Origin of the sequence: Falsirhodobacter halotolerans (assembly GCF_022899245.1) — a bacterium.
Taxonomy (GTDB): Bacteria; Pseudomonadota; Alphaproteobacteria; order Rhodobacterales; family Rhodobacteraceae; genus Falsirhodobacter; species Falsirhodobacter halotolerans.
On record NZ_JALJAZ010000001.1, the window covers coordinates 1449131 to 1505078 of the forward strand.

Here is a 55948-nt window from a genome sequence, read left to right on the forward strand (position 1 = left end):
CCGGCGGCAGCCATTTCGAAATGGGCAACATCAGCCCCGTTGCTGAATGCAACATGTTCGTCGATCCCGACGCGGCGCAGGCGGTGCTCAACTCCGGCATTCCTTGTGTGATCATGCCGCTGGACGTTACGCACAAGGTGGTCGTGACCCCGCAGCGGCTGGCCATGTTCCGCGCCATCGGGACCGAGGTGGGCAACGCCGTCGCCGCTTGGGCGAATCTCATGGAGCGTGTCTACAGTGAGACGTTCGGCGCCGACGGGATGCCGCTGCACAGCCCTTGCGTCATTGCCTACATGCTGCGCCCCTATCTGTTCACGGGCCACCACCTGAACGTCGCGGTGGAGGTGGACAGCCTCCTGACGCGCGGCATGACCGTCGTGGACCTGTGGGGGCTGACGAACCGCCCGCCCAACGCCCTGTTCATGTCCAACGTCGATGCCACGGGGCTGTTCGCCCTGCTGACCGAACGCATCGCCCGGCTTTAGGGGGGTGGCCATTCAGGTCTGGGGCAGGATGATGGTGAACGTGCTGCCTTCGCCCTTGCGGCTGGTGATGCGGAACCGTCCGCGATGGCGGTTCACGATGTGCTTGACGATGGCCAGCCCCAGCCCCGTCCCCCCCATCTCGCGCGAGCGGTGGTTGTCGACGCGGTAGAACCGTTCGGTCAGACGCGGGATATGGATCGGGTCGATCCCGTCGCCCTTGTCGCTGACGCTGATCAGGACCGTCGGGCCAAGCCGCTGCGTATCGGTGTCGTCCTTTTTCACATCCACCGTGATCGTCCCCCCCGAGGCCCCGTATTTTATCGCGTTCTCGATCAGGTTCTGGAACACCTGCGTCATCTGGTCCGGGTCTGCCGGCACCATGACCGGATCGCGCGCCCCCGTCACCACGATCTCGGCCCCCGCGCTGATCGCCGTGGGCCGCAGGGCCGTGACGGCCGACGCGACAAGCGACACGATGTCGGACGGGGTGGTCGGACGCACACGCTCCTCGCTCTCCACCCGGCTGAGGGAGAGAAGATCGCTGACCAGTCGGTTCATCCGTTCGGCCTCGCGGGCCATGATGGACAAAAAGCGCGTGCGCGCGGCGGGATCCTCCTTGGCCGCGCCCTGCAACGTCTCGATGAAACCCAGAAGCGAGGTGAGCGGGGTGCGCAATTCATGGCTGACATTGGCCACGAAGTCCCGCCGCATCAGGCCCGCCTTCTCCATTTCGCTGATGTCTTCGAAGGAACACATCACGGCCCCGCCCGGCGCGGGGGCCACGGTCACGCGAAAGACCGTCTCTCCGGCCGCGCCGCTGAGGATATAGCGCGCGCGGGTCACGTGGCGGTGGGTCCGCGTGCCCTCGATCGCGTCCAGCAGACCGGGCTGACGCATGAACAGCACGTAATGCCGCCCTATCGCCCCGTCGCCGAACAGCGCACGCCCCGGCGGGTTCGCCATCAAGATCCGCTCGTCAGCGGAAATCAGGACCGTGGGCAGCGGCAACCCCTCCACCATCTCGGCCAACATGGCGTCCAACTCCACCCGGGTCACAGGTTCATTCCGATCCGTCCGTTCGTCATTAATTTTATTGCCTGTCGGTTAGGGACTTGCCCGCGCCGCCCGACAGGGTCAAACTGCCTTACATCACGGAGTCTGACATATTTTTGACATTGATGGAAAAAACATGTTTGGTCCAAAATTTACCCTTGTAAAGGTGCGGCCGTGCGCGCGATAGCGGACAGCCGTCTGAGTGTTGTATGAGATCGCTGGTCCATGGCACCAGTTCCCATCCAAATATGGGACAGGCCACCTGGCTTTTGATCGATGCCCCCCAGGCGCTGCGGGTCATCAACAAGATGCAGCACCGCCCTTCGGTGGTCATCGCGCGGTTCGCGGACCTGAATGCGCAGCTCTTGTCCCGGGTGATGCCCGATTGGGTCATCTGCAATCTGATCAGCCCGGACTTCGACGCGACCGAACTTTTGCATCGCATCCGGCGCACAGGCTGGCGGGGCACGGTGGGCGTGGTCGTTTCCGCCGACATGCCCCCGTCCGACATTCTGAAGGCCGAACTGCAGGAAACCGCGCCCAAGCTGGAGATCGAGATCCTCGTCTCCTGACGGTCAGAGGGGGCGCAAGCCGTCGCGAAACCGCACCATGTTCGCAACATACGCCTGGGCGCTGCGGCCAAGTCCCGCCCGTTCGGCATCGGTCAGGGGGCGAACGACCCGCGCCGGGCTTCCCATCACCAATGAGCCGTCGGGGATCTCCTTGCCTTCGGTGACCAGGGCGTTCGCGCCGATCAGACATTCCCGCCCGATGCGCGCGCCGTTCATCACGACCGCCCCCATCCCCACCAGCGTGCCGTCCCCGATGGTGCAACCGTGCAGGATCGCACGATGTCCGACGGTGCATCCCGCCCCGACATGCAGCGGAAACCCCAGATCGGTGTGCAGAACACAATTGTCCTGGATGTTCGTGCCGGCGTCGATCCGTATGTCGTCGTTGTCGCCCCGCAGGACGGCCCCGAACCAGATGCCCACCCCGTCCGCCAAGGTCACGCGCCCCACGACCTGCGCGCCGGGGGCGATCCACAGATCGCCCGATGCGGGAAGGGACGGCGCACGGTCACCCAAGGCATGGATCATCGGCGGTCGAACTCCGCGTTCATGTCGCGCACCTGCGCATTCAGGTCGGGCTGGCGGTCGCGCCGCAGCCGTTCGGCCATGACGATGGTGCGCAGATCCTGTTCGGCCCGGTCGACATCGTGGTTCACGAGGACATAATCGTATTCCGCCCAATGGCTGATTTCGTCGCGGCTTTTGGCCATGCGATGGGCGATCACGTCGTCGCTGTCCTGTCCCCGCCCGCGCAGGCGCCGCTCCAGCTCCGCAATCGACGGGGGGAGGATGAAGACCGACACCGTATCGCGTGCCAGGGGCGAATTGCGGATCTGCTGGCCGCCTTGCCAATCCACGTCGAACAGCGTGTCGCGCCCCTCGGCCATCGCGTCCTCCACCGGGCCGCGCGGGCTGCCGTAGAAATTGCCGAAGACCTCGGCATGTTCCAGCATCTGACCGTCGGCCACCATCTGCTGGAATTTTTCCGTGCTGCAAAAGATGTAATCCTTCCCGTCCACCTCACCCGCGCGGGGGGCGCGGGTCGTGGCCGAGACGGAAAAGCGCAAGGTCGGATCCCACGCCATCAGCCGCTTGGACAGCGTGGATTTCCCCGCACCCGAGGGCGAGGACAGGATCAGAAGCAGTCCGCGGCGCATGGGTCGACCCTCCGTTTCTATGCGGGGCATCTGGGCGAAAGATGGCCCAAGGTCAAGCGCCGTGCCGCTTTAACCATTTGTTCATCTTTCTGAACCAATTATTAAAATCCATGCTAAATCCCTTGCGACGCGGGTCGAATGCCCAAGAAGCCAGTCGCAAAGGTGCCGCATGATCCTGAGATTTCCTTTTCATCCCATGCCAGAGGACAAGACGATGGACCGCTTTCCGCTCATTTCCGCGGTTCACGCCTATTGGCAGGCGCAACGCGGTGCGGATGGCGTCGCACCGCGCGACCGGATCGACCCCCGCAGCCTGCCCACCGCCCTGCCGAACATCTTTCTGATCGAACGGATCGAACCGGGTGTCACACGCTTTCGGGTGGCCGGCGGGGTGCTGTCGGACCTGATGGCGATGGACGTGCGCGGGATGCCGTTCCTGTCCCTGATCGTTCCGACCGAGCGCGCGGCCCTTGCGACCCGGTTGGACGACATGATGGACGGGCCCGGCACGCTGGACCTGTCTCTGGCGGCAGATTCGGTGACCGCGCGTGCCCTTTTGTTGCCGCTGCGCACCTTGCACGGCGTCGATCAGGCCCTGGGCTGTCTGGAAGTGCACGGCCGCATCCCCGCCGGTCCCACGCGACTGACCCCCATCCGGGCGATTGGAGAGCGGATCGGCGGGTATGCCGGGCCGGAGGCCTCCCCCCGCCTGCGCCATGTGGCCGAAGATCCGGTTCCTTTCACCCCGGCACCGCGCCCGCATCTGCGGCTCGTGCATTCGGTCGATCATAATCAGAACGAAACACCGACTGGAAAGCAATAAAAATGCGCTGAAATGCGCCATTGCGTCATTTCCGGCATTGACCCTGCCTACCTCCCAACCTAATGTCACCCTCCAGATATGGAGGGGCAGATGGCGATTCTGGTGGTATCGGGAACGGACAGGCGCATGGGCCGGTAACGGCAGACCATAACGGTTCCCATGCGCCCCCGACCTTCGGGGGCTTTTTTGTTGCGCGATGATGGTGGAGACGGCAATGACGCAGATGAGCGGCGCGAAAATGGTGGTTGAGGCCCTGAAGGAACAGGGGGTTGAGGTCATCTTCGGCTATCCCGGCGGGGCGGTCCTGCCGATCTATGACGCGATCTTCCAACAGAACGAGATCCGGCACGTGCTAGTCCGCCACGAACAGGGCGCCGTGCACATGGCCGAAGGCTATGCCCGCTCCACCGGCAAGCCGGGCGTGGTTCTTGTGACCTCCGGCCCTGGGGCGACCAATGCCGTCACGGGCCTGACCGACGCGCTGCTGGATTCGATCCCGCTGGTGGTGCTGTCGGGTCAGGTGCCCACGTTCCTGATCGGCACCGACGGCTTTCAAGAGGCCGACACCGTCGGCATCACCCGCCCCTGCACCAAGCACAACTGGCTGGTCAAGGACACCGGCAAGCTGTCCGCCACCATCCATGAGGCGTTCCACGTCGCCACCAGCGGCCGCCCCGGCCCCGTGCTGATCGACATCCCCAAGGACGTGCAGTTCGCCGAGGCCGATTATACCGCGCGCGACGCGGTCAAGGTGCCGCATTACCAGCCCCGCACCCAGCCCGATATGGATGCCGTGGCCCAGATGGTCGAATGGATGGAAACGGCGGAGCGTCCCGTCTTCTATACCGGCGGCGGCGTGGTGAATTCCGGCCCCGAAGCCAGCCGCACCCTGCGTGAGTTGGCCGAGGCGACGGGCATTCCCGTGACCTCCACGCTGATGGGGCTCGGCGCCTATCCTGCCAGCGGCAAGCTGTGGCTGGGAATGCTGGGGATGCACGGCCTGTATGAGGCGAACATGGCCATGCACGGCTGCGACCTGATGCTGTGCATGGGGGCGCGCTTCGATGACCGGATCACCGGACGGGTCGCGGACTTCTCGCCGAACTCGCGCAAGGTCCATGCCGATATCGAACCGTCGTCGATCAACAAGATCGTCCGCGTCGATCTGGGCATCGTCGGCGATGTGGGTGCGACGATGGCCGCCGCGCTGAAGCTGTGGACCGAACGCGGACGCAAGCTGAACCGTGAGGCGATCGCCAAGTGGACGGCGCAGATCGACGAATGGCGCGCCGTGCGCTGCCTGCGCTACGCCCCCTCCGCCACCACGATCAAACCGCAATACGCGCTGGAGCGTCTGGAAGCTCTGACCAAGGGAATGGACCGCTATATCACGACCGAGGTCGGGCAGCATCAGATGTGGGCCGCGCAATATCTGGGGTTCGAGGAGCCCAACCGCTGGATGACCTCCGGCGGGCTGGGAACCATGGGATACGGCCTGCCCGCCTCGATCGGGGTGCAGGTCGCCTACCCGGAGGCGCTGGTCATCAACGTGGCGGGTGAGGCGTCGTGGCTGATGAACATGCAGGAGATGGGCACCGCGATGCAGTTCCGCGCGCCGGTGAAGCAGTTCATCATGAACAACGAACGTCTGGGCATGGTGCGCCAGTGGCAGGAGTTGCTGCACGGCGAACGCTACAGCCATTCCTGGAGCGAGAGCCTGCCCGATTTCGTCAAACTGGCCGAGGCGTTCGGCTGCAAGGGCATCCGCTGCGACAATCCCGACGATCTGGACGACGCGATCATGGAGATGATCCGCTATGAAGGGCCGGTGATCTTCGACTGTCTGGTGGAGAAGCACGAAAACTGCCTGCCGATGATCCCGTCGGGCAAGCCGCATAACGAAATGATCCTGAGCGAGGCGCAGGTGTCCACAGCCATCGGCAAGTCCGGCGCGGCATTGGTGTAAGGGGACGATCATGGCACTGAACATCAAAAGCGGCTCCTCCAGCCAATCCGCCTATGATCTGCGCGACCCGAATGGAGAGATCATCGAGAGCCACACCCTCGCCCTGATCGTGTCGAACGAAAGCGGCGTTCTGGCGCGGGTGATCGGCCTGTTCTCGGGGCGCGGCTACAACATCGAAAGCCTGACCGTGGCGGAGATCGACCATGAGGGTCATCGCTCGCGCATCACGGTCGTCACGCGCGGCACGGCGGTGGTGATCGAACAGATCAAGGCGCAACTGGGCCGTCTGGTCCCCGTGCATCAGGTGAACGACTTGACGGTCGAAGGGCCGACGGTTCAGCGCGAACTGGCGCTTCTGAAGGTGGCGGGCAAAGGCGACATGCGGATCGAGGCGCTGCGTCTGGCCGAGATCTTCCGCGCCAATGTCGTGGATTCCACGCTGGAAAGCTTCGTGTTCGAGATGACGGGAACAGCCGAGAAGATCGACGCCTTCGCCGATCTGATGCGGCCGCTGGGCCTGCGGGAAATCGCGCGGACGGGCGTCGCTGCCCTGTCGCGCGGGGCCTAGAGCAGGTCCTTCAGGCGGGCGCGTTCGGCCTCGGTCAGGGGGGTGTCAAGCGCGCCCCCGCGCCGGCGGCGCAGATAGAGCGCGGCCCCCGCCCCGCCCAGCAGCAACGCCGCCGGACCCGCCGCCCACAAGACCAGGGTGGAGCCGCGCGCGGGCGGGTTCAGCAGAACGTATTCGCCATAGCGGTCGGTGATGAAGGCGACCGCCTGGGCATCCGTATCCCCCGCCACCAGCCGTTCACGCACCAACAGGCGCAGATCGCGGGCTATGGTCGCGTTGCTGTCGTCGATATTCTCGTTCCGGCAAACGGGGCAGCGCAGGTTCTGGCTGATGTCCCGCGCCCGCGCCTCCAACGCCGGATCGGCCAGAACCTCGTCGGGTTGCACGGCCCAAGCCGGGGTCGCCAGCATCAGCGCCAAAAGCACCCATTTCATGCCACCGCCCTCCGTGCGCCCGCCGCCACGCGATAACGGCGGTCGGTCAGGCTGACCAGTCCGCCCAGCGCCATCAGCGCCGCGCCAGCCCAGATCCAGTTGGCGAAGGGCTTGATATAGCTGCGCACGGCATAACCGCCGCCCTGCTGCGGATCGCCGATCACCAGATAAAGATCGCGCGTGAAGCCATAATTGATCGCCGCCTCGGTCGTGGGCATTCCGGCCACGGGATAGAGCCGCTTTTCAGGATGCAGCACCCCGATCAGCCGATCCCCCTTCATCACGCGCATCGCCGCGCGGGTGGCGAGATAGTTCGGCCCCTGCACCTCCGCCACATCTTCCAGCGTGATGGTATAGGCGGCCATGTCAAAGCTTTCCCCTTCGCGCACCACCCGGATATCCTCTTGCTGCCATGCGAGGATGGCGGAGATGCCGAACACCGTCACGCCGAAGCCCGCATGGGCGATGGCCTTGCCCCAATCGGCGCGCGGTAGGCCCGTCAAGCGCCGAAGCCGCGCCGTCCGCCCTGCGCGTTGCGCCAGATCCACCACCACGCCCGCGATGATCCACGCGGCCAGCGCGCAGCCCACGGGCCCCAGCGCGCTGCGCCCGCCTTGCACCGCCCAGACCAACGCCGCGACCGCGACCGCCAGCGCCAGCGCACCCCGCAGCGGCCGCATGGTCCGTCGCAGTTCGGCCCGCTTCCACGGGATCAGGCCCCCGACGGGCAGGGCCACCGCGATGGCGATCATGAACGGCGTGAAGGCCGAATTGAAGAACGGCGCACCCACCGACAGCGTCCGCCCCCACAGGATTTCCGCGATCAGCGGCCAGATCGTGCCGATGAACACCACGAAACAGGATACGGTCAGCAACAGGTTGTTCAGCACCAGCCCCCCTTCGCGGCTGACGGGGGCGAACAGGCCTTTCGCCTCCATCGCGCTGGCCCGCGCGGCGAACAGGGTCAGCGCCCCGCCGGTGAACAGGCCGAAGATTATCAGGATAAACACCCCCCGTTCCGGGTCTGAGGCGAAGGCGTGGACCGACGTGATGACCCCCGACCGCACGATGAACGTCCCGATCAGCGAAAACCCGAAGGCCAGGATCGCCAGCAGGATCGTCCAGGCTTTCAACGCCTCGCGCTTTTCCACGACGATGGCGGAATGCAGCAAGGCCGCCGCGATCAGCCACGGCATGAAGGAGGCGTTCTCCACCGGATCCCAGAACCAGAACCCGCCCCAGCCAAGTTCATAATAGGCCCACCATGACCCAAGCGCGATGCCGATGGTCAGAAACAGCCAGGCCGCCAACGTCCAGGGGCGCACCCACCGCGCCCAGGCCGCATCCACCCGTCCCTCGATCAGGGCGGCCACCGCGAAGGAGAACGCCATGCTGAGCCCGACATAGCCGAGATAGAGAAACGGCGGGTGAAAGGCGAGGCCCGGGTCTTGCAGCAGGGGATTGAGATCCTCCCCGTTGAAGGGCGGCGTGGCCAGACGCAGGAACGGGTTGGAGGTCAGAAGCAGGAACAGCAGGAACGCCACCCCGATCGCCCCCTGCACCGACAGCACCCGCGCGCGCAGCCGGTCCGGCAGATTGCCCCCGAACCACGCCACCATCGCCCCATAGATTGCGAGGATCAACACCCACAGGAGCAACGATCCCTCATGGTTTCCCCATACGCCCGAGATCTTGTAAAGCATCGGTTTGGCGGTGTGCGAATTCTCCACCACCAGCTTCAACGAAAAGTCCGACGTCACGAAGGCATGGGTCAGCGCGGCGAAGGAACATCCGATCAGCACAAGCTGGACCTTGGCCGCGGTGTCGCCCACGGCCATCCATCCCGCCCAACCGCGCCACGCGCCGATCATCGGCAGGGTGGCCTGCGCCACGGCCACCATCAGGGCCAGCACAAGGGCGAAATGGCCCAGTTCCGTGATCATCCGTGGCTCCTCCGGCTTCGGCGCGCGGATCATAGGGCGGTTGGGCGTGGGATTGAAGGGCACTATAACCACAGGCGAAACGGAAAGGGATACTTCCATGTCGCATTGCATCCTGATCGGCGCGCCCGTCGACAGCGGCCAACAGCGCGCGGGCTGCGTGATGGGGCCTGCCGCCTATCGCGTGGCGGGCCTGCCCCGCGCCCTTCAGGGTCTGGGGCATGGGGTGGAGGATCGGGGCGATGTGACCCTGCCGCCCCTGCGAAACGCCATGATCGCCAACCCGGTCGTCCATGCGCCGGATGAAACCGTGGGCTGGACCGAGGCGCTGTCGGCCGCCGTGCAGGCCGCGCTGGGCGATGGCGGATTTCCCGTGGTCATGGGGGGCGACCATTCGCTGGCCTTGGGCAGCGTGGCGGGCGCTGCCGCCCATGCCCGCGCGGTGGGGCGGCCCTTGTTCCTGTTGTGGCTGGACGCGCATTCCGACTTCCACACCCCGATGACGACGCAGACGGGCAATCTGCACGGCACCCCCGTCGCCTATATCGCCGGGCGCGCGGGCTTCGAGGCGTTTCCGCCCTTTCCCGCCCCCCTTCCGCCGCAGAACATCTGCCTGTTCGGCATCCGCTCGGTCGATCCGGCGGAACACGCGGCCTTGCTGGAGCATGAGATCGAGATCAACGACATGCGCGTGCTGGACGAACAGGGCATCGCCGTGCCCTTGCGCCGCTTTCTTGATCGCGTGCGGGCGGAAAACGGGATGCTGCATGTCTCGCTCGACGTGGATTTCCTGGATCCCGCGGTGGCCCCGGCGGTCGGCACCACGGTTCCGGGGGGCGCCACCTTCCGCGAGGCGCATCTGGTGATGGAGCTGCTGCACGAGGCAGGGCTTGCCACATCGCTCGATCTGGTAGAGTTGAATCCGTTTCTGGACGAACGCGGGCGGACGGCGAAAGTGATGGTGGACCTTGTCGCATCGCTTATGGGGCGCAAGGTGTTCGACCGCCCGACCCGCAGCTTCTGACCTGCGACACATCGTCCCTTCACACTGGCGTGAGGGGACGTGAATGGTCAAAACCTGCCGATCGTGCTTGTTTCTGTGAAAATTGTTTGAACGGGATTATGGATATGACACAGCGGCGCACCTTGATGCTGGGCGGATTGGCCCTTCTGGCCACACCGACCGTCGTCCGCGCGCAGGTGGTGGATCCGAGCATCCGGGCCAACGTCTCCAGCTTCAAGACCCAGCGGTGGCAGGACCATTTCGACAGCCTTGGCCAGCACGGGGCGATTGTGGCCGACTTCACCTCGCGCGCGCTGCACTGGTGGTCGGCGGACGGGCGGGACTACCGCCTCTATCCCAGCTCCATCCCGATGTCCGAGGAACTGACCCGCCGCGGCTATACCGAGATCGTGCGCAAGCGGGTGGGACCGGACTGGCGCCCGACGGCCGACATGCGCCGCCGCGATCCCAGCCTGCCCGACTATGTCGGACCGGGACCGGACAACCCGCTGGGTACCCATGCGATGTATCTCAGCTGGCCCGCCTATATCATTCACGGCACGCATGACACGCGCAAGATCGGCCGGCCCTCCTCCTCGGGTTGCGTCGGGCTTTACAACGAACATGTGGAGGAGTTGTTCGCCCTGGCCCCGATCGGCACGCAGGTCCGGCTGGTCTGACGCCGGCCCCCGGCCATTGTCACGGGGGCCCATCGGGGCTATAGTCGCGCGACCTTATGACGAGAGAGCGCGCCGACGTGACCGACATCCCCGAACTCCCTGATTCCGAAGGCGAAACCCCCGAAAATCGCGGGCCCGGCCAACCTCAGGTATCGATCAGCGAGGAGATGCGGACCGCCTATCTGGATTACGCGATGAGCGTGATCGTCAGCCGCGCGATCCCCGACCTGCGCGACGGGTTGAAACCGGTCCACCGCCGCATCCTTCATGCGATGAACGAAACCGGGAACAGCCACGACAAGGCCTATCGCAAATCGGCCCGCCCGGTGGGCGACACGATGGGGAAATACCACCCCCACGGCGACAGCGCGATCTATGACGCGCTGGTGCGGATGGCGCAGCCCTTCTCCATGTCGCTGAAACTGCTGGACGGTCAGGGGAACTTCGGGTCGATGGACGGCGACAACGCCGCCGCCATGCGTTACACCGAAGTGCGGATGGACAAGCCCGCCGCCTTCCTGCTGGCCGATATCGACAAGGACACCGTCGATTTCCAGGACAACTATGACGGCAAGGACCGCGAGCCGACGGTTCTGCCCGCGCGTTATCCCAACATGCTGGTCAACGGCGCGGGCGGCATTGCCGTCGGCATGGCCACGAACATCCCACCCCACAACCTGGGTGAGGTGATCGACGGCACGCTCGCGTTGATCGACAATCCCGATATGTCGACCGAGGCGCTGATGGAGATCATTCCCGCGCCCGATTTTCCCACGGGCGGCCTGATCCTCGGCCGGTCCGGCGCGCGCAAAGCCTATCTCGAGGGGCGCGGCAGCGTCATCATCCGCGCCAAGACGCGGGTGGAGGAGGTGCGCAAGGACCGCTACGCCATCGTCATCGATGAAATCCCCTATCAGGTGAACAAATCCTCGATGATCGAGAAGATCGCCGAGATGGTGCGGGAAAAGAAGATCGAGGGCATCGCCGGGGTGGCCGACGAATCCGACCGCGTGGGCGTTCGGGTCGTCGTGGAACTGAAGCGCGACGCCACGCCCGAGGTGGTGCTGAATCAGCTGTTCCGCTTTACCCCGATGCAGACCAGCTTCGGCTGCAACATGCTTGCCCTGAACGGGGGCCGGCCCGAGCAGCTGACGCTGCGCGATTTCCTGTCCTATTTCATCACCTTCCGCGAGGATGTTGTCGCCCGACGCACCGCGTTCGAGTTGAACAAGGCGCGGGAACGCAGCCATATCCTCTGCGGTCTGGCCGTCGCCGTGTCGAATGTGGACGAGGTCGTGGCGACCATCCGCGGATCCAACGATCCGGCCGAGGCGCGCGAGAAGCTGATGACGCGTCGCTGGCCCGCCGCCGATATCGCGCCCTATATCCGCCTGATCGACGATCCCTCGCATCCGATGAATGAGGACGGGACCTACAACCTGTCCGAAGCGCAGGCCCGTGCGATCCTGGAACTCCGCCTGCAGCGCCTGACCGCCATGGGCGTCAAGGAAGTGACGGACGAACTTCAGGAACTGGCCGCAAAGATCCGGGATTACTTGGAAATCCTGGGAAGCCGTGACCGGATCATGGCTATCATCGGCGACGAATTGCGCGAGGTGCGGGACCTGTTCGCCGTGCCCCGCCGGACCGAGATCATCGACTGGTCCGGCGATATGGAGGATGAGGACCTGATCGAGCGGGAGGACATGGTCGTGACCATCACCTCCGGCGGGTATATCAAGCGCACCCCGCTGATGGATTTCCGCAGCCAGCGGCGCGGCGGCAAGGGCCTGTCCTCCATGGCGACCAAGGAAGACGATGTGGTGACCACGCTGTTCGTGGCCAACACCCATGCGCAACTGCTGTTCTTCACCACCGACGGCATGGTCTACAAGCTGAAGACCTGGCGCCTGCCGTTGGCCAGCCGTCAGGCGCGGGGCAAGGCGATCGTCAACATCCTGCCGATCCAGCCCGGCATCTCCATCGCCGCCCTTCTGAAGATCGACGAGCCGGAGGAGGAATGGGACAACCTGCAACTGGTCTTCGCGACCAGCGATGGCGATGTGCGCCGCAACGCGTTGTCCGATTTCACCAATGTCATGCGCAACGGCAAGATCGCGATGAAGCTGCCGGAGAATACCAGCCTTGTGAACGTCCGCGTCACCAACGACGCCGATGACGTGATGCTGTTCACCGCCAGCGGGCGCGCGATCCGCTTCCCCACCACCGATGTGCGGGTGTTCAAGGGCCGCGATTCCACCGGCGTGCGGGGCATCCGGCTGGGCGAGGAGGACAGCGTCGTGTCCATGTCCGTCATCCGCCATTTCGAGGCCGACCCCGCCGAACGGGCCGCGTTCCTGAAGATGCGCCGGGCCGATCTTGGTGCCGCCGACGAAGGCGAGGCCGACGAGGAGGAAGCCGGCGCAGGCAGCCTGTCGCAGGAACGGTATCTGGAAATGCGCGGGGCCGAGGACATCCTGCTGACGATCACCGCCAACGGGTCGGGCAAGCTCAGCTCCTCCCACGCCTATCCCGTGCGCGGGCGTGGCGGGATGGGGGTGCGCGCCATCGACAACGCGATGCGCGGCGGCGCGCTGGTCACCTCGTTCCCGGTGGATCTTGAGGATCAGATCATGCTCGCCACCTCCACCGGGCAATCGATCCGGGTGCCGGTGGAGGGGATCAGCTTCCGCAGCCGCTCGGCCGGGGGGGTGCGGGTGTTCAACACCGCGGCGGGCGAGCAGGTCGTCTCGGTCGCCCGCATCGCCGATCAGGGCGAGGATGAGGTGGAGGGGACGGAGGGGGCCTGATCCTCCTTCTCCAGATAATCCGCGATGTAATGCTTGTTGGCGATGGTCATCACCACCGCCAGCAAGGGCGTCGCAAGAATGAACCCCAGCAGCCCGAACAGATAGCCCAACATCAACTGGAACGAGATGGTCAGCGCGGGCGGCAACGACACCAGTTCCTGCTGCAGGCGCGGCGTCACCAGATAGCTTTCCAGCGACTGCACAAGGACATAGAGCGCAACGATCCACAGCGCCGTGTCGATGCCCTGCCCAAGCCCGATCAGCACCGCCGGAACCGCCGCAACCACGGGGCCGATATTGGGCACAAAGGTCATGATCCCGGCCAGCACGGCAAGGATCAGCGCCAGCGGTACATCCAGAAGCCACAGACCCAGAAACGTCAGCACGCCGATGGTGGCCATCGACGCGAATTGCGCCAGCAACCAGGACCACAACGCATCGCCGCTGTCGCGCAACATGCTGGCCATGCGCGGGCGCAGGCGCGGCGCCACCAGTCTGACCACCCCGTTGCGATAGATGCGGGGCGAGATTGCGCAATAAATGCCGATGAACGCCACCAGAAAGGCGTTTCCGAAAATCCCCACGGTGGAGGAGACGGTGGACAGTGCCCCCATACCGCTGGGAATCATGCTCTCGAAATCGATGCGCTGGCGCAGTTGCTCCATCCACACATTCTCGTTCAGCATCCCCTCCAGCCGTTCGGTGGCATCGGGCAATTGCGAGATCAGCTGGCCGAACTGCTGAAACAGGGCCTGTGCGGCGTTGGTGAAGAACCAGACCGCCCCGGCCAGCATGAGAACCGAAAACGCCAGAAGACCCCATCCGCTGCCGATGCCCGTCAGCCGTCCGATCCACGCCCCCGCGCCGCGCATCAGAACCGCCACCAGGATCCCGGCGAAAATCAGCAAGGGCACCTGCGGCGCGAACAGGGCCACCGCCCCCAGAACCGCCACCAGCAGCAGAACCGAAATCCAATCGCGTCGCGTCATCTGCCCATTCCCTCGCACTTTTTTCATCTCGTGCCAGCTTTGGGCGGTTCATGCCAGCTTCCAAAAGCCTGTTGGCCGGATTAAAAGGCCGCATGACACAGGAATTGCACATCGTCGGCGGCGGAATGGCCGGATCGGAAGCGGCTTGGCAAGCGGCGAACATGGGCGTGCCCGTCGTTTTGCACGAGATGCGGCCCAAGGTTGCCACCTTTGCCCACCGCACCGGCAGCTTGGCCGAGATGGTGTGCTCGAACTCGTTCCGTTCGGATGACGATGAGCGCAACGCCGTGGGCCTGTTGCATTGGGAGATGCGGGCGGCGAACGGGTTGATCATGGCGATGGCCGAAAAACATCGTCTTCCGGCGGGCGGCGCGCTGGCCGTGGACCGCGACGCGTTTGCCGAATCCGTGACCGAAACGCTGCGCAACCACGCCTTGATCCGCATCGTCGACACCGAAGTGACGGAGATCCCCACCGATGGTGCCTGGATCTTCGCGACCGGCCCCCTGACCTCGCCCGATCTGGCGCAGGCGATCGCCGGGGTGACGGGGGCCGAGAGCCTTGCGTTTTTCGATGCCATCGCCCCCATCGTCTATGCCGACAGCATCGACATGTCGGTCGCCTGGCGGCAGTCGCGCTATGACAAGGGCGAGACGGAGGAGGAGCGGACCGCCTATATCAACTGCCCCATGACCAAGGAGCAGTATGAGGCGTTCATCGCCGCCATGCTGGCCGCCGACAAGACCGAATTCCATGAGGGCGAGACCGCCGGATATTTCGACGGCTGCCTGCCGATCGAGGTGATGGCCGAACGCGGGCCCGAGACGCCTCGCTTCGGCCCGATGAAGCCCATCGGCTTGACCAACCCGCACAACCCCGATGTGAAGGCCTATGCCGTGGTGCAGTTGCGCCGGGACAACAAACTTGGCACGCTTTATAACATCGTCGGCTTTCAAACCAAAATGAAGTATGGCGCGCAAACCGATGTTTTTCGGATGATTCCGGGCCTTCAGGATGCGAAATTCGCACGGCTGGGCGGCATTCATCGGAACACGTTCCTGAACTCGCCCACGCTGCTGGATGATCGGATGCGCCTGAAGGCCCGCCCGAATGTCCGTTTTGCCGGTCAGGTGACGGGGGTGGAGGGATATGTCGAAAGCGCGGCCATGGGTCTTCTGGCCGGCCGCATGGCCGCGGCAGAGATGCTGGGCTGCGATCTGCCGCCCCCGCCCGCCGAAACGGCAATGGGGGCGTTGATCACCCATATCACCGGCGGGGCGGACGCCAAGACGTTCCAGCCGATGAACGTGAACTTCGGCCTGTTCCCCCCGATCGACGCCAAGGGCGGACGGCGGGGCCGCAAGGACCGTTACAAGGCCTATACCGACCGGGCGAAGGACGCGTTCCGGGCATGGCTGGACCAGTAACCCGCTTTGCCCCGTCCCCCACGGGGCCGTTGCATCTGGGCCATGCGTTTTCCGCGCTGACCGTATGGGATCGGGCGCAAGGCGGCGCGGCCCTTCTGCGGATCGAGGATATGGACCAAAGTCGCGCCCGCCCCGAATGGGAAGCGCAGATTTACGACGATCTTGCCTGGCTCGGCCTCGACTGGCCGCGCCCCGTGATGCGGCAATCCGACCGTTCGACCGCGTATGATGTGGCCTTGGCGACGTTGGCACCCTTCACCTATCCCTGTCGCTGCACCCGGGCCGATATCCGCGCCGCCCTGTCCGCGCCGCAGGAAGGGGCGATGGGGCCGGACGGGCTGATCTATCCCGGCACCTGCCGCCATCGCACCTGGGACGAGGCGGGGCCAGACGATGCGACACGGCTGGACATGGGGCGGGCCATGGCGGCGGTGGCATCGCTGAGCTTTGTGGAAACCGGCATGAACGCGGGGGAACACCGTTTCGATGCGCGGCACATGATCCGACAGGTCGGCGATGTCATTCTTGCGCGGCGCGGAATGGGGGCCGCCTATCACCTCGCGGTCGTGGTGGACGACGCAGCCCAAGGCGTGACCGAGGCGGTGCGCGGCGCGGATCTGGCGGAGGCCACGCCGATCCACGTTCTGCTGGCGCGACTGCTGGACCTGCCGCCCGTCGCCTTCCATCACCACCGCCTGATCCGCGACGATCACGGCCGCCGTCTGGCCAAGCGCGACGACGCACGCGCCATCGCCACCTTCCGCGCCGAAGGGGCCACCCCCGCCGACATCCGCCGCATGGTCGGGCTTTAACCTGACAACGCCCGCAAAAGCCTGGCCCGTCCGGGTGGAATGGCCGAAATCTCCAGCCCCGTGAATACGTGCAACGTGTTCATATGCGCGTCGATCACCGCATGGTCCGACACCCATCCCCCCATCAGAAGGTAACTGCGCAGCAAGGGCGGCATCGTCGTCATTGCCGCCCGCAGATCGGGGGCGCGCGCGTCCTCGGCATAGGGATAGGTTTGGGCCGCCCGCACCCCCGGCTGCCACTGCTGAGGCGCGAGATGGGCCTGTCGCAGCAATGCGAAGGCGTCGGCATAAGGTGCCGGTGCGACCCCCCGGAACGACGAACAGCCAAACAGCATCTGCGCGCCCGTCCCTTCGACGAAGGCGGCCACCCCGCCCCAAGCCATGCGCAGGATATCGGGATCGTGGCGGTCGGGGGCGATGCAGAACCGCCCCATCTCCACCATCGGGCCGGGAAACCCGCGCAGACCCGTCAGGTCATAGAATTGGGCGGCGTAGCTTTCCTCCACCCGGTCGGGCGTCAGCGGCAGAAGGCGATAGCAGGCGACAAGATCGCCCCCATCCTCCACCAGCACATGGGTGCAGCGGGCGTCGAACGCATCGCCATCCGGTGCGGCCAATCCGAAGGCGCGGGTGCGCAGCTCCAGCGCGCGGGCCATATCCCCCTCGCTCTTGGCCGTGCGCAGGGTGAAGCGTCCTCGTGTCAGCCTGCGCATACCCCCTCCTTGGCGGATGTGCCGCCGATACCTACATAATGACGCGATACGCCCGCCCCGCAAGGCGGCGATGACCGGAGGACCCGATGACCGAAAAGATCACCAAGACCGACGCCGAATGGCGCGCGCAACTGACCGATGAGCAATACCGCGTGACGCGCAAGCACGGCACCGAACGCCCGGGCAGCCACGAAGACCTGCCGACCGAGGCCGGGACCTTCACCTGCGTCTGCTGCGGCACACCCCTGTTCGAACAGGAAACGAAGTTCGAAAGCCATTGCGGCTGGCCGTCCTTTTATGCCGGGAACGAACGGACGGTGGGCATGTCGCAGGACAACTCGCTTGGGATGCAGCGGATCGAGGTGCATTGCAACACCTGCGATGCGCATCTCGGCCATGTGTTCCCGGACGGGCCGCAGCCCACCGGCCTGCGGTATTGCATCAATGGAGTGGCCTTGGGCTTCGTGCCCGAAGAAGGGGCGGTGTCGGACCGTTAGGTCCGATCAATCGTCCAGAACCTGATCGGCGCGGATACGTCCGACCGATCCGAACAGTTGCCGCAGGAAGCTGCTGCCTTCCACGCTGTTCTGGGTGACGCGACGCGACAGGGGCACGACGCGCCCCTGCTCCAGCCCGAAACGTTCCACATTGGCCACGCGGTCACCGTTGAAACTGATGGCCACCACCTCGCGCCGGATTTCGCGGGTGAAGACGCCGAAGGTGCGGAAACGGCTTTGAACGTAATACCATTCCCCGTCGTTCAGCAGGGTCGTCGTCGTTGGGCGGCCGATCAATTCGGACACCTGATCGCGCGAGGCCCCGATCTGGACGCGTGCCAGATCCTGGTCCATGGGAACATATCCATGATTGCGGAAGATGGGCGCGCAGGCCGAAAGGGTGATCAGCACAAGCCCGAGCACTGCACCGCGCGTCATCATCCGTCGTCCTGACCGAGCCATGCCCACCCCTTGCCTTGCGGGCCGCAAGCCCATATCGCCATTGGCTTATCAGAAGGTCCCGCCCCTGTTCAAGAAAGGAAGCGCATCATGACGAACGAAGGCCCGCGTCTCGCCTATCCCGTGGGGGCGCTGCCGACGCGCAAACCGCAACGTTTCGCCCTGAAGGCGACCGCCGCCGAGCGCGCCGCGATCGCCGCCGACATGGACCTGATCGCCCTGTCCCAACTGGAGTTCGAGGGCGAGATCCGTGCCGAGGGCCGCAGCGATTTCCGGCTGGAGGGGCGTTTGCGCGCCGCGTTCCAACAGCCTTGCGTCGTGACCCTGGCCCCGGTTGCGGGCCGGGCGGATGTGACGGTGCTGCGCCGGTATTCCGCCGACATGGTGATGCCTGACGCCGAGGAATCGGAGATGCCGGAGGATGACACCACCGAACCGCTGCCCGAGGTGATCGACGTGGCGGGCGTGGCGATCGAGGAACTGGCGCTCTCCCTGCCCCCCTATCCCCGCGCGCCGGGGGCCGAGTTGGGCGAGGCGGTCTTTGCCGCCGAAGGAAACGCGCCGTTGAAAGATGCGGATCTGAAGCCCTTTGCCGGACTTCAGGCCTTGAAAGATCGGATGAAGGGTGACAAGTAGGGCCGCGCAAGAGGTCTTGCGTTCATGGCGAAACCCGCTATGTTCCGCGCTTCGTTGACTCCGGAAATCCGGGCGCCCGATATGGCATGTCCAGCTCGGGTTTTCATCGCAAACCAAGGGGGCCACGCCCCTCACCAACTTGAGGTCGAGACATGGCTGTCCCGCAGAATCGCGTTACCAAATCCCGCCGCAACATGCGCCGTGCGCATGACGCCCTTGTCGCGTCGAACCCGGCCGAATGCTCCAACTGTGGCGAACTGAAGCGCCCGCACCACGTTTGCGGCGCCTGCGGCCACTACGATTCGCGCGAAGTGGTTGCGACGAAATCCGAAGTCGATCTGGACGACGACGCGGCATAAGCCGCGTCCTTTCCCTGCCCCATGTCGACGGACACGACGATACATCTCGCTGAGACGAGGCGCAAAATCGTCATATCGGTTGACGCGATGGGCGGAGACCAAGGGCCTGCTGCCGTCGTGGCGGGCCTTGTCGCTTCGGCGGACAAAAATCCCGACATTCATTTTCTTCTGCACGGGGATGAGGCGATACTCCGCCCCCTTGTGCAGCGCCATTCAGACCTGACGTCGCGGGTGGACCTGCGCCATGCGCCGCGCGTCGTGTCGATGACCGACAAGCCTTCGCAGGTGATGCGCAACGGTCAGGGCACGTCCATGTGGTCGGCAATCGAATCGGTCCGCGACGGTCAGGCCGAGGCGGCGGTATCCTGCGGGAACACCGGCGCGCTGATGGCGATTTCCATGCTGCGTCTGCGCAAGATCCCCGGCGTGAACCGCCCCGCCATCGCCTGCCTTTGGCCTTCGCGCAATCCGGGTGGGTTCAACGTGATGCTGGATGTCGGCGCGGACGTGAAGGCCGACGCCGAAGATCTGCTTCAATACGGCATGATGGGCGCCTCCTATGCCCGCAACGGTCTGGATCTGGCCCGCCCCCGGGTCGGGCTTCTGAACGTCGGCACCGAGGAGAACAAGGGCCGGCCCGAGATGAAGCAGGCCCATGAATTGATGGCCGCCCATGCGGAGGCCGGCAGCTACGATTTCGTCGGCTTTGTCGAAGGTGGAGATATTCCCGGCAACGTGTGCGATGTGATCGTGACGGACGGGTTCACCGGCAATATCGCGCTGAAAACCGGCGAAGGCACGGCCAAGCTGGTGTCCGACTTTCTGAAGGAAAGCCTGCGCGCCACCATCCTGTCGAAAATCGCCGCCGTTCTGGCGCTTGGCTCCTTGAAGCAGCTTCAGAAGCGGGTCGATCCACGCCGGGTAAATGGCGGCGTCTTTCTGGGTCTGAACGGAACCATCGTGAAATCGCACGGTTCGGCGGATGCGACGGGCGTCTCTTCGGCCATCAAACTGGCCTTCCAGCTTGCGAAATCGGGCTTCAACGAACGCCTGGCGGCCCGGGTCGCCTCTGCCGCCGCGACGGGGCAGGATATGGGCGTCACCACTCAGGATGGGACAGACGGATGACACTGCGTGCCGTGGTGAAGGGCATCGGGCATTACCTGCCCGACCGCGTTGTCCCCAACGCCGAGTTCGAGGCGTCGATCGAAACCTCGGACGAATGGATCCGCACCCGGACCGGGATCGAGCGGCGACATTTCGTGGCCGAAGGGCAGACGACCGCCGATATCGGCGCGCGGGCGGCCCGGGCGGCCTTGGCCGATGCCGGGTTGGAGATTGGTGACATCGACGCGATCATCGTCGCCACGTCCACGCCCGACCTGACCTTTCCCTCTGCCGCGACGATGATGCAGGCGGAACTGGGAATGCGCCACGGGTTCGCCTTTGACGTGCAGGCGGTTTGTGCCGGTTTCATCTTCGCCCTGACCAATGCGAACGGGCTGATCCTGTCCGGGCAGGCGAAACGCGTCCTGGTGATCGGGGCCGAGACCTTCTCGCGCCTGATGGACTGGAACGATCGCACGACCTCGGTCCTGTTCGGCGATGGCGCGGGCGCGCTCGTTCTGGCCGCCGAGGAGGGCGAGAACGGCATTCTGGCCGCCGATCTCAACAGCGACGGTTCGTTCCGCGACCTTCTTTATGTGGATGGCGGAACCTCCACCGGGACGATCGGCCACTTGCGTATGCAGGGCAAGGAAGTGTTCCGCCATGCGGTGGAGAAGCTGGCCAAGACCGCCCATACCGCGCTCGACAAGGCCGGCCTGACTGCCGAGGATGTGGACTGGATCGTGCCCCATCAGGCCAACCTGCGCATCATCAGCGCCACGGCCCAGAAGATGGGACTGCCGATGGACAAGGTGGTGGTGACCGTGCAGGATCACGGCAACACCTCGGCCGCGTCGATCCCCCTTGCCCTGTCGGTCGGCAAGGCGCGCGGACAGATCAAACCGGGCGATGTGGTCGTGACCGAGGCGATCGGCGGCGGTCTTGCCTGGGGTTCCGTGGTCATTCGCTGGTAGGTCAACTTGACTTCACCCCGGGGCAGACCCATCATTCCAACCTGCCTTTGGGGGGAAGACATGACCGGTAAAACATTGACACGCATGGATCTTGGCGAAGCCGTCTTCCGCGAAGTCGGCCTTTCGCGCAACGAATCCGGCCAATTGGTGGAAAGCGTGCTGCAGCATATCTCCGACGCGTTGGTGGAGGGGGAGCAGGTGAAAATCTCCGGCTTCGGGACGTTTTCCCTGCGGGACAAATCCGCGCGGATGGGCCGCAATCCCAAAACCGGGGACGAGGTGCCGATCAGCCCGCGTCGCGTGTTGACCTTCCGCCCGTCCCATCTGATGAAAGACCGCGTCGTCGCGGGCACGAAAAAGTAATACGAGGATCTTATGGAGAAATCGGCCGACGCCTTCCGCACCATCAGCGAGGTGGCCGACCTCCTGCATACGCCGGCGCATGTCCTTCGGTTCTGGGAAAGCCGCTTTCCGCAGATCAAACCCGTCAAGCGCGCGGGGGGACGCCGCTACTATCGCCCGTCCGACATCGCCCTTCTTGGGGGGATTCGCCGCCTGTTGCACGAGGATGGCCTGACCATACGCGGGGTGCAGAAAATCCTGAAGGAGCAGGGCGTTCGGCATGTTTCCGATCTTGGTAAAGTGCCCGAGGCCGCCTTTGTCGAGGTGGAGGCGGACGACACGCCCCACACCGCCGAAGTGCACACCTTCCCACGCCGCCCGGCCCCACAGATCGACCCGGAACTGGCGGGCTGGACTTTCACCCCCTCCAGCCCGGATGAGGGTGACGACGTTGGCGAAGAGGATTTCTTTGCCGCCTCCCCCCAAGCGGAGGATGCCGTGGATGAGGCCCCGCCTCAACCGCTCAGCCCATCGGACGGGGCCCTGGCCCGCACCCGCGCCGAACGTATGCGCGATCCGGTGGTGCCGGTCGATGACACCGCAAGCGCCCCACTGATTCTGCGTCTTTTGGCGGCCGATCCCCGTGTTCAGAACCAGGCCGCGCTGCGTGATATGGCCGCGCGTCTTCGCGCAATTGAAGAGCGGATGCGGGCCGACGAAACTTTCTGAAAGATCATGCGGTTTCGGCTTGCCCCTGCCGGGAATATCGCTATTTATCCGCCCTGTGTCGGGCCGTGGCGCAGCCTGGTTAGCGCGTCCGTCTGGGGGGCGGAAGGCCGCGAGTTCGAATCTCGCCGGCCCGACCATCACAAGAAAGCCGTCCGTGTTCTGCGGGCGGCTTTCGTGTTCTACGGGAAGTATGTGAGATGACCGGCGTTCTTCCTTCGCAAACCATCCGACACCTGATCCATACCGGCGTGATCGCGGCAGACAGCCCCGTTCTGGACAACCAGGTCCAGCCCGCTAGCCTTGATCTGCGCCTCGGCACCCGCGCCTACCGGGTTCGCGCGTCGTTTCTGGCAGGACGGGGCCGCAAAGTTTCGGACCGGATCGCCGAGTATGAGATGCATGCGATCGATCTCACGGCGGGCGCGGTTCTGGAGAAGGGGTGTGTTTATGTCATCCCGCTGATGGAACGTCTGGCGCTGCCACAGAATGTCAGCGCCGTGGCCAATGCCAAAAGTTCCACCGGGCGGCTGGATCTCTTGACCCGCACGATCACCGATGGCGGCGTGGAATTCGATCGCATCACCGCCGGATATCACGGGCCGCTGTTCGCCGAAGTCTGCCCCCGCAGTTTTTCCGTGCTGGCGCGTGCGGGGATGCGGCTGAACCAGCTTCGTCTGCGTCGGGGGCAATCGGTGCTCGATGATGCCGAACTGACCGCGCTGCACGCCCGGACGCCGCTGGTGAATGGCCCGCCGTTGATTTCCGACGGGCTCGGGTTTTCGGTGGACCTGCGCCGCCCCGACGCGCATGTCGGCTATCGCGCCAAGCCGCATACCGGCGTCATTGATCTGGGAAAGCTTGCCCACTATCCGGCGGCGGAGTTCTGGGAGGATGTGCGCGCCACCGATGGCCAGATCATTCTGGACCCCGGCGCGTTCTATATCCTTGTCAGTCAGGAGGCGGTGACCATTCCCCCCGATCACGCGGCGGAAATGGCCCCCTATCTGGCGATGGTGGGGGAATTCCGCGTGCATTACGCCGGGTTCTTCGATCCCGGCTTCGGCCACGGGTCAGGCCAAGGCTCGCGTGGTGTGCTGGAGGTGCGCTGCCACGAGGCGCCGTTCGTGCTGGAGCATGGGCAGGTGGTCGGCCGTCTCGTCTATGAACGGATGTCCGACACGCCCGACATGCTTTATGGGGCGGAGATTGCGTCCAACTATCAGGGGCAGAGCCTGAAGCTGTCGAAGCATTTCCGTTAACGCAGCCGACGCCCCATATTGGCGAACTTGCGGGCCTGACGCCCCATTTTCCCCATCCGCTGGGCCTTCGCCCGCTCTTCCGGGGTCATGGTGGCGGGATCTTTCCCCCCGCGCGAGGCATAGTCGATGCCCTTGTTGACGATCTTGCCGATCACGATCCCCATCAGGATTCGCTGTATCATTCTGAACATATGTCTCAATCCTCGAACAGTTCGCTTTGCCCCTCGGGGCTTTCGTCATCATCCGTCACGGGCGGGGGTGCCCCCGGTGCGGGCCGGTTGTCCAGCAGCCCCGCCTCTCGAAGCTCCTTAAGGCCCGGCAGGTCGCGGGCCGCCTCCAGCCCGAAATGGTCCAGAAACGTATCGGTCACCACGAACGTCACCGGGCGTCCCGGTGTCATGCGGCGGCGCCCCAGACGTATCCACTCCAATTCCAGAAGCTGGTCGATGGTTCCCCGGCTGACGGCCACGCCGCGAATTTCCTCGATCTCGGCACGGGTGGCGGGCTGGTGATAGGCGATGATGGCCAGCGTTTCCATCGCGGCACGAGAGAGCTTGCGCGTCTCCACCACCTCCCTCTGCATCAAAAAGCCCAGATCCTGCGCCGTGCGGATCGCCCAGGCATCCCCCACATGCACCACCTGCACCCCGCGCCCGTCATAGCGGCGGCGCAGGGTCTGCACCGCCTCTGCCGGGTCGCTGCCGTGGGGCATCCGCGCGGCCATGTCGGCCACGGTGACCGGATGGGGGGCGGCAAACAGGATCGCTTCGACCATGCGCTCCTGCTCCTCCATCGTCGGGGGGGCGAACAGGCTCATGTCCGCCGCCGGATTTCAATGGGGGCAAAGGTGGCGTCCTGCCGCAGATCGACCTGACCGCGCTTGGCCATTTCCAGAACGGCCGCAAAATGCGATGCGGTGACAGAGCGGCGGCGCATCGGGTGTCCATCCCACCCCTCGGGCAACCAAGCCGTCAGATCGCCCCAGTCGCCGAAGAAGTTCAGCATCCCGCGCATCCGGTCCAGTGCCTCTTCCATCGTGAAGACATTCTGGCGGTCCATCACGAAAGGACGGAATTCATCCCGCGTGCGCAGGCGGGCATAGGCGCGCATCAGGTCGATCAGGCTGGCGGTATAGGTCACGCGCCGCCTGTGCGTCAGATCGTCGGGATTGCCGCGGGCGAACATGTCGCGGCCCAACTGGTTGCGGGCCATCAATTGGGCCGCCGCTACGCGCATCGCCTCCAACCTCTCCAACTGATAGGCGAGATGCGCGGCCAGATCTTCGGCGGACGGACCATCCTCGGTCGGGTCGGGGGGCAACAACAGGCGCGATTTCAGATAGGCAAGCCACGCGGCCATGACCAGATAATCGGCGGCCAATTCGATCCGCAGCGTCTTCGCCTCCTCCACGAACCGCAGATACTGTTCGGCCAGCCGAAGGACAGAAATGCGCCGGAGATCGACCTTTTGCGTGCGGGACAGGGTCAGCAGAAGATCGAGCGGACCCTCGAACCCCTCTACATCGACGATCAGCGCCTCGGCGGCCAACCGGTCCTGAACCTCGTCCACCGACATCGGTCAGCCGATCAGATCGGACAACTGGCGGGCCAGATCCTGCGGATCGCCCAGCCCCTCATGGCGCAAGGCCAGCGCCGCACGTGCCCGCCGCATTGCCGCCTCGGTCATGCGCCCGACCCCTGCGGCCACATCGGCCCGCGCGGCCGGCCCACCGTTGCAGTGCAACACGACATCGCAACCTGCCGCAATCGATCGCGTTGCGCGATCCCCGACCGAGCCCGAAAGGGCCTCCATCTCGATATCGTCGGTCATCAGCAGCCCGTCGAACCCGATTTCAGTGCGAATGAGGTCGATTACCGGGGCCGACAAGGTGGCGGGCTGATCGTCGATCGCGGTGAAGACGATATGGGCCGTCATCGCCATCGGCAGATCGCGCAGGGCGTGGAAGGCCGCGAAGTCGGTCCGGCGCAGATCCTCCCGTGGGGCGGTGACGGTCGGCAGGTCGCGGTGGCTGTCAACGGCCGCACGCCCATGGCCGGGCATGTGCTTCATCACCGGAAGGACGCCCTCCGCCAGATGTCCCTGCGCCGCTGCGCGCGCCAGGGCGGCCACGCTCGCGGCCTCCGTGCCGTAACACCGATTGCGCAGGAAGGGATGCGTCTCTGCCCCCGCGATGTCCACGACGGGCGCGCAATTGCTGTCGATGCCCACGGCGCGAAGTTCCGCCGCAATCAAGCGGGAGCGGACCTCCATCGCCCGTTGCGGATCACGGGCGCGGGCGAGCATGTCAAGCGGGGGCAGATGTTCATGCCAATGTGGGGCGCGCAGGCGTTGCACACGCCCCCCCTCCTGATCGACGGTGATCGGCGCATCGCGCCCGACCGCATCGCGCAGGTCGCCCGTCAGGCGGCGCACCTGATCGGGATGGTCGATGTTGCGGGCGAACAGGATGAAGCCGAAGGGATCGGCCTCACGGAAGAACGCCCGTTCCTCGGTCCCCAGGGTCGTTCCGTCACAGCCGAAGATGGCCGCGCCCCACGCCGTCGTCATTGATTGACGATGGCGATGCAGGCCGCGTTTTCCGCCAGCAGCGCCGAACAGAACCGCCGCGCGTCCGCCGCATCCTCGAACCCCGAGGCGCGAAGGCGATAGAACGTGCGCCCGCCGCTGACCGCCTGCTGCATGACCAGCGATTTCGAACTGAACAAGCTGCCGAATTTCGCGCTCAGCCGGGTCCATTCACGCTGGACCTGCTCCTCGTTGTCGAACGCGCCCAACTGCACCAGATGGGCGCCCGAAGGGGCCGTGGTGCTGGGGGGTGCGGCCACGGGCGACGCGGCAACCGGCATCGCGGCGGGGGCCGAGGCCATGCGGACCTGCGGACGCAACGACCGCGTCACCGCCCCCGGAGGGGCCGGAGCCACCACAGGCTCGGTCTTCAGCTCATCCGGGATCAGCGAGGGGTCGATGGCCGGTGCGGGGATCGCGATCTCGTCGATCGGATCGCCGTCGACGGTGCTCGCCAGACCCTGCTCCACCGCTTCGATCGGGGCAACGGGGGGCGGAGCGGGCAGTCCGGCGGGCATCAGAACCGCGCCGGTGGCACCCGTCGCCTCGGCCACGGCCTCCATGATCTCTTGCGACGGTTCGCTGCCTTCAAGCCCCGGCCCGTCGCCCAGATCAAGCTCGGTCGTTCGGGGGGCCAGCATCAGTTCCGCCGCGACGCCCCCCGCCGCGCCCGAGGCGGCGATTTCGTTGACAGACAGGCCCTGATTGGCGGTGATGCTGCCGCCCGGATCCTCGGGCGTCACGCGCATGGGGCCTTCCAGCGCCTGCACGACGGGGATGCCCCGCACATCGCGCACGGTCGTGCTGTAGCCCCACCACGCAAGAGCGACGATCATCGCGACCGAACTGGCGGCCCCTGCGATGTTGATGATCCGTTGGACCTGCATACTGCGACGCGGCGCATAATCCACCGCTCCGAATTCGTCGAAGTCCACATCCGCCATTTCTACTGCCCCAATGCGACGATCTGATGCCGTCGTTCTGCCTGTATTCACGACCGGCGGGCGCCTTTTAGCGCATTTCTTCAACCGGTGTGACGCCAAGGATACCCAATCCGTTGGAAATCACAACGCTTGTTGCCCGGGCCAGACCGATTTTTGCCGAATCTGCCGCCATACCCTCCTGCACGAAGCGCAAGGACGGGTCGTCGTTGCCGCGATTCCACAGCGAATGGAGGTCCGAGGCGAGTTCATACAGGAAGAAGGCGATGCGATGCGGCTCGTTCCCGCGGGCGGCGATGTCCACCAGACGCGGCCATTCGGCCAGTTTTTTCATCAACGTCACCTGCGCGGCGTCGGTCAGCGTGGAGAAATCGGCCGCTGCCAGCGCCAGCGCGTCCACCTCCGCCCCCGCAGCCGCCGCCTTGCGCAGCACCGAATGGATACGGGCATTGGCGTATTGGACATAGAAGACAGGGTTGTCCTTTGACTGCTCCAGCACCTTGTCGAAGTCGAAATCCAAAGGCGCGTCGTTCTTGCGTGTCAGCAGCACGAAGCGCGTCACATCCGCGCCCACCTGATCCACCACATCGCGCAACGTCACGAACGTGCCGGCGCGCTTTGACATCTTGAAGGGTTCGCCGTTCTTGAACAGCTTCACCAGGTTTACAAGCTTGATGTCCAGCGGCACGCGTCCCTCGGACAGGGCCGACACGGCGGCCTTCATCCGCTTGACATACCCGCCGTGATCCGCGCCGAAAACATCGATCAGCTCATCAAAGCCGCGTTCGATCTTGTCGTAGTGATAGGCGATGTCGGGCGCGAAATAGGTCCAGGTCCCGTCCGATTTCATCACCGGACGATCCACGTCGTCGCCATGCAGGGTGGACCGGAACAGCGTCTGCTCGCGCGGCTCCCAATCCTCGGGCGTCTTGCCTTTCGGCGGCTCCAGCACGCCTTCATAGATCAGGTTCATGTCGCGCAGGCGTTGCAGCGCCGCCTCGATCTTGCCGGTGCCGTAAAGGGCCTTTTCGCTGGAATAGACGTCCATGTTGACGTTCAGCGCCGCCAGATCGCCCCGGATCATCTCCATCATCCGGCGCAGGGCAAAGGTGCGGATCGTGGTCAGCCATTCCGATTCCGGCTTGTCGAGGAAGGCCGCGCCATAGGTGTCCTTCAGCGCCTGCCCCACCTCGATCAGATAGTCGCCGGGATAAAGGCCTTCGGCAATCTCCGGCTCCAGCCCATGCGCCTCGCGGTAGCGTTCATAGGCCGACCGCGCCAGCACATCGACCTGCGCGCCGCCGTCGTTGATGTAATATTCGCGGGTGACGTCCCATCCTGCGAAATCCAACAGGTTCGCCAACGCATCGCCCACCACCGCGCCGCGCGTGTGGCCGACATGCATCGGGCCGGTCGGGTTGGCGGACACGAATTCCACATTGACGCGCCGCCCCTGCCCGATCTGCGCGCGGCCGAAATCGGCCCCTTGGGACAGAACGCTGCCGACCATGCGCTGCCAGACATCCAGATGCAGACGGAAGTTCAGAAAGCCGGGCCCCGCCACCTCAACCTCGGCCACGCGGGGATCGTCGGACAGTTTGGCGGCCAGACCCTCGGCGATCTTGCGCGGCGGAAGGCCTGCGGGTTTCGCCAGCACCATCGCGGCATTCGTCGCCATGTCGCCATGCGCGGCGTCGCGCGGCGGTTCCACCGCGACGGCGGCCAGATCCAGCCCGTTCGGCAGATCGCCCGCCGCCTGCATCGCGGCAATCGCCTCGGTCACGACGGTGCGGAGTTCGGAAAAGAGGTTCATGTCACATTGTCCTGTCTGTCCCCTCCCGATTGCCAGAGGGGACAGACGAGGTCAATGCGGGCTTAGAGCTTCAGCGTCAGGACGGTGGCCATCGACAGCTCTCCAAACCCGTTGAACCGGGTGTTGGTCACGGTGGAATAGGCGCCCATGCCCTGAACGAGAAGGAAGTCGCCCTCCTCGATGTCCACCGGCAAGGCCAGTTCGCCGGGCAGACGATCGACGGAATCGCAGGTCGGGCCGAAGACGATGCGGTCGGCCCGGTCGCCATCGCGCAGGCTGCCGTCGGGGCGCATCACCTCGGTCCGGTCGATCAGGCCGATCAGCGGGATTTCCGCAAACGCGCCGTAGATCCCGTCGTTCAGGAAGATGTGCTGCCCGTCACGCACGGCCTTGACGCGCGCCGCCAAAGTGAACGCATCGCCGCACAGGCCCCGCCCCGGCTCGCACACCAGTTGAGGGCGGGCGTCGCCGAAGGCTTCGGTCGCTGTGCGGTCGATCAGGTCGAAGATCGCCTCGATATCCGGCAGGACGGCATTCAGCCGGTGGTTCGGGAACCCGCCGCCCACGTTCAGACGGGCGATCGTGACACCGGCATCGCGCGCGATCTCGGCGGCCGTGCGGATATAGGCTTCCCATGCCGAGGGGTCGGTGCACTGCGTGCCCGGGTGGAAGGTGATCGAGGGCACGAAGCCCGCGCCTGCCACGCGGCTCAGCAGTTCCGTCGCAAGTTCCACCGTCGCCCCGAACTTCGCCCCGAAGTTATAGGCGGCGCCCGCCACCGGCAGCTTGAAGCGCACCGAAATCTCGCACCCTTCGGGCGGGACATGGGCGATCAGCTTGGCCAACTCCGTCTCCGAATCGACCGAATAGCTTTTGACGCCCAGTTCGACCGCCGTATGGATCTCGGACGGCGACCGCACGGGGTTGTTGTAATGCAGCGCGGCATCGGGCACCAACCGGCGGATCATCCGCATCTCGAACGGGGATGCCACGTCGAACCCGCGCACGCCGGCGGCGGCGAGGTTCTCGATCACCACCTCCTCGGGGTTCGACTTCACGGCATAGGTGACCATGCCGGGGAATCCGTCAATGAAACGACGCGCGGTCGCCTGCAGGACGGACGGGGCAAAGAACAGAACGGGGGTCTCCGGCTGCAGCGTGCGAACGTATTCGGCAGGCGTGGTCCAGATTGTTTTCGAAAGTCCCATCGGCGTTTCCTTTCTGCCAACAAGACGCAGCACCCCGCCGGATGTTCCCGGAAAAACACTGCGCAACCTGATCGGAGGTGCGGCAGAACTCCGCCCTTCCCGAAAACAACGAGGCGGCATATGGGGCAAATATGCTTGCGTGAAAAGGGGTAATCTTCACGAATTTCGTGATCGTTTCGTGACGGGCGGAAAGACGCGGACGACGGCCCTTCGCGCGGTCTTGGCCTTTTGGCCTTCTGCCTGTATCCCTTGGGCCGACCGCGATCAGGAAAGCCTTGTTATGCCCACCCACATGCCCATGGAAAAGACCTTCAACGCCGCCCAGTCCGAGGCGCGGATCGCGGCGATGTGGGAGGAGATGGGGGCGTTCCGCGCCGGTGCCAACGCACAGCGCGACGAGACGTTCTGCATCATGATCCCGCCGCCCAACGTCACGGGCAGCTTGCATATGGGCCACGCCTTCAACAACACCCTGCAGGACATTCTTGTCCGCTGGCACCGGATGCGCGGGTTCGACACGCTGTGGCAGCCGGGCACCGATCATGCGGGCATCGCCACGCAGATGGTGGTGGAACGCCAGTTGGCGCAATCCGGCCTGCCCACCCGGCGCGACATGGGGCGCGAGGCGTTTCTGGACAAGGTGTGGGAGTGGAAGGACAAATCCGGCGGCACCATCGTGGGCCAGCTGAAACGCCTTGGCGCGTCCTGCGATTGGGACCGCGAGGCGTTCACCATGTCGGGCAATTTCCCCGAAGCCGTGACCAAGGTCTTCGTGGAGATGTATCGCAAGGGCCTGATCTATCGCGGCAAGCGCCTTGTGAACTGGGATCCGCACTTTGAAACGGCGATCTCCGATCTGGAGGTTGAGAATGTCGAAGTTGCGGGCCACATGTGGCATTTCAAATACCGTCTGGCCGACGGCGCGACCTATGACTACGTCGAAAAGGACGAGGACGGGAACGTCACCCTGCGCGAGACGCGGGACTATATCTCCATCGCCACCACGCGGCCCGAAACGATGCTGGGCGATGGTGCCGTGGCGGTCCATCCCTCGGACGAACGCTATGCGCCGATCGTGGGCAAGATGGTGCATCTGCCGCTGTGCGACCGCCTGATCCCGATCATCACCGACGAATACCCGGACAAGAATTTCGGCTCGGGCGCGGTGAAGATCACCGGCGCGCATGACTTCAACGACTATCAGGTGGCCAAGCGCGCGAACCTGCCGATGTATCGCCTGATGGACACCCGCGGTCACATGCGGGACGACGGCGCACCCTATGACGAGGCTGTGGCCCGTGCGCGCGACATCGCCGCCGGGTCCCCCACGAACGAGACGGAGGTGGATGCCCTGAACCTCGTCCCCGCCAAATATCGCGGGATGGACCGGTTCGAGGCGCGCAAGGCCGTGGTGGCCGACATCACCGCCGCCGGTCTGGCTGTCACCGAACTGGTGAAATCCATCGACGAGGAGACCGTATCCGAACATCTGACCCGGGTGCCGGTGGTGGAGAACAAGCCGATCATGCAACCCTTCGGCGATCGGTCGAAGGTGGTGATCGAGCCGATGCTGACCGACCAGTGGTTCGTCGCGACCGACCGGATCGTCGGTCCCGCGCTGGACGCGGTGCGCAATGGCGACACCCAGATTCTGCCCGAACGCGACGCCAAGGTCTATTTCCACTGGCTGGAGAATATCGAGCCGTGGTGCATTTCGCGCCAACTGTGGTGGGGCCACCAGATCCCGGTCTGGTATGGACCGCGCAAGGTGCCGCAATCCGAAGAGGGCACCGCCCCCTTCGACTGGTCCGAAACCATGGCCTTCTGCGCCGCGACCGAGGATGAGGCCCGCGCCCAGATGCGCGATTATTACGGCGAATACGCGCTGGTCCCCGCCGCCAGCCGAGAGGCGGCGATGGGCGACGGCGCGGAACAGGCGCCCGACGTCAACGCCGTCAGCTACTGGCGCGATCCGGACGTGCTGGACACGTGGTTCTCTTCCGGTCTCTGGCCCATCGGCACGCTGGGCTGGCCGGAACAGACGCCGGAACTGCAGAAGTATTTCCCAACCAACGTTCTGGTCACGGGCTTCGACATCATCTTCTTCTGGGTCGCCCGGATGATGATGATGCAACTGGCCGTGGTGGATCAGGTGCCGTTCAAGACGGTCTATGTCCACGCGCTGGTGCGGGACGAAAAGGGCAAGAAGATGTCCAAATCCCTGGGCAATGTTCTCGACCCGTTGGAACTGATCGACGAATACGGCGCGGATGCGGTACGGTTCACCGTCACGGCGATGGCGGCGATGGGGCGCGATCTGAAGCTGTCCACCGCCCGGATCGCGGGATATCGGAACTTCGGCACCAAACTCTGGAACGCGTGCCGGTTTGCCGAAATGAACGGCGTGTGGGATGGGCACGCGACCCGCGCGAAGCCAGAGGCCACCGCCACGGTCAACCGCTGGATCATCGCCGAAACCTCGGCCGTTCTGGCGGAGGTGAACGCGGCGCTGGAAGGGTATCGCTTCGATCAGGCGGCGAATGCGCTCTATGCCTTCGTCTGGGGCAAGGTGTGCGACTGGTATGTCGAATTCGCCAAACCCCTGTTCGATGGGGAACATGCGGCCGAAACCCGGGCGACCATGGCTTGGGTGCTGGACCAGTCGATGATCCTTCTGCACCCGATCATGCCCTTCATCACCGAGGAGCTGTGGTCCACCACGGGCACCCGCGCAAAGCCGCTGGTTCACACCGACTGGCCCGAAATCGACGCGACGGACGCCGAAGCGACGCGGGAAATGACCTGGGTGATCTCGGTCATCGAGGGGATCCGTTCGGCTCGCGCGCAGGTGCGTGTGCCGGTGGGCATGAAGCTGGACGCGCAGGCCATCGGCATGGACGCCACCGCGCGCGCCGCGTGGGACCGCAACGCGGCCCTGATCCAGCGCCTGGCGCGGGTGGAAACGCTGACCGAGGCCGAAGCCATCCCCCCCGCCGCGATCACCGTGGCGGTGGAGGGGGCGACCTTCGCCATCCCGCTGGAAGGCGTGATCGACATCGCCGCCGAAAAGGCACGGTTGGAAAAGACGCTCCAGAAGCTGGAAAAGGACATGGGCGGTCTGAAGGGGCGGTTGAACAACCCAAAATTCATCGCCTCCGCCCCGCCCGAGGTGATCGAAGAATCGCGCGAACTGCTGGCCGGGCAGGAGGGGGAGGCCGCAAAACTCTCCACCGCGCTGCGGCAGTTGGGCTGACCCGTGCCGCGCTTTACCCCCCTTGTGGCCGGACTGCCCTCCACCGTGCCCTTCGTCGGGCCGGAAACGCAGGAGCGTCAGCGCGGGCAGCCCTTCGCCGCCCGTCTGGGCGCGAATGAAAGCGTGTTCGGCCCGTCGCCCCGGGCCATCGCGGCCATGGTCGCGGCGGCGCAGGACGTTTGGAAATATGGCGACCCCGAAAGCCACGATCTGCGTCAGGCCTTGGCCGCACATCACGGCATCGGCGCCGGGCACATCGTTATAGGTGAGGGGATCGACGGACTTCTGGGCACGCTGGTCCGCCTGCTGATCGCTGAGGGCGATACGGTCGTGACCTCGGACGGGGCCTATCCCACCTTCAATTTCCACGTCGCGGGAGTCGGAGGTGTGCTGCACAAGGTGCCCTATCGGGGAGATCACGAGGATCCGATGGCATTGGTGCAGGCGGTGCGGGACACGAACGCCAAGCTTGTCTATCTCGCGAACCCCGACAACCCGATGGGCAGCCACCACCCAGCCGCGGTGATCGAGGAGATGGTCGCCGCCTTGCCCGATGATACGCTTCTGGTGCTGGACGAGGCTTATGTGGAACTGGCCCCGGACGGCACCGCGCCCGACCTGCCAATCGACGATCCGCGCGTGATTCGGATGCGGACCTTTTCCAAGGCGCATGGCATGGCCGGGGCCCGGGTGGGCTATGCCATGGGCGCGGCGGACCTGATCGCGGCGTTCAACAAGCTGCGCAACCATTTCGGCGTGTCGCGCATCGCGCAGGCGGGGGCGATCGCCGCGCTGGCGGATGGCGTATGGCTGGACGACGTCCGGGCGCGGGTTGCGGCGGGGCGGACCCGTCTGGCCCGCATCGCAACAAAGAACGGTCTGACGCCCCTGCCCTCGGCCACCAATTTCGTGACGATGGATTGCGGCGCCGATGGGGCATTGGCGCGGCGCGTGGTGGCGGAACTGGGCGCGCGGGGCGTGTTCGTGCGGATGCCCTTCGTGCCCCCGCACGACCGTTGCATCCGCGTCAGCGTGGGGACAGAGGCCGACCTTGATCTCTTTGCGGCGGCCCTGCCCTTGGCATTGACCGCCGCCCGGACTTAGGCGGCGGGGCCAAGCGGGCGGGCCGTGTTGGCGGCGGGCGTTGGGACGGCCACGTCCGTCGCCGATCCTTCCGCCGCGCCCACGCGCACCGTGTCGTCGCGCAGCGGGCGGCGGAAGACCAGCATATGCTGCGTCACGGTGGTGCGGCGGGTCCAGCCCGAACGCTCCTCGCACGGCAGGGTCTCGGCGCGGACGTAATCCCATCCGTCGCGGCCCATCTTGTTCATCACCGTCGTCAGCGCCAAGGCGAACCGATCGGCAGAGGTGCGGACGCCGCGCGCCTTCTCACCCTTCATCGGGGCCGGGATCACCTGATATTCATAGCGCGTCATGTCTCGCTCCATTGAGTGTTGCGGGGCGACATAGCGCCGCCCCCCCCGCGCGTCAAAGCGCGACGCGGCGGGCCTCTTCGCGCAGCGACGACAGTTCCTCTGCCACAAGGAAGGCCAGTTCCAGCGCCTGGCTGGCGTTCAGGCGCGGGTCGCAGGCGGTGTGATACCGATCGGACAGGTTTTCATCCGTCACGTCACGCAGACCGCCGGTGCATTCGGTGACATCCTGACCCGTCATTTCAAAATGCACCCCGCCCGGAACCGTGCCCTCGGCGCGGTGGATGGCGAAGAATTCCCGCACCTCGCGCAGCACGCTGTCGAAGGGGCGCGTCTTGTAGCCCGAGGAGGACTTGATCGTGTTGCCGTGCATCGGATCGCAGGACCAGACGACGTTCGCCCCCTCTTCCTGCACCGCCTTGATCAGACGCGGCAGATGGTCGCCCACCTGCCCCGCGCCGAAGCGGGCGATCAGCGTCAGGCGACCGGCCTCGTTCTCGGGGTTCAGCTTGGCCATCAGGACCTTCAGATCCTCGGCCGTGGTGGAGGGGCCGCATTTCAGCCCGATCGGGTTCAGCACACCGCGGCAGAATTCGACATGCGCGCCGTCCGGCTGGCGCGTGCGGTCGCCGATCCAGATCATGTGCCCCGATCCCGCCACCGGCTGGCCGGAGATGGAATCCGTCCGGCACAGCGCCTGTTCGTATTCCAGCAGCAGCGCCTCGTGGCTGGTATAGAATTCGACGGTGGAGAGGGTATGCGCCGTTTCGCCGTTCACGCCCGCCGCCGTCATGAAATCCAGCGCGTCGGAAATGCGATTCGACAATTCGCGATACCGTTCGGCCTTGTCATGTTCGGCAAAGCCCAGCGTCCAGGCGTGCACGCGGTGGATATCGGCAAACCCGCCGGTCGAGAATGCGCGCAGCAGGTTCAGCGTGGCGGCGGCCTGGGTATAGGCCTGAAGCATTCGTTGCGGATCGGGGATCCGCGCGTCGGGCGTGAAGTCGAACCCGTTGATGATGTCACCGCGATAGGAGGGCAGCTCCTGCCCGCCCACGGTTTCCATGCCGGACGAACGCGGCTTGGCGAATTGGCCCGCCATGCGCCCCACCTTCACCACCGGCACCTTCGCGCCATAGGTCAGCACGACCGCCATCTGCAACATCACGCGGAACGTGTCGCGGATGTTGTCGGCGCCAAATTCGGCGAAGCTTTCGGCACAATCCCCGCCCTGCAGCAGGAAGGCCTTCCCCGCCGCCACATCGGCCAGCTGGCTGCGCAGACGCCGCGCCTCGCCCGCGAAAACCAACGGGGGATATTTCGCAAGCTGGGTTTCGACCGCGTTCAACGCGGCGGTGTCGGGATAATCCGGCATCTGGATGCGCGGCTTGGCGCGCCAGTCGGATTTGGTCCAGCCTTGGGTCATGACGTCATCTCCACCAGTCGTGGGGTTCATAGTCGGAATTCGACGCAAATGCCAACCCTCCGTTGACGCGGCCCGCCGCTTCGGGCAAGCGATGCGGATGCTGCGCATTTCAGACATCTCGTATTCCGTCGAAGGTCGTCCTCTGTTCGAGAACGCCTCCGCCACCATTCCCACCGGTCACAAGGTCGGTCTTGTCGGGCGCAACGGCGCGGGCAAGACGACGCTGTTCCGCATCATCAAGGGCGAATTGGCGCTGGAAGGGGGCGAATTCAGCCTGCCCGCCCGCGCCCGCATCGGCGGTGTCGCGCAAGAGGTGCCGTCGTCGTCCACGTCGCTGCTGGATACGGTTCTGGCCGCCGACACCGAACGGGCCGAGTTGTTGGCGGAATCCGAAACGGCGACCGATCCTGCCCGGATCGCGGAAATTCAGACCCGCCTTACGGACATCGACGCCTGGTCGGCCGAAGGGCGGGCCTCGGCCATCCTGCGAGGCCTTGGCTTTGATGCCGAGGCGCAGTTGCGCCCCTGCTCGGACTTTTCGGGCGGGTGGCGGATGCGGGTCGCGCTGGCGGGCGTGTTGTTCGCACAGCCCGATCTGCTGCTGCTGGACGAACCGACGAACTATCTCGATCTGGAAGGCGCGTTGTGGCTGGAGAGCTATCTTCAGAAATATCCGCATACCGTCCTGATCATTTCGCACGACCGTGGCCTGTTGAACCGCGCCGTGCAGGGCATCCTGCATCTGGACAGCAAAAAGCTGACCTATTGGACCGGCCCCTACGACCAGTTCGCCCGCCAGATGGCCGAACGCCGTGCCGTTCTGGTGGCCGAGGCGAAGAAGCAGGACGCCCGTCGCGCCCATCTGCAATCCTTCGTCGATCGCTTCAAGGCCAAGGCGTCCAAGGCCGTGCAGGCCCAGTCCCGCGTGAAGATGCTGGAAAAGATGGAGACGATCACCCCACCGGAGGAGGCCCGCAAGCAGGTCTTCACTTTCCCCGAGCCGGAGGAACTGTCCCCCCCGATCATCAACATCGACAACGCCTCGGTCGGGTATGACGGCAAGCCGGTGCTGCGCAAGCTGAACCTGCGGATCGATCAGGATGACCGGATCGCCCTTCTGGGCCGCAACGGCGAGGGGAAATCCACGCTGTCCAAGCTGCTGGCGGGAAAGCTGCCCAGCCTTGACGGGCAGATCACCCGGTCGTCCAAGCTGCGGATCGGATATTTCGCCCAGCATCAGGTGGATGAACTGTTCATCGACGAAACCCCGCTGCAGCATCTGCAACGGATGCGCCCGACGGAAGGCCAGCCGCGCCTGCGCGCTCGTCTGGCGGGGTTCGGTCTGACGGTGGATCAGGCGGATACCGCCGTGGGCCGCCTGTCCGGCGGGCAGAAGGCGCGGCTGTCGCTGTTGCTGGCGACGCTCGATGCCCCGCATCTGCTGATCCTGGACGAACCGACCAACCACCTTGACATGGAGAGCCGCGAGGCGTTGACCGAGGCGCTGAACAGCTACTCCGGCGCGGTGATTCTGGTCAGTCACGACATGCATCTTCTGTCGCTGGTGGCCGACCGGCTGTGGCTGGTGAAGGACGGGGCGGTCACGCCCTATGATCAGGATCTGGAGGCGTATCGCCGTCTTCTGCTGCAGGGGGACGAGCCGCAAAAGCCGAAACCCGAAAAGAAGAAGGTCAGCCGCGACGACCTGCAAACCCTGCGCGCCGAGGTTCGCAAATGCGAGGAACGGGTCGGAAAGCTGTCCGACATGCGCGACAAGCTGGCGGTGAAACTTTCGGACAGCGCCCTTTATGAACGCCCGGACGAGGCCGCCGTCTGGCAGAAGAAATATGCCGAGGTGATGGAGGGCCTGGACCGCGCGGAAGATCTGTGGCTGCGGGCGCAATCCAAGCTGGAGGCGGCGGGCTGACGCCTGACAAGGGGGACGGATGGACGGGTTCGACATCGGGCGTCTGGGATATCTGATCCTGCTTCTGGGGCTGGTCGGCGGCTGGCTGTTCGTCGAATATCGGGGCCGGCTGGGCGCGGCCCTGCGCCCCATCGTGGCGTGGGGGCTGATCATTCTTGCGGTTGCGGCGGGATATGGCGTCTGGACCGACATGGGGCCGAGCTTGTCACCCCGCCAGCAGATGTCGGGCGATGCGGTGGAACTGCCCCGCGCGCCGGACGGGCATTACTATCTGACGCTGTCCGTGGACGGGACGAATCTGCGCTTTCTGGTCGATACCGGTGCCTCGGGCATCGTGCTGAGTGCCGACGACGCCCGCCGCATCGGCTTTGATCCGGGGGCGTTGTCCTATCTTGGCGTCGCCTCGACCGCCAATGGCGAGGTGCGGACGGCCCGCGTGGTTCTAGACCGGGTCGATCTTGGAACGATCACCGACCGGGATGTGCCCGCCTTCGTGAATGAGGGCGAACTGGGCACATCCCTTCTCGGCATGAGCTATCTGAATCGCTTCCATCTGGAAATCGCGGGCGACCGGATGATCCTGCGGCGTTAAAGTCCGCTGAACGCCTGCGGAAAAAGGATACGCCCCGTCGCGGGCATGTCCTGTGGGCCATGCACCAGAAACGCGGGCCCAGCGTAGGCGCAGACATATCCCGCCGCCCGCTCCGCCGAAAACCCGAACCGCCCATAATAGGCCGGATCGCCCAGAACGAAAACTGCCGCCCCCTCAGCGGCAGACAGGGCCGCGCGCACAAGATCCGCGCCGATACCTTGGCCCTGCCACATCGGTGCCACGGCGATCGGCGCAAGGGCCAAGGCGGGAAAGGGCGCCTCCAGCCGTGCGAGCAAAGCCGCGCCCGTGATCTCGCCCCCATGTTCGGCCACACGCTCTGCCGCCACCGCCCCTTCGCTCCGCAGATGGCGCATCAGCGCGCCTTCGTCCGGACGCCCGAACGCCGCATCCATCAGCGCGCCCACCATTGCCGCATCCCCGGCGCGGAACGGTCGGACCGTCACCCCGCGTCCGGTTGCCGTTCGGCCTTCTTCTCCCACCGTCCGCCCTCCTCCGACCAGTATTGCGCGGCATGACCTGCGGCGACGACGGTGCGCCACTGATCCCGCGCATGGGCCACGGCCGCATCGTCCAGCCCGTCGAACAGGATCCAGACCCGCTGGCGTCCCGCAACCTCGGCCGGGTCGAGCGTCGCGCCATCCACCAGCATCAGCCCCTCGGCCGGGCCGGAAGCGGTCAGCCCCAGAAGCACGGGATGCGCCGCATCATGCGCCCCCCCTTCGATCCCGTGGGGCAGAAAGCTGTCATCCCGCAGGGTCCACAGCGCCCGGTCCAAGGCATCCAGCCGCGCCGCGTCGGTTCCGCGCACCAGCACACGCCAGCCCGCCCCATGGGCGCGGGACAGCAGCGTATGGGCCGTCTCCTCCGCGCCCGACTGGGTCAGGTGATAGAACATGACGATGCTGGACTGGTCGCTGGCCACGGATCCGCCTTTGTCTTCGGGTTGCACAAGCCGCCTTTCGCCAAAGACAAGACGGGTGGCAGAGGTCGCTTTATCGTTCGAGATCAACCGCGTGCCAGAACACTTAGCATGGTGTGACCCCGGCGAATTCATTGCGACAGAGGTAGCATCGCAACCCCGCCGGCGTCAAACATGGACGGTGGTTTTGGAACCCGAGCGTGACGGTGAGGCCATTTGGCCCAGCCGCCGGCCGCCGGTCGGACCGAAATTCCAATCCTGCTCGAACCGAGACATCGGGCCGCCTTGAAGCCGCCGCCGTCGCGCGGGCCCGAAAGTTGTCTCGGGTGCTGGCGGGTGTGCCAGGAAACCGCAACTTCGGACATGCGCCGCGCCGGAGCTTGGACGAGAGGTCGGGCCTTATGCAAGACTTGGATCGCGTGCGGGCCACCTTCAAACAACGCGCGGTCAGCGGTGTGTGAAGGGGCATCGCATCCGCCAACGCCGTCACAAGCACGCGCGTGGCGATCGGCGTCACCGGCCTTCGGATCGACGACACGCAGAAGACGTTCGCGTCATGCGTCGGGACGCTTGTTGCTTTTCGCAGGGCGAGGATGAGCGAAAAACGACAAACCTGATGTCATGCGCATGGTTCGCCATCTGGACGATTTTCTTGCCGCAACGCGCGACGGACAGACGCGGTGATCGACGATGACCGGCAAATGCGGGAAACCCGAAAACGCTTGGGGACCGCGCGCCCAAAAGCTTGCAGGCGATCTGGCGATCCCGGAAGGACTTGAACCCTCAACATCCTGATTAGAAGTCAGGTGCTCTATCCAGTTGAGCTACGGGACCGCATGGGGGCCTGCCTACCACAATCGGGCGGGCAGGCAAGCGGGGATCAGACCTCGAACCGGTCGCGGATCAGACGGTTCAGGGCCAGCACCCCCCAGCCCGTCGCCCCGCCGGGGGCAAAGGCGCTGTCGCCTTGCAGAAGGGCCGTGCCCGCGATGTCCAGATGGACCCATGGGGTGCCGTCCTTCACGAAACGCTGCAGGAACTGCGCGGCGACGATGGACCCGCCGTCGCGCCCCGTGCCGACGTTACGCATGTCGGCCACTCGCGACTTCAAGCGGGCGTCATAGGCGTCGCCCATCGGCAGACGCCACGCGCCCTCACCCTCGGCGGCCGCCGCCGCAAGGAACGCATCGCACAGCGCGTCGTCATTCGCGAAGACGCCGGTATTCTCATGTCCCAACGCGACGATGATGGCCCCGGTCAGAGTCGCAAGATCAATCATTCCCGTGGGTTGGAAGCGGTCCTGCACGTACCACATGATGTCGGCCAGAACCAGACGCCCCTCGGCATCGGTGTTGATGACCTCGATCGTGTCGCCCTTCATGGAGGTGACGATATCGCCCGGACGCTGCGCCAAGCCGTCGGGCATGTTCTCCACCAGACCGACGATGCCGACGACATTGGCCGCGGCCTTGCGCCCCGCCAGCGCGCGCATCACGCCCGCGACGGTGCCCGCCCCGCCCATGTCCATCGTCATGTCTTCCATCCCGCCCGCAGGCTTGATGGAAATGCCGCCCGTGTCGAAGACGACGCCCTTGCCCACCAGCGCGAAGGGCGGCTCCTCTCCGCCGCCATTCCACTGCATGACCACGACCTTGGACGGGCTGGCCGATCCCTGCCCCACACCCAGAAGCGCGCCCATGCCCAGATCGGCCAGCGCGTCCTCCTCCAACACCTCCACCGTCAGGCCCAGATCGCGCATCGCTTCAAGCCGGGCGGCGAATTCGGTGGTGGTCAGGACGTTCGCAGGCTCGTTCACCAGATCGCGCGTCATGAAGACGCCATCGGCCAGCGCCGCAAGCGGGGCGGCCTCGGCGCGCACGGCCTCGGCCCCCGCGACCATCATCGTCACCGGACCGAACGCCTCCTTCGGGCCCGTCTTGCGCGCATCGAAGCGATAGGCGCGCAGCGTCAGACCGAAGGCAACCTCGGCCGCGTGGCCCACGGCGTCGGCCAGAACCGTGGCACCCGCCGCACCCAGCTTGCGCCCGATGGCCGCCCCCGCCTTGCGCGTCGCCGCCACATCGTCCGCGCGGTCCAGCCGGATGACATGCAGCATGTCGGCGGCCAGCCCGGCGGGATAGGACAGTTCCATCCCTTCACCGGGTTTCAGCTTGCCGAACGCCTCGGACGCCGCAACACGGCTCAGCGTGCCGGAAGTGAGGGCGTCCACCCTGGTCGCCGCGGCCCCCATCTTGCCCCCCTGCCCGAGGAAGATCGCCACCTGCCCCGTGGCATCTTCGATCCGGTCCAGATCCGTCTCAAGAAATTCAATGGTCACAGGCACGGTCATCGGCATCTCCGGCAAAAAGGCAAAGTTCCGCGTGACCGTAGGCCGTGCGTCCCGGAATGACCAGATAGCAGTTTTCCCCGGCGCGGCTTTGGTCTAACTTGCCGGAAAACCAAGAATGAAAAGGGGCAGCCGTGGCAAGATTCGACAGGTATCTTCTGTCGCAACTGCTGCAGTTGTTCGGCTTCTTTTCGCTTGTCCTCATCGCGATCTATTGGATCAACACCGCCGTGGGGCTGTTCGACGACCTGATCGGCGACGGGCAGACGGCGTTGGTATTCCTGGAATTCTCGCTTCTGACGCTGCCGAACGTGATCCGGCTGGTGCTGCCGATCTCGGCCTTCGTGGCCACCGTGTATGTCGTGAACCGGCTGATGTCGGAATCGGAACTGGTGGTGATGCAGGCGACGGGGTTTTCTTCGTTCCGGCTGGCACGGCCGGCGATCTTCTTCGGGCTGGTGGTGACGCTGGCCATGGCGCTGCTTTTGAACGTGCTCGTCCCCCTCAGCCGGACGATCCTGGCCGACCGCACGGCCGAGGTGCGCGACAGCCTGGCCGCGCAATTCGTGCGCGACGGCGAATTCCTGCACCCCGCCGACGGCATCACCCTTTTCATCCGCGAGATTACGCCGGCGGGGGAATTGCGCGGCCTGTTCATGCAGGACGATCGCGGCGCGGCGCAGGTCATATACACCGCCGAACAGGCGCTTCTGGTGCGCACCGATACGGGGCCGAAGCTTGTGATGCTGCGCGGCACGGCCCAAACGCTGGAGGGGGGACGTCTGGCCGTCACGCGGTTTGCCGATTTCACCTATGACATCGGCGCCATGCTGGCCCCCGCCATTCGCGCCCCGCGCCGCGTGAACGAATTGTCCACCGTCGAGCTTCTGACCCCCACCGCCGAAACGATGGCCGAAACCCGCAGCACGGCCGAAGAGATGGTGTTCGAAGGGCACGACCGCATCGCCCAGCCCTTCCTTGGGCTTGCCGTCGCCCTGATCGGATTTTCCACGCTGCTTCTGGGATCGTTCAGCCGGTTCGGCTTGTGGCGACAGATCGCGGGGGCCGTGGGACTGCTGATCTTCGTGCAACTGATCAACGTGGTTGCAAGTTCGGCGGGGCCGCGCGTGGCGGGGGGATGGGCGTTGGCCTATGCCGCGCCGGTGATCGGCATCGCACTGGGGCTTGGCATCCTGTGGCTGTCGCAACGACCGCGGCGGAGGGGCTGCGCATGATCCTCAGCTTCTATATCGCGCGACGATTCCTTCGCATGACGGCCCGCGTCACGCTGATCTTCGTCGGTATCCTGCTGCTGATCGACCTTCTGGACCAGCTTCGCCGCTTTTCCGGGCGGGTCAGCTTTGGTCAAGCGATGGAGCTGGCCGTGCTGCATGTGCCGTCCAGCCTCTATACCATCCTGCCGCTGATCTTCGTTCTGGCGGCCATCGCGCTGTTTCTGGGGCTGGCACGGTCGTCGGAACTGGTGGTGATGCGGGCGGCGGGGCGCGCCGGGCTGCGGGTTTTGGCCGCCCCCGTGATCACGGCCTTCCTGCTGGGCGTCCTGATCGTGGCGGTCCTGAACCCCTTGGTCGCGGCCACCTCCAATCGGTATGAGGAAGTGTCCGCCCGCCTGTCCCGCGACGAGGCGCAGTTCCTGTCCGTCCTTGGCGAAGGGCTGTGGTTGCGCCAGGGCAGCGCGGAGGGCCAGACGGTCATCCATGCCGAAGAGGCGAACGCGAACGGATCCTACCTGCGCGACGTGACGATGATGGTGTTCGACGCGAACGGCCAGTTGACGGAACGCATCGCCGCGACCGAGGGGCGTCTGGGGAACGGGGAATGGACGCTGCGCGATGCCAAACGGTGGGCGTTGAACGACCCCACGCCCGAAGCCACCGCGGTGACCGAACCCAGCATGACCGTCCCGTCCGAACTGACGTCCGAGACGATCCGCGCGGGCTTTCGCGAACCGTCCGAGATCGCGTTCTGGAAACTGCCGCAATACATCCACGGGTTGGAAACCGCAGGTTTTCAGGCCCGCGACCACCGCGTCTGGTTCCAGAGCGAGATGTCGCTGCCCTTCTTTCTGGCCGCGATGGTCCTGATCGCCGCCGGCTTCACCATGCGCCATGCGCGACAAGGGGGCACGGGCAGCAAGGTGATGCTGGCGCTTCTGGTGGCTTTCGTCGTATTCTTTCTGCGGAACTTCGCCCAGGTTCTGGGGGAGAACGGTCAGATCCCCGTCATTCTGGCCGCGTGGATCCCCTCGCTTGCCGCCGTTCTGGCCTCGCTTGGCCTTCTTTTGCATCTGGAGGATGGCTGATGCGCCTTCGTTCCGCCATCTTCGCGCTGGCGCTGTCCAGCCTTCCGGCGCTGGCCCAGGATCGGGCGACCCTTGTGGCCGACGATCTGCAGATCAGCGGCGACAATGTCCTGACCGCGCGCGGCGCGGTGGAGGTGTTCTATCAGGGGCAGCGCCTGCGCGCCTCCTCGGTCCGGTATGACCGGACCAATGACAGCCTGGACATCGTGGGGCCGATCACGCTGGACGACGGGCAAGGGTCGGTCGTGCTTGCCGATCAGGCGCAGTTGTCGGGCGATCTGACCGAAGGCGTGCTGCAAAGCGCGCGTCTGGTCCTGAACGATCAGCTGCAACTGGCCGCAAACCAGATCAACCGGATCGGCGACCGCTATACCCGGCTGGGGCAGTCGGTCGCGTCGTCCTGTCAGGTCTGCGCGTCCAACCCCACGCCCTTGTGGGAAATCCGCGCGCGGGAGATCATTCACGATCAGGAAGAGCGGCAGATCTATTTCCAGAACGCCCAGCTTCGGTTCGTGGGCGTGCCGGTCTTCTACGTCCCCCGTCTGCGTATGCCCGATCCGACCGTGGACCGCACACGAGGTGTTCTGCGCCCCTCGCTCCGCACGACATCGGATTTCGGAACGGGCATCAAGGTGCCGTATTTCTTCCCATTGGGAGAGACGCGCGACCTGACGCTGACGCCGTATTACTCCACCAAGAACACCCGCTCGCTCGACGCCCGCTATCGTCAGGCGTTCAACTTCGGCTGGCTTGAGGTGAACGGAGCCGTGTCGCGCGACCATCTGCGCCCGAACGAGACGCGCGGCTATCTTCTGGCCACCGGCGAGTTTCTCTTGCCCGAAAGCTATGTGCTGAAGATGCGCGTCGATACGGTCAGCGATCCCGGCTATCTCTACGACTACGGGCTGGAAGAGCGCGACCGTCTGGAAAGCAGCGTCGAGGTCACGCGGACCCGGCGCAACGAATACATCTCGGGTCGGATCATCAACTTCCAGTCGATCCGCGATGGCGAACCCACATCGACCATTCCGTCGCAGGTGGCCGATGCGACGTTCCATCGCCGCTTCACCGGCGGCATTCTGGGGGGTGAGGCCGGTCTGCGCTGGCAACTTCACGGCGCCAAGCGCACGTCGGACCGGCCCTTCGACACCGATGTCGACCGCGACGACATCGCCGACGGTCGCGACACGACCCGCATGTCGGTCCGGCTGGACTGGCGGCGCAACTTCGTCCTCCCGGCCGGCATTCTGGCCACGACCCTGGGAGAGGTGTCGGCCGACATCTACAACATCAATCAGGATCTGGACTATCAGGGCCGCACCGGGCGGGTGAACGGCGCCGTGGGGGCCGAGTTGCGCTGGCCTTGGGTCAAGGCGGGCGCGAACGGCACAAGCCACATCCTCGGCCCCATCGCGCAGGCTGTGTTCAGTCCCAATGACAGCCCCGACATCCCGAACGAGGACAGCACTCTGGTCGAGTTCGACGAGTCGAACCTGTTCGCGCTGAACCGCTTTTCGGGTGTGGACGAATACGAACGCGGGGCGCGGGTGAACCTCGGGCTTGGCTATGCCCGCATCGCGCCCAACGGCTGGACGGTCAGCGGCATCCTGGGGCGCACCTTCCGCGAACGCGATCTGGGGCAGTTCTCGAACGCCTCGGGCCTGGACGGATCCAGCAGCGACTGGCTGGGCCAGTTCCAGATCATGCTGCGCGACGGGCTGATCATCACCAACCGCACCCTGTTCGACGACAACCTTGAGGTGACGAAATCCGAACTGCGCATGGATGCCGCGCTGGACCGATTCACCCTCTCGGCGGGGTATATCAATCTTCTGGCCGACCCCGAGGAGGATCGTCAGGACGCGCTGTCGGAGATGACCTTCGACGCCAGCTATCAACTGACCGAAACCTGGGCCGCGCGCGCCAGCACCCGCTATGATTTCGACGCCGATCGGGCACAGCGGGCGGGCGTGGGCGCGCAGTTCCGCAACGAGTGCATGGCGGTCGATGTTTATCTCTCGCGTCGGTTCGCATCCTCGACTAGTGTGGAGCCGACCACCGAATTCGGCCTGTCGGTCGATCTTCTGGGCTTTGGCAGCAGCAAGAAACCCGGCCCCGCCGGAACCTGCCGTGGCTGACCCGTCACGGATCAAGACAAGAGAAGACAGAATGCAGCGTTTCACTCCTCTCCTTCTGGCCGCCCTTCTTGGCAGCGCTTCCCTGCAGCCTGCCGTGGCGCAAAACCTGTTCGCCCCCCATGCGATCGTGAACGGCAGCGCCATCACGAATTGGGAGTTGCAGCAGCGCGAACGCTTTCTGACCGTCCTGCGGGCGCCCGGCGACGCGCGCCGTCTGGCCGAGGATGGGCTGATCGAAGATCGGCTGAAGCTGGACGCAGGCAAGCAGATGGGGATCGAGGTTTCGGACGAGGAACTTGCCGACGGGATGGAGGAATTTGCCGGACGCGCCGACATGAACACCGACCAGTTCGTGGGTCAGCTGGCGCAAGCGGGCATCGACGAGACGACATTCCGCGACTTCGTCCGGTCGGGGATCATATGGCGCCATGTCGTCCGCGACCGGTTTTCCCAACGCGTGATCATCAGCGAGGCCGATATCGACCGCGCGCTGGAAAACGCCAGTCAATCGCCGAACATCCGCGTTCTTCTGTCGGAACTGATCCTGCCCGCCCCCCCGGGTCAGGAGCAGCAGGCCCTGAACGCGGCCGAGGATATTGCCGCGCGCGTGACGGCGGGCGAAAGCTTCGCGCGCTTTGCCGAACAGTATTCCGCCTCCCCTTCGGCCCAGAATGGTGGCGCGCTGGAATGGCTGCCGCTGGCCGATCTGCCGCCCGGTCTGCAGCCGGTGTTTCTTGGCCTTTCCCCCGGCGGGGTGACGCAGCCGTTGCAGGTGCCGAATGCCGTGGCCCTGTTCCAATTGCGTCAACTGGATGAAAGCGCCCCCACAGCCCGCGCGACCGAGGTGGATTATGCCCTCTTTCCGCTGGCCACCGCCGCCGATGGTGCCGTGGTGCGCGGACGGGTGGACAGCTGCAACGACCTTTACACCGTCGCCCGGGAAAACGGCGTGGCCGTTCAACGACAGACCCAGGCCACGGCCTCGTTGCCGGCGGATCTGAGCGGGACGATCGCGGGGCTGGACCAGTATGAAAGCGCGGTCGTGATGCGCGGGGCCTCTCTATCGCTCGTCATGCTGTGCGCGCGCCGCGCGGTGCAGGAGAACGCGGTCGATCGGGACGCGATCCGCAACCAGCTGACCAACCAGCAGCTTTCCGCCCTGGCCGATGTCTATATCAAGCAGCTTCGCGACAACGCGATCATCCGCCAGCCGTGACCCCCGTCGCCGTGACCTGTGGGGAGCCGTCGGGCATCGGCCCCGAAATTGCGGCCAAGGCGCGTCTGCGTCTTGGGGCGGAGGTACCGTTCTTCTGGATCGGCGATCCCCGGCATCTGCCAAGCGGCACCCCGATCACCGAGGTCGCGACCCCCGCCGAGGCGGCAACCGTCGCACCTGACCGCCTGCCCGTGCTGGCGCATCCCTTTCCCGAACCGGCCACGGCGGGGCGTCCGTCCCCCGCCAATGCGGCCTCGGTCATCGCGGTGATTGCCCGCGCGGTGGACTTGGTCCGCGCGGGCGAGGCTTCGGCCATCTGCACCGCCCCGATCAGCAAGAAGGCCCTGATCGACGGCGCGGGGTTCGCCCATCCCGGTCACACGGAATATCTGGCGGCGCTGGCGGGGGTGGAGCGTGTGGTGATGATGCTCGCCTCCGACCTGTTGCGCGTGGTGCCCACCACGATCCATATTCCGCTGGATCAGGTGCCCACGCACCTGACGCCGGACCTTCTGGACCAGACGATCCGCATCACCCATGCCGGTCTGGTCCGCGATTTCGGCATCGCCGCGCCGCGTCTGGCCGTGGCCGGGCTGAACCCCCACGCGGGCGAAGGCGGCACGATGGGATCACAGGAGGGATGGATCGCCCAAGCCCTGGATCGCCTGCGGGCCGAGGGACTGACGATCGCGGGCCCCTTGCCCGCCGACACGATGTTTCATGCGGCGGCCCGCGCGCGGTATGACGCGGCGATCTGCATGTATCACGATCAGGCGCTGATCCCGATCAAGACGCTCGCGTTCGACAGCGGCGTGAACGTGACGCTGGGGCTGCCCTTCGTGCGCACCTCGCCCGATCATGGCACCGCATTCGACATTGCGGGGCACGGGGTGGCCGATCCGTCCAGCCTGATCGCCGCGTTGCGCATGGCGCAAACCATGGGGGCACGCCGTGGCCATTGACCCACTCCCCCCCCTGCGCGAGGTGATCCGCACCCATGATCTGGTGGCCAAGAAACAGTTGGGTCAAAACTTCCTGCTGGATCTGAACCTGACCGCCAAGATCGCGCGGATGGCGGGTGATCTGTCGGGGTCCGATGTGATCGAGGTCGGTCCCGGCCCCGGCGGTCTGACGCGCGGGCTTCTGGCCGAAGGGGCACGCCGCGTGCTGGCGATCGAGAAGGACGCCCGCTGTCTGCCCGCGCTTGCCGAGATTGCCGACGCCTATCCCGGGCGGTTGGAGGTGGTGAACGCCGACGCGCTGTCCTATCGCCCCGAAGGGCTGACCCCGCCGATCCGCATCGTGGCCAACCTGCCGTATAACGTGGGCACCGAATTGCTGGTCCGCTGGCTGACGCCCGATGTCTGGCCGCCTTTCTGGGAAAGCCTGACGCTGATGTTTCAGAAAGAGGTGGCGGAACGGATCGTGGCGAAACCCGGCAGCAAGGCCTATGGCCGCCTGGCGCTGCTGGCCCAGTGGCGGACCGATGCGCGTCTGGTGATGACGCTGCCGCCCGAGGCGTTCACCCCGCCCCCGAAGATCCATTCGGCGGTCGTGCATTTGAAACGTCTTGACGAGCCCCGCTTTCCCGCCAACGCCGCGACGCTGTCGCGCATTACGGCCATGGCGTTCAATCAGCGGCGCAAGATGCTGCGCTCCAGCTTGAAGGGTCTGGTTCCGGGAGTGGAGGATCACCTGAGCGCCGCCGGCATCGATCCCACCGCCCGGGCGGAGGAGATTTCGCTGGAGCGGTTCTGCGCTCTCGCCCGCCAGATCGACGCATGAAAACGGGGGCCGAAGCCCCCGTCTCTCAGTCCTGCGGTGCGTCCGGCGCATCCTCGCGCTTGGTGCGGGGCCGACGCGTGTTCGTGCGGCGGGGGGCATCGCCCTCTTTCGGTTCGCGCGGGGTGCGGGGGCGACGTGCACGGGGCGCGGCAGGGGCTGCGTCTTCGGCAAGGTCCAGCTTCGGCTGCTCTTCCACCGGGGCCTCTGCCGGGGCGGGCGCGGCCTCTTCCTTCACGGGGGCGGTGTAGCGCGCGGGCAGCGCTTGGGCCGCATCCTCCGCCACCTCTTCCATGGCCGGTTCGCGACGCTCCTCACGCCGGTCGTCGCGGCGGGGCTGATGGTTCTGCCCGTTGTGGTGGTTGGAGTTGTTGTGCTGCTGCTGACGCGATTCCTGTTCGGCCGCCATCTCGCGCTGCGCCTCGCTCAACATGCGGGTGTAGTGTTCGGCATGTTGCAAAAACGCCTCGGCCGCCACGCGGTCATGCGACAGCTGCGCATCGCGCGCCAGGACGAGGTATTTCTCGATGATCTGCTGCGGCGTTCCCCGCACCTTGCCCTCGGGGCCGGAGCTGTCGAAGACGCGGTTGATGATGTTGCCCAACGGGCGCGGGCGGTTCGACTTGGAACGCGAACGGGACTTGGAGGAGCGCATCTTGTCCTTGTATCCGATTATCAGACTGTGCCGTATTTCCGCTGCGATACCTGCCGCCGCCTGTCTGGCATTGCGGTCCGGCCCTTTCGCTGCATCGGCGGAACGCATGGGGCCGTCGCGCGGTTGCGCCGCGCCCTGTGCGTTGCCTCTCACTAAACACCCGATGACCAACATGGCAAGGGCTTAATTCGGCTTTTCCGGCTCATGACGCGTTTTTGCGACCGGGTCAGCGCTTGCGCGCCATGACGACCCGGTCGCGTCCGTCCAGATCGGGGTGGACGGCCACGTCCTGCAATCCCGCTGTGTGGAACATGGCGGAGACGGCGGCGCCCTGCGTGGGCCCGATCTCCACGATCACGCGCCCGCCCGGGTGAAGATGATGCGAAACCGCCGCCGAAATGCTGCGATAGGGGCCCAACCCATCCCCCCCCGGGGTCAGCGCCATCGCCGGTTCCCACAACCGAACGTCGGGCGACAGGCCCGCCATCTCGTCCTCGGCAATGTAGGGAGGGTTGGAGACGATCAGGTCGAACCGGCCCTCGACCCCCTCGAACCAGTCCGATTGCACGAAAGCCAGTGTCACGTCATGCGCCCGCGCGTTCTGCCGCGCCACGTCCAGCGCCGCCGCCGACAGATCGGTCGCCACCCCCCGCGCCCCGGTTTCCGCGACCAGAGTTATGCCAAGAATTCCGGTCCCGGTTCCAAGATCGAGAATGGATGAGAATTCTTCGCCAAGCGCATGATGTATCAGGGTTTCCGTCTCGGGCCGGGGGTCCAGCGTGTCCGAGGTCACCCGAAAGGTCCGACCGTGAAACTGACGCAGGCCCGTGATATGGGCCACCGGGCGGTGGCGGGAGCGTTCCTCCACCGCCCGGTCCAGCCAGATCGCGCGTTCGGGGTCCAGCGGGTCGTCCGCATGCAGGATCAGCCGATCCGCGGGAAGGCCCGCCGCATGGGCCACCAGCCAGCGCGCATCGCGCGCGGCCCCCGCAAGGCCCGCTGCCTTCAGGCGGGCCGCTGCGTGGCGCAACGCCTCGGCGATGGTCATGTCTCCATCTCCGCCAGCTTGGCGGCCTGGTCATGGGTGGTCAGCGCGTCGATCACCTCGTCCAGATCGCCCGCCATGATCTGCGGCAGCGCATAGAGGGTGAGGTTGATCCGGTGATCGGTCATCCGTCCCTGCGGAAAGTTGTACGTGCGGATGCGCTCGCTTCGGTCGCCCGATCCGATCTGCGCCTTGCGGTCGGCGGCACGGGCGGCATCGGTCCGTTCCCGCTCCATGTCGTGCAGCCGAGCGCGCAAGACCTGCATGGCGATCGCCCGGTTCTGATGCTGCGATTTTTCCGAACTCGTGACGACGATGCCGGTCGGAAGGTGGGTGATCCGCACCGCCGAATCGGTGGTGTTGACATGCTGCCCCCCCGCGCCGCTGGCACGCATCGTGTCGATGCGGATGTCGGCGGCGGGAATGTCGATCTCCACCTCCTGCGCCTCGGGCAGGACCGCGACGGTCGCGGCGGAGGTGTGGATACGCCCCCCCGCCTCGGTCTGCGGCACGCGCTGCACCCGATGCACACCCGATTCGTATTTCAGACGGGCGAAAACACCCTCCCCCTGGACCAGCGCCGTCAATTCGCGGATCCCGCCCAGATCGCTTTCCGTCAGGTCGATGATCTGGAACCGCCAGCCCCGATCCTCGGCATAGCGTTGGTACATGCGCAAGAGATCGCCCGCGAACAGCGACGCCTCCTCCCCCCCGGTGCCGGGGCGAATCTCCAGAATGGCGGGGCGCGCGTCGGCGGCATCCTTGGGCAGCAGGGCCAGCCGCAGCGCCTGTTCCATGCCGGGAATACGGGCGCGGAGGTCGGCAACCTCCTCCTCGGCCAAGGCACGCATGTCGGGATCGGCCAGCATCGCCTCCGCCTCGGCCAGATCGTTCAGCGCGGACCGATGCGCCGCGATCTGCGTCACCACGGGCTTCAGGTCCGAATATTCCTGGCTCAGCGCGGCGATTTCGGACGGCGGCGCCCCAGCGGACAGCCGCGCCTCCAGATACTCGAACCGCTGCACGATCTGGGCCAGCTTCTCCACCGGCAACATTGCCTCAGCCCTCCACCGGCAGAAGGGCAAGGGCCACAAGCCGCCCTTCGGTCAACAACAGGTTGTAGGTGCGGCAGGCGGCGGGCGAACTCATGACCTCCACCCCGATGCCGGCCGTTTCCAACGCGGCGCGGAAGGTCCGCGGGGCATGGGCGATGTCGCCCCCCGTCCCCAGAAACAGGACGTCGATCCGCCCCGCCAGCGTCAGCGGCGTCGCTGTGTCCGTCAGACCGCCCCACCCCCGCACGCTCCAAGGCGAGACGAGGAGCGGTTCATGGAACAACCGGTCCATGATGCGGAAGAACCCCGGGCCATAGCCGTCGATAGGCTGCGCCTCGGCATAGGTGATTTCCTGCATCACGCGTCGATGTCGGCGAAGGTCGTCCCGGCCTTGGACTTCACCTTCGGCTCACGGTTGATGCCGATCCACAGCACCAGGTTCTTGGCCATAAAGACCGAGGAGTAGGTGCCCAGAAGAACGCCGAACAGAATGGCGGACACGAAGCCGCGCAACACGTCGCCCCCGAAGATCAGCAGCGCAACCAGCGCAATGGCCGTCGTCATGACCGTCATCACCGTCCGGCTGAGCGTTTCGTTGACCGAGATGTTCATCACGTCGCGCAGCGGCATCGTTTTGTATTTCCGCAGGTTTTCCCGAAGCCGGTCGAATACCACGACCGTGTCGTTGACCGAATAGCCCAGAATGGTCAAAAGCGCCGCGACGGTGGTCAGGTCGAAACGGAACTGGAACAGCGAGAAGATCCCGACCGTGACGACCACGTCGTGCAACGAGGACATGATCGTGCCCAAGGCGAACTGCCATTCGAACCGCAGCCAGATATAGATCATGATCCCCAGCGAGGCGAGACCCACGGCCAGGATCGCCGACCAGACCAGTTCGCCCGACACTTTCGGCCCGACCGTCTCCACCGAAGCGAAGATGAGCGAGGGGTCGACGGCGGTCAATGCGCTCTGGACCCGCGTCAAGGTTTCGGAATTGGTCGATGCCTCCCCTTCCGATGCGGAAAGGCGAATGGTGGCGACGTTCTGATCGGCACGGAAGGCGGGGTCGAACACCTCGGTGATGACTACATCGCCCAGATCCAGCGGGGCCAGCGCCGCGCGATAGGCGCCGACATCCACCGGCTGCTGCGCTTCGGTCCGAATGGTGGTGCCGCCGCGGAAGTCGATGCCGAAGTTCAATCCCATCACCGCCACGATGACCAAGGACAGGACCATGGCCGCGATCGAGGCGCCGAACGTCGCCCACTGCCAGCGGAAGAAGTCGATCTTGGTGTTGTCGGGAACGAGTTTCAGACGAAAGGCCATGACATGCGTTCCTTACACGACGATTTTCTTGGGCCGCCGGATGGCGTACCAGGTGGCGATCAGCGACCGCGTGACGAACACGGACGTGAACATCGAGGTCAGGATCCCGACGCCCAGCGTGACCGCGAAACCGCGGATCGCGCCACTGCCGAACGAGAACATGACGATGGCGGTCAGCAGCGTCGTTACGTTGGCGTCGATGATGGCCGACAGGGCCTTGCTGAACCCTTCGTCCAAGGCGCGGACCGCGCCCCGTCCGGCGCGCAACTCCTCCCGCACCCGTTCATAGATCAGGACGTTGGCATCCACCGCCATGCCCATGGTCAGCACGATCCCCGCGATCCCCGGAAGGGTCAGCGTGGCCCCCAGAAGCGACAGGATCGCCAGGATCGCGATGACGTTCACGGCCAGCGCGACATTCGCCAGCACGCCGAACCAGCCGTAACAGGCGATCATGAACACCACGACGGCAACCATCCCGACGATGGAGGCCATGCGCCCGGCGTCGATGCTGTCCTGCCCCAGTTCCGGCCCGATGGTCCGTTCCTCAAGGAAATTCATGCCGGCGGGCAAGGCCCCCGCGCGCAAGAGGACGGCCAGTTCGGTCGAGCCTTCGACGTTGAAATTGCCGGTGATAATCCCGGATCCACCCGGAATGGCCGAATTGATGACGGGGGCCGAAATCACCTGATTGTCCAGAACGATGGCGAAGGGACGGCCGATGTTCTGCGCGGTGTAATCGCCGAATGCCCGACCGCCCGATCCGTTGAAGCGGAAATTCACCGCCGGACGGTTGTTCTGATCGAAGGCGGGCTGCGCGTCGACAAGCTGTTCGCCCGTCACGACCGGCGTCGTCTGCACGACATAGAACACGCCCGGTTCGTCCTGCGAGGGCAGAACCTCCTGCCCCGGCTCCACCGGCGCGTTCGCGTCGTTGGTGCGGTTGATGACCGGATTGAAGGTCAGCTGCGCGGTGGTGCCGATCAGGGACTTCAGTTCCTCGGCCGACCCGATGCCCGGCACCTCGATCAGGATGCGGTCGTCGCCCTGACGTTGGATCGTGGGCTCGCGGGTGCCGACCTCGTCCACCCGGCGGCGGACGATCTCCACGCTTTGCAGCATGGTGCGCTGATCGGTGGCGGCGCGTTCGGCTTGCGACAGCTGGATGGTGATCGTGTCGCCTTGCGCCTGCACGTCCAGGTCGCTCTGGTTGCCGCCGGTCATGGAGGCGATGGGCTGGGCCAGACTGCGCGCGACCTCGGCCGCGCGGGCCAGCCCCTCGGGGTTGGAGATCTGCACCTGCAACACGCCGGGTTCGGAGGCGACGCGGCGCACCCCGCCCACCTCGGCCCGCGCGTCGCGCAGCGCGTCGCGCAATTGCGGCCACATCGCGTCGATACGGTCGGCATAGACGTCGGCCAACTGCACCTCGGCCAGAAGATGCGCGCCGCCGCGCAGGTCCAGACCCAGATTGACCAGGGACGACGGCAGATAGCCGGGCCACCCCGCGATCGCCGCCTCCTGTTCGGGCGTGGGAACGGCCCCCGCCTCCACCTCGGCCACGGCATCGTTATGCTGCTCCACCCTGTCGTAGAAGGCATTCGGCAACGCGATGATCACCGCCACCAGGCACAGGGCCCAGATGATGATCCGTTTCCACAAGGGGATTTGCAGCATGATGATGGTCCGGGTCGGAAAGTGGGATCAGGCGACGGGTTCTGTCTTGGAGATGACCTGCGCGATGGTCGAACGGATGACCTTCACCTTCACGCCGTCGGCGATTTCCACGTGGATCTCGTTGTTTTCACCCACATGGGTCACCTTGCCGACGATGCCGCCCTGCGTCACGACCTGATCGCCCCGGCGCAGCGCGTCGATCATGGCGCGGTGCTGCTTCAGCTTGCGCTGCTGCGGACGGATCAGCAGGAAATACATGATGACGAAGATCAGGACCAGCGGGACGAAGCTGGTCAGCGTCGCGGCGGCACCGCCGGTTCCGGCGGCCTGAGCGAAGGCGGGGGTTGCGAACATGCGGGTTTCCTTGCGTCTGAAGGGGGCGTTCCCCCCGGGAATTACGGTGGCGCACCCTAGCCGCCCCCCTGCCCGATGGCAAGCGCGCCCCCTGCGTCAGAAATGCACGGCGGC

54 protein-coding genes, 2 tRNA genes and 1 pseudogene (1 of these 57 only partly in view) are annotated in these 55948 nt (G+C 65.4%); 29 read left to right on the forward strand and 28 right to left on the reverse strand.

Going from position 1 to position 55948, the window contains the following annotated elements; genetic code table 11:
* Positions 1-485, forward strand: partial view of a nucleoside hydrolase gene (locus MU449_RS07680; RefSeq protein WP_244737439.1) — the 3' portion only. The gene continues 454 nt to the left of window position 1, outside the view; only the last 485 of its 939 coding nucleotides appear in the window; its start codon lies off the left edge, out of view; it ends in the stop codon at positions 483-485.
* A 12-nt stretch (positions 486-497) separates the two neighbouring features.
* Here the strand turns inward: MU449_RS07680 and MU449_RS07685 are convergent, their stop codons facing one another.
* On the reverse strand, positions 498-1517 hold the full coding sequence (locus MU449_RS07685) for a sensor histidine kinase (protein ID WP_425310592.1): 1020 nt from the start codon (positions 1515-1517) through the stop codon (positions 498-500).
* A 230-nt stretch (positions 1518-1747) separates the two neighbouring features.
* On the opposite strand from MU449_RS07685, the gene MU449_RS07690 reads away from it, so the two are divergent.
* Complete coding sequence (locus MU449_RS07690) at positions 1748-2110, forward strand: hypothetical protein (RefSeq protein WP_244737440.1); 363 nt, start codon at positions 1748-1750, stop codon at positions 2108-2110.
* Positions 2111-2113: 3 nt separating this feature from the next.
* Here MU449_RS07690 and MU449_RS07695 read toward each other — a convergent pair whose 3' ends face one another.
* Both MU449_RS07695 and gmk read right to left on the reverse strand, forming a co-directional pair.
* Positions 2114-2638: a gamma carbonic anhydrase family protein gene (locus MU449_RS07695; protein ID WP_244737441.1), complete on the reverse strand. Its 525-nt coding sequence runs from the start codon at positions 2636-2638 to the stop codon at positions 2114-2116.
* The gene (gene gmk, locus MU449_RS07700; RefSeq protein ID WP_244737442.1) at positions 2635-3267 is read right to left on the reverse strand and encodes a guanylate kinase; all 633 of its coding nucleotides are present in this window, start codon (positions 3265-3267) and stop codon (positions 2635-2637) included. Before gmk ends, MU449_RS07695 begins: the two co-directional genes overlap by 4 nt.
* Before the next feature lie 214 nt (positions 3268-3481).
* On the opposite strand from gmk, the gene MU449_RS07705 reads away from it, so the two are divergent.
* The 3 genes from MU449_RS07705 (at position 3482) to ilvN (ending at position 6624) form a co-directional block, all read left to right on the forward strand.
* The gene (locus MU449_RS07705) at positions 3482-4090 is read left to right on the forward strand and encodes a PAS domain-containing protein (protein ID WP_244737443.1); all 609 of its coding nucleotides are present in this window, start codon (positions 3482-3484) and stop codon (positions 4088-4090) included.
* A 214-nt stretch (positions 4091-4304) separates the two neighbouring features.
* Entirely contained in the window at positions 4305-6056 is a 1752-nt protein-coding gene (locus MU449_RS07710) for an acetolactate synthase 3 large subunit (protein WP_244737444.1), read from the forward strand.
* Between the two features lie 7 nt (positions 6057-6063).
* On the forward strand, positions 6064-6624 hold the full coding sequence (gene ilvN / locus MU449_RS07715) for an acetolactate synthase small subunit (protein WP_244739005.1): 561 nt from the start codon (positions 6064-6066) through the stop codon (positions 6622-6624).
* Here the strand turns inward: ilvN and MU449_RS07720 are convergent.
* Positions 6621-7058: a cytochrome c-type biogenesis protein gene (locus MU449_RS07720; protein WP_244737445.1), complete on the reverse strand. Its 438-nt coding sequence runs from the start codon at positions 7056-7058 to the stop codon at positions 6621-6623. The two genes, ilvN and MU449_RS07720, sit on opposite strands and share 4 nt — an antisense overlap.
* The gene (locus MU449_RS07725; RefSeq protein WP_244737446.1) at positions 7055-9001 is read right to left on the reverse strand and encodes a heme lyase CcmF/NrfE family subunit; all 1947 of its coding nucleotides are present in this window, start codon (positions 8999-9001) and stop codon (positions 7055-7057) included. The genes MU449_RS07720 and MU449_RS07725 overlap by 4 nt, the downstream gene beginning before the upstream one ends.
* A gap of 97 nt (positions 9002-9098) precedes the next feature.
* Between MU449_RS07725 and rocF the strand changes: the two genes are divergently transcribed.
* The 3 genes from rocF (at position 9099) to gyrA (ending at position 13491) form a co-directional block, all read left to right on the forward strand.
* A complete protein-coding gene (rocF, locus tag MU449_RS07730; RefSeq protein WP_244737447.1) occupies positions 9099-10022 on the forward strand; it encodes an arginase in 924 nt (307 codons plus the stop codon).
* A 104-nt stretch (positions 10023-10126) separates the two neighbouring features.
* Positions 10127-10681 carry a L,D-transpeptidase gene (locus tag MU449_RS07735; RefSeq protein WP_244737448.1) on the forward strand — a complete coding sequence of 185 codons (555 nt, stop codon included), beginning with the start codon at positions 10127-10129 and terminating at the stop codon, positions 10679-10681.
* 77 nt (positions 10682-10758) lie between these two features.
* Positions 10759-13491 (forward strand): DNA gyrase subunit A, encoded by a 2733-nt coding sequence (gene gyrA, locus MU449_RS07740; protein ID WP_244737449.1) that lies wholly within the window; start codon positions 10759-10761, stop codon positions 13489-13491.
* Here gyrA and MU449_RS07745 read toward each other — a convergent pair.
* A complete protein-coding gene (locus MU449_RS07745; RefSeq protein WP_244737450.1) occupies positions 13452-14480 on the reverse strand; it encodes an AI-2E family transporter in 1029 nt (342 codons plus the stop codon). The two genes, gyrA and MU449_RS07745, sit on opposite strands and share 40 nt — an antisense overlap.
* 47 nt (positions 14481-14527) lie before the next feature.
* On the opposite strand from MU449_RS07745, the pseudogene trmFO reads away from it, so the two are divergent.
* Together trmFO and gluQRS are read left to right on the forward strand one after the other, a co-directional pair.
* Positions 14528-15907, forward strand: a pseudogene (gene trmFO / locus MU449_RS07750) (methylenetetrahydrofolate--tRNA-(uracil(54)-C(5))-methyltransferase (FADH(2)-oxidizing) TrmFO); the annotation flags it as partial.
* A complete protein-coding gene (gluQRS, locus tag MU449_RS07755; protein ID WP_244737452.1) occupies positions 15892-16719 on the forward strand; it encodes a tRNA glutamyl-Q(34) synthetase GluQRS in 828 nt (275 codons plus the stop codon). The pseudogene trmFO and the gene gluQRS, both read left to right, overlap by 16 nt.
* Here the strand turns inward: gluQRS and MU449_RS07760 are convergent.
* Positions 16716-17432, reverse strand: a complete 717-nt coding sequence (locus MU449_RS07760) for a GNAT family N-acetyltransferase (RefSeq protein ID WP_244737453.1) — start codon at positions 17430-17432, stop codon at positions 16716-16718. The two genes, gluQRS and MU449_RS07760, sit on opposite strands and share 4 nt — an antisense overlap.
* 86 nt (positions 17433-17518) lie before the next feature.
* On the opposite strand from MU449_RS07760, the gene msrB reads away from it, so the two are divergent.
* Entirely contained in the window at positions 17519-17929 is a 411-nt protein-coding gene (msrB, locus tag MU449_RS07765) for a peptide-methionine (R)-S-oxide reductase MsrB (protein WP_244737454.1), read from the forward strand.
* 6 nt (positions 17930-17935) lie between these two features.
* Here msrB and MU449_RS07770 read toward each other — a convergent pair whose 3' ends face one another.
* Positions 17936-18370, reverse strand: coding sequence for an outer membrane protein assembly factor BamE (locus tag MU449_RS07770; RefSeq protein WP_244737455.1), 435 nt, complete (start codon positions 18368-18370; stop codon positions 17936-17938).
* Between the two features lie 108 nt (positions 18371-18478).
* On the opposite strand from MU449_RS07770, the gene MU449_RS07775 reads away from it, so the two are divergent.
* From MU449_RS07775 to MU449_RS07810, 8 genes are all read left to right on the forward strand, one after another.
* On the forward strand, positions 18479-19024 hold the full coding sequence (locus MU449_RS07775) for a YceD family protein (protein WP_244737456.1): 546 nt from the start codon (positions 18479-18481) through the stop codon (positions 19022-19024).
* 152 nt (positions 19025-19176) lie between these two features.
* Positions 19177-19383 carry a 50S ribosomal protein L32 gene (rpmF, locus tag MU449_RS07780; protein ID WP_244737457.1) on the forward strand — a complete coding sequence of 69 codons (207 nt, stop codon included), beginning with the start codon at positions 19177-19179 and terminating at the stop codon, positions 19381-19383.
* A gap of 21 nt (positions 19384-19404) precedes the next feature.
* Positions 19405-20511: a phosphate acyltransferase PlsX gene (gene plsX / locus MU449_RS07785; protein WP_244737458.1), complete on the forward strand. Its 1107-nt coding sequence runs from the start codon at positions 19405-19407 to the stop codon at positions 20509-20511.
* Positions 20508-21464: a beta-ketoacyl-ACP synthase III gene (locus MU449_RS07790; RefSeq protein ID WP_244737459.1), complete on the forward strand. Its 957-nt coding sequence runs from the start codon at positions 20508-20510 to the stop codon at positions 21462-21464. Before plsX ends, MU449_RS07790 begins: the two co-directional genes overlap by 4 nt.
* 60 nt (positions 21465-21524) lie before the next feature.
* A complete protein-coding gene (gene ihfA, locus MU449_RS07795) occupies positions 21525-21827 on the forward strand; it encodes an integration host factor subunit alpha (protein WP_244737460.1) in 303 nt (100 codons plus the stop codon).
* Positions 21828-21839: 12 nt separating this feature from the next.
* On the forward strand, positions 21840-22535 hold the full coding sequence (locus MU449_RS07800; RefSeq protein ID WP_244737461.1) for a MerR family transcriptional regulator: 696 nt from the start codon (positions 21840-21842) through the stop codon (positions 22533-22535).
* Between the two features lie 59 nt (positions 22536-22594).
* Positions 22595-22672 (forward strand) — tRNA-Pro (locus tag MU449_RS07805).
* Between the two features lie 60 nt (positions 22673-22732).
* Complete coding sequence (locus MU449_RS07810; RefSeq protein ID WP_244737462.1) at positions 22733-23794, forward strand: 2'-deoxycytidine 5'-triphosphate deaminase; 1062 nt, start codon at positions 22733-22735, stop codon at positions 23792-23794.
* Here MU449_RS07810 and MU449_RS07815 read toward each other — a convergent pair.
* From MU449_RS07815 to MU449_RS07845, 7 genes are all read right to left on the reverse strand, one after another.
* A complete protein-coding gene (locus tag MU449_RS07815) occupies positions 23791-23976 on the reverse strand; it encodes a hypothetical protein (protein WP_244737463.1) in 186 nt (61 codons plus the stop codon). The genes MU449_RS07810 and MU449_RS07815 overlap by 4 nt on opposite strands.
* A 14-nt stretch (positions 23977-23990) precedes the next feature.
* Positions 23991-24611, reverse strand: coding sequence for an SMC-Scp complex subunit ScpB (gene scpB / locus MU449_RS07820; RefSeq protein ID WP_244737464.1), 621 nt, complete (start codon positions 24609-24611; stop codon positions 23991-23993).
* Positions 24608-25369: a segregation and condensation protein A gene (locus MU449_RS07825; RefSeq protein ID WP_244737465.1), complete on the reverse strand. Its 762-nt coding sequence runs from the start codon at positions 25367-25369 to the stop codon at positions 24608-24610. Before MU449_RS07825 ends, scpB begins: the two co-directional genes overlap by 4 nt.
* A gap of 3 nt (positions 25370-25372) precedes the next feature.
* Positions 25373-26362, reverse strand: coding sequence for a beta-N-acetylhexosaminidase (nagZ, locus tag MU449_RS07830; protein ID WP_244737466.1), 990 nt, complete (start codon positions 26360-26362; stop codon positions 25373-25375).
* Positions 26359-27324, reverse strand: a complete 966-nt coding sequence (locus MU449_RS07835; protein ID WP_244737467.1) for an SPOR domain-containing protein — start codon at positions 27322-27324, stop codon at positions 26359-26361. Before MU449_RS07835 ends, nagZ begins: the two co-directional genes overlap by 4 nt.
* A gap of 67 nt (positions 27325-27391) precedes the next feature.
* Positions 27392-29134 (reverse strand): arginine--tRNA ligase, encoded by a 1743-nt coding sequence (argS, locus tag MU449_RS07840; protein ID WP_244737468.1) that lies wholly within the window; start codon positions 29132-29134, stop codon positions 27392-27394.
* 62 nt (positions 29135-29196) lie between these two features.
* Entirely contained in the window at positions 29197-30342 is a 1146-nt protein-coding gene (locus MU449_RS07845) for a type III PLP-dependent enzyme (RefSeq protein WP_244737469.1), read from the reverse strand.
* A gap of 292 nt (positions 30343-30634) precedes the next feature.
* Here MU449_RS07845 and MU449_RS07850 point away from each other — a divergent pair, with 292 nt between their 5' ends.
* Entirely contained in the window at positions 30635-33595 is a 2961-nt protein-coding gene (locus tag MU449_RS07850; protein ID WP_244739007.1) for a valine--tRNA ligase, read from the forward strand.
* A 3-nt stretch (positions 33596-33598) separates the two neighbouring features.
* Positions 33599-34699 carry a pyridoxal phosphate-dependent aminotransferase gene (locus tag MU449_RS07855; protein ID WP_244737470.1) on the forward strand — a complete coding sequence of 367 codons (1101 nt, stop codon included), beginning with the start codon at positions 33599-33601 and terminating at the stop codon, positions 34697-34699.
* Here MU449_RS07855 and MU449_RS07860 read toward each other — a convergent pair.
* Both MU449_RS07860 and MU449_RS07865 read right to left on the reverse strand, forming a co-directional pair.
* Positions 34696-35031 carry a DUF4177 domain-containing protein gene (locus MU449_RS07860; RefSeq protein WP_244737471.1) on the reverse strand — a complete coding sequence of 112 codons (336 nt, stop codon included), beginning with the start codon at positions 35029-35031 and terminating at the stop codon, positions 34696-34698. The two genes, MU449_RS07855 and MU449_RS07860, sit on opposite strands and share 4 nt — an antisense overlap.
* 52 nt (positions 35032-35083) lie before the next feature.
* On the reverse strand, positions 35084-36454 hold the full coding sequence (locus MU449_RS07865) for a class II 3-deoxy-7-phosphoheptulonate synthase (protein ID WP_244737472.1): 1371 nt from the start codon (positions 36452-36454) through the stop codon (positions 35084-35086).
* A 97-nt stretch (positions 36455-36551) separates the two neighbouring features.
* Between MU449_RS07865 and MU449_RS07870 the strand changes: the two genes are divergently transcribed.
* Both MU449_RS07870 and MU449_RS07875 read left to right on the forward strand, forming a co-directional pair.
* On the forward strand, positions 36552-38381 hold the full coding sequence (locus MU449_RS07870; protein ID WP_244737473.1) for an ABC-F family ATP-binding cassette domain-containing protein: 1830 nt from the start codon (positions 36552-36554) through the stop codon (positions 38379-38381).
* A 19-nt stretch (positions 38382-38400) separates the two neighbouring features.
* Positions 38401-38973, forward strand: a complete 573-nt coding sequence (locus tag MU449_RS07875; protein ID WP_244737474.1) for a retropepsin-like aspartic protease family protein — start codon at positions 38401-38403, stop codon at positions 38971-38973.
* Here MU449_RS07875 and MU449_RS07880 read toward each other — a convergent pair.
* The 4 genes from MU449_RS07880 to MU449_RS07895 form a co-directional block, all read right to left on the reverse strand.
* Positions 38970-39437 (reverse strand): GNAT family N-acetyltransferase, encoded by a 468-nt coding sequence (locus tag MU449_RS07880; protein WP_244737475.1) that lies wholly within the window; start codon positions 39435-39437, stop codon positions 38970-38972. The genes MU449_RS07875 and MU449_RS07880 overlap by 4 nt on opposite strands.
* Positions 39434-39889, reverse strand: coding sequence for a DNA polymerase III subunit chi (locus MU449_RS07885; protein ID WP_244739008.1), 456 nt, complete (start codon positions 39887-39889; stop codon positions 39434-39436). Before MU449_RS07885 ends, MU449_RS07880 begins: the two co-directional genes overlap by 4 nt.
* 781 nt (positions 39890-40670) lie before the next feature.
* Positions 40671-40747: transfer RNA gene (locus MU449_RS07890), tRNA-Arg, on the reverse strand.
* A 46-nt stretch (positions 40748-40793) separates the two neighbouring features.
* Positions 40794-42263, reverse strand: coding sequence for a leucyl aminopeptidase (locus MU449_RS07895; RefSeq protein WP_244737476.1), 1470 nt, complete (start codon positions 42261-42263; stop codon positions 40794-40796).
* Between the two features lie 131 nt (positions 42264-42394).
* Between MU449_RS07895 and lptF the strand changes: the two genes are divergently transcribed.
* From lptF to rsmA, 6 genes are read left to right on the forward strand one after another with little or no spacing between them, the layout of a single operon-like run.
* The gene (gene lptF / locus MU449_RS07900; protein WP_244737477.1) at positions 42395-43495 is read left to right on the forward strand and encodes an LPS export ABC transporter permease LptF; all 1101 of its coding nucleotides are present in this window, start codon (positions 42395-42397) and stop codon (positions 43493-43495) included.
* Positions 43492-44583: an LPS export ABC transporter permease LptG gene (lptG, locus tag MU449_RS07905; protein ID WP_244737478.1), complete on the forward strand. Its 1092-nt coding sequence runs from the start codon at positions 43492-43494 to the stop codon at positions 44581-44583. The genes lptF and lptG overlap by 4 nt, the downstream gene beginning before the upstream one ends.
* Complete coding sequence (locus MU449_RS07910) at positions 44583-46721, forward strand: LPS-assembly protein LptD (RefSeq protein ID WP_244737479.1); 2139 nt, start codon at positions 44583-44585, stop codon at positions 46719-46721. Before lptG ends, MU449_RS07910 begins: the two co-directional genes overlap by 1 nt.
* Positions 46722-46752: 31 nt before the next feature.
* A complete protein-coding gene (locus MU449_RS07915; RefSeq protein WP_244737480.1) occupies positions 46753-47937 on the forward strand; it encodes a peptidylprolyl isomerase in 1185 nt (394 codons plus the stop codon).
* The gene (gene pdxA / locus MU449_RS07920; RefSeq protein WP_244737481.1) at positions 47934-48899 is read left to right on the forward strand and encodes a 4-hydroxythreonine-4-phosphate dehydrogenase PdxA; all 966 of its coding nucleotides are present in this window, start codon (positions 47934-47936) and stop codon (positions 48897-48899) included. The genes MU449_RS07915 and pdxA overlap by 4 nt, the downstream gene beginning before the upstream one ends.
* The gene (rsmA, locus tag MU449_RS07925) at positions 48889-49722 is read left to right on the forward strand and encodes a 16S rRNA (adenine(1518)-N(6)/adenine(1519)-N(6))-dimethyltransferase RsmA (protein ID WP_244737482.1); all 834 of its coding nucleotides are present in this window, start codon (positions 48889-48891) and stop codon (positions 49720-49722) included. Before pdxA ends, rsmA begins: the two co-directional genes overlap by 11 nt.
* A gap of 25 nt (positions 49723-49747) precedes the next feature.
* Here rsmA and MU449_RS07930 read toward each other — a convergent pair whose 3' ends face one another.
* The 7 genes from MU449_RS07930 to yajC all read right to left on the reverse strand — a co-directional run bounded on the left by MU449_RS07930 (position 49748) and on the right by yajC (position 55834).
* Positions 49748-50374: a DUF4167 domain-containing protein gene (locus tag MU449_RS07930; protein ID WP_244737483.1), complete on the reverse strand. Its 627-nt coding sequence runs from the start codon at positions 50372-50374 to the stop codon at positions 49748-49750.
* 226 nt (positions 50375-50600) lie between these two features.
* On the reverse strand, positions 50601-51422 hold the full coding sequence (gene prmC, locus MU449_RS07935; protein ID WP_244737484.1) for a peptide chain release factor N(5)-glutamine methyltransferase: 822 nt from the start codon (positions 51420-51422) through the stop codon (positions 50601-50603).
* A complete protein-coding gene (gene prfA, locus MU449_RS07940; RefSeq protein ID WP_244737485.1) occupies positions 51419-52474 on the reverse strand; it encodes a peptide chain release factor 1 in 1056 nt (351 codons plus the stop codon). The genes prmC and prfA overlap by 4 nt, the downstream gene beginning before the upstream one ends.
* Positions 52475-52478: 4 nt before the next feature.
* Positions 52479-52832 carry an Mth938-like domain-containing protein gene (locus MU449_RS07945; RefSeq protein WP_244737486.1) on the reverse strand — a complete coding sequence of 118 codons (354 nt, stop codon included), beginning with the start codon at positions 52830-52832 and terminating at the stop codon, positions 52479-52481.
* Positions 52832-53803 carry a protein translocase subunit SecF gene (secF, locus tag MU449_RS07950; protein ID WP_244737487.1) on the reverse strand — a complete coding sequence of 324 codons (972 nt, stop codon included), beginning with the start codon at positions 53801-53803 and terminating at the stop codon, positions 52832-52834. Before secF ends, MU449_RS07945 begins: the two co-directional genes overlap by 1 nt.
* Positions 53804-53815: 12 nt before the next feature.
* Positions 53816-55480 carry a protein translocase subunit SecD gene (secD, locus tag MU449_RS07955; protein ID WP_244737488.1) on the reverse strand — a complete coding sequence of 555 codons (1665 nt, stop codon included), beginning with the start codon at positions 55478-55480 and terminating at the stop codon, positions 53816-53818.
* Positions 55481-55507: 27 nt separating this feature from the next.
* Complete coding sequence (gene yajC, locus MU449_RS07960) at positions 55508-55834, reverse strand: preprotein translocase subunit YajC (protein WP_244737489.1); 327 nt, start codon at positions 55832-55834, stop codon at positions 55508-55510.
* Positions 55835-55948: the final 114 nt, after the last annotated feature.

Bases quoted from the DNA above. Each gene is read 5' to 3' on its own strand.
- secD (WP_244737488.1), bottom strand. From the start codon at position 55,480: ATGCTGCAAATCCCCTTGTGGAAACGGATCATCATCTGGGCCCTGTGC.
- MU449_RS07815 (WP_244737463.1), bottom strand. From the start codon at position 23,976: ATGATACAGCGAATCCTGATGGGGATCGTGATCGGCAAGATCGTCAAC.
- MU449_RS07800 (WP_244737461.1), top strand. From the start codon at position 21,840: ATGGAGAAATCGGCCGACGCCTTCCGCACCATCAGCGAGGTGGCCGAC.
- MU449_RS07930 (WP_244737483.1), bottom strand. From the start codon at position 50,374: ATGCGCTCCTCCAAGTCCCGTTCGCGTTCCAAGTCGAACCGCCCGCGC.
- yajC (WP_244737489.1), bottom strand. From the start codon at position 55,834: ATGTTCGCAACCCCCGCCTTCGCTCAGGCCGCCGGAACCGGCGGTGCC.
- plsX (WP_244737458.1), top strand. From the start codon at position 19,405: ATGTCGACGGACACGACGATACATCTCGCTGAGACGAGGCGCAAAATC.
- MU449_RS07875 (WP_244737474.1), top strand. From the start codon at position 38,401: ATGGACGGGTTCGACATCGGGCGTCTGGGATATCTGATCCTGCTTCTG.
- MU449_RS07825 (WP_244737465.1), bottom strand. From the start codon at position 25,369: ATGTCGGTGGACGAGGTTCAGGACCGGTTGGCCGCCGAGGCGCTGATC.
- gluQRS (WP_244737452.1), top strand. From the start codon at position 15,892: ATGGCTGGACCAGTAACCCGCTTTGCCCCGTCCCCCACGGGGCCGTTG.
- secF (WP_244737487.1), bottom strand. From the start codon at position 53,803: ATGGCCTTTCGTCTGAAACTCGTTCCCGACAACACCAAGATCGACTTC.
- argS (WP_244737468.1), bottom strand. From the start codon at position 29,134: ATGAACCTCTTTTCCGAACTCCGCACCGTCGTGACCGAGGCGATTGCC.
- MU449_RS07870 (WP_244737473.1), top strand. From the start codon at position 36,552: ATGCTGCGCATTTCAGACATCTCGTATTCCGTCGAAGGTCGTCCTCTG.
- lptG (WP_244737478.1), top strand. From the start codon at position 43,492: ATGATCCTCAGCTTCTATATCGCGCGACGATTCCTTCGCATGACGGCC.
- MU449_RS07860 (WP_244737471.1), bottom strand. From the start codon at position 35,031: ATGACGCGCTATGAATATCAGGTGATCCCGGCCCCGATGAAGGGTGAG.
- MU449_RS07865 (WP_244737472.1), bottom strand. From the start codon at position 36,454: ATGACCCAAGGCTGGACCAAATCCGACTGGCGCGCCAAGCCGCGCATC.
- MU449_RS07760 (WP_244737453.1), bottom strand. From the start codon at position 17,432: ATGCGCAGGCTGACACGAGGACGCTTCACCCTGCGCACGGCCAAGAGC.
- MU449_RS07735 (WP_244737448.1), top strand. From the start codon at position 10,127: ATGACACAGCGGCGCACCTTGATGCTGGGCGGATTGGCCCTTCTGGCC.
- MU449_RS07705 (WP_244737443.1), top strand. From the start codon at position 3,482: ATGGACCGCTTTCCGCTCATTTCCGCGGTTCACGCCTATTGGCAGGCG.
- MU449_RS07790 (WP_244737459.1), top strand. From the start codon at position 20,508: ATGACACTGCGTGCCGTGGTGAAGGGCATCGGGCATTACCTGCCCGAC.
- MU449_RS07835 (WP_244737467.1), bottom strand. From the start codon at position 27,324: ATGGCGGATGTGGACTTCGACGAATTCGGAGCGGTGGATTATGCGCCG.
- rpmF (WP_244737457.1), top strand. From the start codon at position 19,177: ATGGCTGTCCCGCAGAATCGCGTTACCAAATCCCGCCGCAACATGCGC.
- MU449_RS07770 (WP_244737455.1), bottom strand. From the start codon at position 18,370: ATGATGACGCGCGGTGCAGTGCTCGGGCTTGTGCTGATCACCCTTTCG.
- MU449_RS07720 (WP_244737445.1), bottom strand. From the start codon at position 7,058: ATGAAATGGGTGCTTTTGGCGCTGATGCTGGCGACCCCGGCTTGGGCC.
- MU449_RS07945 (WP_244737486.1), bottom strand. From the start codon at position 52,832: ATGCAGGAAATCACCTATGCCGAGGCGCAGCCTATCGACGGCTATGGC.
- MU449_RS07810 (WP_244737462.1), top strand. From the start codon at position 22,733: ATGACCGGCGTTCTTCCTTCGCAAACCATCCGACACCTGATCCATACC.
- MU449_RS07895 (WP_244737476.1), bottom strand. From the start codon at position 42,263: ATGACCGTGCCTGTGACCATTGAATTTCTTGAGACGGATCTGGACCGG.
- MU449_RS07695 (WP_244737441.1), bottom strand. From the start codon at position 2,638: ATGATCCATGCCTTGGGTGACCGTGCGCCGTCCCTTCCCGCATCGGGC.
- nagZ (WP_244737466.1), bottom strand. From the start codon at position 26,362: ATGACGACGGCGTGGGGCGCGGCCATCTTCGGCTGTGACGGAACGACC.
- MU449_RS07745 (WP_244737450.1), bottom strand. From the start codon at position 14,480: ATGACGCGACGCGATTGGATTTCGGTTCTGCTGCTGGTGGCGGTTCTG.
- scpB (WP_244737464.1), bottom strand. From the start codon at position 24,611: ATGAGCCTGTTCGCCCCCCCGACGATGGAGGAGCAGGAGCGCATGGTC.
- MU449_RS07845 (WP_244737469.1), bottom strand. From the start codon at position 30,342: ATGGGACTTTCGAAAACAATCTGGACCACGCCTGCCGAATACGTTCGC.
- rocF (WP_244737447.1), top strand. From the start codon at position 9,099: ATGTCGCATTGCATCCTGATCGGCGCGCCCGTCGACAGCGGCCAACAG.
- MU449_RS07885 (WP_244739008.1), bottom strand. From the start codon at position 39,889: ATGTTCTATCACCTGACCCAGTCGGGCGCGGAGGAGACGGCCCATACG.
- ihfA (WP_244737460.1), top strand. From the start codon at position 21,525: ATGACCGGTAAAACATTGACACGCATGGATCTTGGCGAAGCCGTCTTC.
- prmC (WP_244737484.1), bottom strand. From the start codon at position 51,422: ATGACCATCGCCGAGGCGTTGCGCCACGCAGCGGCCCGCCTGAAGGCA.
- MU449_RS07690 (WP_244737440.1), top strand. From the start codon at position 1,748: ATGAGATCGCTGGTCCATGGCACCAGTTCCCATCCAAATATGGGACAG.
- MU449_RS07910 (WP_244737479.1), top strand. From the start codon at position 44,583: ATGCGCCTTCGTTCCGCCATCTTCGCGCTGGCGCTGTCCAGCCTTCCG.
- gmk (WP_244737442.1), bottom strand. From the start codon at position 3,267: ATGCGCCGCGGACTGCTTCTGATCCTGTCCTCGCCCTCGGGTGCGGGG.
- MU449_RS07850 (WP_244739007.1), top strand. From the start codon at position 30,635: ATGCCCATGGAAAAGACCTTCAACGCCGCCCAGTCCGAGGCGCGGATC.
- MU449_RS07725 (WP_244737446.1), bottom strand. From the start codon at position 9,001: ATGATCACGGAACTGGGCCATTTCGCCCTTGTGCTGGCCCTGATGGTG.
- MU449_RS07685 (WP_425310592.1), bottom strand. From the start codon at position 1,517: ATGTTGGCCGAGATGGTGGAGGGGTTGCCGCTGCCCACGGTCCTGATT.
- MU449_RS07915 (WP_244737480.1), top strand. From the start codon at position 46,753: ATGCAGCGTTTCACTCCTCTCCTTCTGGCCGCCCTTCTTGGCAGCGCT.
- MU449_RS07710 (WP_244737444.1), top strand. From the start codon at position 4,305: ATGACGCAGATGAGCGGCGCGAAAATGGTGGTTGAGGCCCTGAAGGAA.
- msrB (WP_244737454.1), top strand. From the start codon at position 17,519: ATGACCGAAAAGATCACCAAGACCGACGCCGAATGGCGCGCGCAACTG.
- prfA (WP_244737485.1), bottom strand. From the start codon at position 52,474: ATGTTGCCGGTGGAGAAGCTGGCCCAGATCGTGCAGCGGTTCGAGTAT.
- MU449_RS07775 (WP_244737456.1), top strand. From the start codon at position 18,479: ATGACGAACGAAGGCCCGCGTCTCGCCTATCCCGTGGGGGCGCTGCCG.